Raw genomic sequence first — 57,188 nt, forward strand, 5'->3', positions numbered from 1 at the left:
CAACCCAAGCTCTGGTAATCCTGGCAAGAAAGCTCGCGCGGGTGGCATTCGCCCTGATGAAAAATCAGGACGAATACGTCACCAAAGGCGGGAAACTGGCTTGCTGAAAACCATAGAATCTCCCACAGGTACGGCGCAGGTTTCAGAATTTGCACAATCCCTGTGGGAGCGGGCGTGCCCGCGAAGAGGCCGGAACGGAATACTCAGAGCTCGCTGACGAAGGTACCGGTGCCATCCAGGATGTTTTTCAGGGTCAGCGCCACTTCCTCAAGGTCGGTCCCCGCCGAAGTCAGCACGATCTCCAGCGCCTCATCCCCTTTCAGCGCATCACGATCCCCGGCCGCCACTTCGATCAGCAGGCGTTGTGCACTGAAGGTCACTTTCAGCCCATCCAGTGTCGACGGCTCGTCATCCAGGGTCAGGTCGACGGTGTCTTCGTCCGGGTAACGGGTCAGCAGAAACATCTGCCCCTTGTCGCTGTGGCAGCACAGGGTCGCCATGTTGTCTTCCTCGTCATCGCAAGGGGTGGCGAACAGCACGGAGGTTTGAATTTGCATGACGGCGACTCGGGTCAAGGGAATTGAAAGGGAATTCTGACAGCCTTGCACACATCCATAAACGTAAAGTTGCCAGCCCTTGACCGAAATTGTCGCAGCCTCGCAAGCGGCAATGACCGCTCAGTCGTTAAGCTTCGGCGAGCCCTGGACGTGCCTGCCACGTTCAACGTCTGGTTTTTACCGTCCGGCTTGCCATGGGTTGGCTATCGTTGATCCGTAACATGGCGGACGTGCGCGACGCTTCAACCATTACAAAGCCCAAGCGGAGTACCACAGATGGCGTTCTTCACCGCAGCCAGCAAAGCCGACTTCCAGCATCAACTGCAAGCGGCCCTGGCGCAGCACATCAGCGAACAGTCCCTGCCACAAGTGGCGCTGTTCGCCGAGCAGTTCTTCGGCATCATCTCTCTGGACGAACTCACCCAGCGCCGGCTTTCGGATCTGGCCGGCTGTACCCTGTCGGCGTGGCGCATCATCGAGCGCTTCGACCCCGAATACCCGCAAGTGCGGGTGTACAACCCCGATTACGAGCGCAATGGTTGGCAGTCGACCCACACCGTGGTCGAAGTGCTGCATCACGACTTGCCGTTCCTGGTCGACTCGGTGCGCACCGAGCTCAACCGCCGCGGCTACAGCATCCACACCCTGCAGACCACGGTGCTGAGCGTGCGCCGGGGCGCCAAGGGCGAACTGCTTGAACTGCTGCCCAAGGGCACCCAGGGCGAGGGCGTGCGCCACGAGTCGCTGATGTACCTGGAGATCGACCGCTGCGCCAATGCCGCCGAGCTGACGGTGCTGGCCCGCGAGATCGAGCAGGTGCTGGCCGAAGTGCGTGTGGCGGTGGCTGATTTCGAACCGATGAAAGCCAAGCTGCGTGAAGTCGTCGCCGAAGTGGAGAACACCGCCTATGGCCCGGCCCAGCACGAAAAGGGCGAGGTCAAGGCTTTCCTCGAATGGCTGCTGGATAACCACTTCACCTTCCTCGGCTACGAAGAATTCACCGTCCAGGCCGACATCAACGGTGGCCAGATGGACTACGACGAACAGTCGTTCCTCGGCCTGCCGCGCCGCCTGCGGGTGGGCCTGACGGCGGAAGAACTGCGCATCGAAGACTACGCCGTGGCCTACCTCAACGAGCCGCTGCTGCTGTCGTTCGCCAAGGCCGCGCTGCCCAGCCGCGTGCATCGCCCGGCCTACCCGGACTACGTGTCGATCCGCCAGCTCGATGCCGACGGCAAGGTCATCAAGGAGCACCGCTTCATGGGCCTGTACACGTCGTCGGTGTACGGCGAGAGCGTGCATGCCATCCCTTACATTCGCGTGAAGGTCGCCGAAGTCGAACGCCGTTCCGGCTTCGACCCGAAAGCGCATCTGGGCAAGGAACTGGCCCAGGTGCTCGAAGTGCTGCCACGCGACGACCTGTTCCAGACCCCGATCGACGAGTTGTTCAACACCGTCATGTCGATCGTGCAGATCCAGGAACGCAACAAGATCCGTGTGTTCCTGCGCAAGGACCCCTACGGGCGCTTCTGCTATTGCCTGGCCTACGTGCCGCGCGAGATCTACTCCACCGAAGTGCGGCAGAAGATCCAGCAGGTGCTGATGGAGCGCCTGAAGGCCAGCGATTGCGAGTTCTGGACCTTCTTCTCCGAATCGGTGTTGGCGCGCGTGCAGCTTATTCTGCGGGTCGACCCGAAGAACCGCATCGACATCGACCCGCAGCAACTGGAAAACGAAGTGATCCAGGCCTGCCGCTCGTGGCATGACGACTACTCGGCGCTGGTCATCGAGAACTTCGGCGAAGCCCAGGGCACCAACATCCTGGCTGACTTCCCCAAAGGCTTCCCGGCTGGCTACCGCGAGCGTTTCCCGGCGCATTCGGCGGTGGTCGACCTGCAGCACGTGGTGGCGCTGTCCGAGCACAAGCCGCTGGCGATGAGTTTTTACCAGCCGCTGACCCGCCTGGGCGACCGCCTGCTGCATTGCAAGCTGTACCATGCCGATACCCCGCTGGCGCTGTCGGACGTGCTGCCGATCCTGGAAAACCTTGGCCTGCGCGTACTCGGCGAGTTCCCATACCGCCTGCGCCACACCAGCGGGCGCGAGTTCTGGATCCACGACTTCGCCTTTACCTATAGCGAAGGCCTGGACCTGGACATCCAGCAGCTCAACGACATCCTGCAGGATGCCTTCATCCACATCGTCAAGGGCGACGCCGAGAACGATGCCTTCAACCGTCTGGTGCTCACCGCCGGCCTGCCATGGCGTGACGTGGCGTTGCTGCGTGCCTATGCCCGTTACCTGAAGCAGATCCGCCTGGGCTTCGACCTTGGCTACATCGCCAGCACCCTGAACAACCACACCGAGATCGCCCGCGAGCTGACCCGGTTGTTCAAGACTCGCTTCTACCTGGCGCGCAAGCTCACCAGCGAAGACCTGGACGACAAGCAGCAACGCCTGGAGCAGGCGATCCTCACCGCCCTGGACGATGTCCAGGTGCTCAACGAGGACCGCATCCTGCGCCGGTACCTGGACCTGATCAAGGCCACCCTGCGCACCAACTTCTACCAGCCGGATGGCAACGGCCAGAACAAGTCGTACTTCAGCTTCAAGTTCAACCCCAAGCTGATTCCCGAGCTGCCCAAGCCTGTGCCGAAGTTCGAGATCTTCGTCTATTCGCCACGGGTCGAGGGCGTGCACCTGCGCTTTGGCAATGTCGCCCGCGGCGGTCTGCGCTGGTCGGACCGCGAGGAAGACTTCCGCACCGAAGTGCTGGGCCTGGTCAAAGCCCAGCAGGTGAAGAACTCGGTGATCGTGCCGGTCGGCGCCAAGGGTGGCTTCCTGCCGCGCCGGCTGCCGCTGGGCGGTAGCCGTGACGAAATCGCCGCCGAGGGCGTGGCGTGCTATCGCATCTTCATCTGCGGCCTGCTCGACATCACCGACAACCTCAAGGACGGTGGCGTGGTGCCGCCGGCCAACGTGGTGCGTCACGACGACGACGACCCGTACCTGGTGGTGGCAGCCGACAAGGGCACCGCGACCTTCTCCGACATCGCCAACGGCATCGCCATCGATTACGGCTTCTGGCTCGGCGACGCGTTCGCCTCGGGTGGCTCGGCCGGTTATGACCACAAGAAGATGGGTATCACGGCCCGTGGCGCCTGGGTCGGTGTGCAGCGCCACTTCCGCGAGCGCGGCATCAATGTGCAGCAGGACCCGATCACCGTGATCGGCATCGGCGACATGGCCGGCGACGTGTTCGGCAACGGCCTGCTGATGTCCGACAAGTTGCAACTGGTGGCGGCGTTCAACCACCTGCACATCTTCATCGACCCGAACCCGGACCCGGCCACCAGCTTCGTCGAGCGCAAGCGCCTGTTCGACCTGCCGCGCTCAGCCTGGAGCGACTACGACACCAGTATCATGTCCGAAGGCGGCGGGATCTTCCCACGCAGCGCCAAAAGCATCGCCATCAGCCCGCAGATGAAGGAACGCTTTGCCATCGAAGCCGACCGCCTGACCCCGACAGAACTGCTGCACGCGCTGCTCAAGGCACCGGTCGACCTTCTGTGGAACGGCGGTATCGGTACTTACGTCAAGGCCAGCACTGAAAGCCACGCCGATGTCGGCGACAAGGCCAACGATGCCCTGCGGGTCAACGGCAACGAACTGCGCTGCAAGGTGGTAGGCGAGGGCGGCAACCTCGGCATGACCCAGCTCGGTCGTGTCGAATTTGGCCTGCATGGCGGCGCCACCAACACCGATTTCATTGACAACGCCGGTGGCGTGGACTGCTCCGACCACGAGGTCAATATCAAGATCCTGCTCAATGAAGTGGTGCAGGGTGGCGATATGACCGAGAAGCAGCGCAACCAGTTGCTCGGCAGCATGACCGACGAAGTGGCTGGCCTGGTGCTGGGCAACAACTACAAGCAGACCCAGGCCCTGTCGCTGGCAGCCCGCCGCGCCCGCGAGCGGATCGCCGAATACAAGCGCCTGATGGCCGACCTCGAAAGCCGTGGCAAGCTGGACCGAGCGATCGAGTTCCTGCCGTCCGAGGAACAGCTGGCCGAGCGCCTGGCGGCTGGCCAGGGCCTGACCCGCGCCGAGCTGTCGGTGCTGATCTCGTACAGCAAGATCGACCTCAAGGAGCAGCTGCTCAAGTCGCAGGTGCCGGACGATGACTACCTGACCCGCGACATGGAAACCGCCTTCCCGCCGTCGCTGGTCAGCAAGTTCGCCGACGCCATGCGCCGTCACCGCCTGAAGCGCGAAATCGTCAGCACCCAGATCGCCAACGACCTGGTCAACAACATGGGTATCACTTTCGTACAGCGCCTGAAGGAGTCGACCGGCATGAGCCCGGCCAACGTCGCCGGGGCCTATGTGATCGTGCGTGACATCTTCCACCTGCCGCACTGGTTCCGCCAGATCGAGGCGCTGGACTATCAGGTGCCGGCGGAGATCCAGCTGACCTTGATGGACGAGCTGATGCGCCTGGGCCGCCGCGCCACCCGCTGGTTCCTGCGCAGCCGCCGCAATGAGCAGGATGCCGGGCGTGACAGCGCGCACTTCGGGCCGAAGATCGCCCAGTTGGGGCTCAAGCTCGACGAGCTGCTGGAAGGCCCGACCCGCGAGCGCTGGATGGTGCGTTACCAGAGCTTCGTCGACGCCGGCGTGCCAGAATTGCTGGCGCGCATGGTTGCCGGTACCACCCACCTGTACACCCTGCTGCCGATCATCGAGGCCTCGGATGTAACGGGCCATGACCCGGCGCAGGTAGCCAAGGCGTTCTTCGCCGTGGGCAGCGCGCTGGACCTGACCTGGTACCTGCAGGAAATCAGCAACCTGCCGGTGGAGAACAATTGGCAGGCCCTGGCCCGCGAGGCGTTCCGTGACGACATCGACCTGCAGCAGCGGGCGATCACCATCTCGGTCTTGCAGATGGCCGATGCGCCGCAAGACATGGACGCCCGGGTGGCGCTGTGGGCCGAGCAGCACCGGGTGATGGTCGAGCGTTGGCGCGCCATGCTCGACGACCTGCGCAACGCCACCGGCACCGACTATGCGATGTACGCGGTGGCTAACCGCGAGCTGGTCGACCTGGCGCTGAGCGGGCAGGCGGCGGTGGTGCCGTCCTGAGTCAGGTAGTGAGGTAAAAGAAAGCCCCGGCAGCGATGCCGGGGCTTTCTTGTATTCCTGTGCCGGCCCTTTCGCGGGTAAACCCGCTCCCACAGGTACTGCACAAGTCTCAGGATTGGTGAGTTTCCTGTGGGAGCGGGTTTACCCGCGAAGAGGCCAGTGCAGGCTTACTTGAACCTGCGCTCCACGCCTTTCTCCACCAGGATCTTCGCCGAAATCTCTTCCACCGAAAAATGCGTCGAATTAATGTTGGGAATGTTCTCCCGGCGGAACAGGTTCTCCACCTCGCGCACCTCGAATTCGCACTGGGCAAAGCTGGAATAGCGGCTGTTTGGCTTGCGCTCGTGGCGGATGGCGGTCAGACGGTCGGGGTCGATGGTCAGGCCGAACAGCTTGCTGTGGTGCTTCTTCAGCACCGCCGGCAATTGCAGGCGCTCCATGTCGTCCTCGGTCAGCGGGTAGTTGGCGGCGCGAATACCGAACTGCATGGCCATGTACAGGCAGGTGGGCGTCTTGCCGCAGCGCGATACGCCGACCAGGATCAGGTCGGCCTTGTCGTAGTAGTGGGTGCGCGCGCCGTCGTCGTTGTCCAGGGCGAAATTCACCGCCTCGATGCGTTCCATGTAGTTGGAGTTGCCACCAATCGAGTGCGATTTGCCGACGGAATACGACGAATGGGCCGTCAGTTCCTGCTCAAGCGGGGATAAAAACGAAGAAAAGATGTCGATCATGAAGCCGTTCGACGTCGCCAGGATCTCGCGGATGTCCTGATTGACGATGGTGTCGAAGATGATCGGCCGCATGCCATCGCGCTCTGCGGCGGCATTGATCTGCTGCACCATGGTCCGTGCTTTTTCCGGGCTATCGATGTATGGACGAGTGAATTTATTGAACGGAATGCTTTCGAATTGAGCGAGCAGGCTCTGGCCCAGGGTTTCGGCGGTGATGCCGGTGCCATCGGAGATGAAGAACGCGGTTCGTTTCATTTGCGATCTGGGCCTTAAGCTGATGACGTTTCTTGGATATGATAAGTTCGGTTTGCCGAATGCGGCTGTCAGCAATTCTGCCATATTTTGCGAACCTATATTCCAGGTACAGGCCACAAGCGTCCGGCCCAGTCAACGAAGGCAGGCGGGCGCCCTTGAGCTTTTCCAATACAGTTAGTGGAGAGATCACCTTGGTAGAGTACGTAGTTTCCCTCGATAAGCTCGGCGTCCACGATGTGGAGCATGTGGGGGGCAAGAACGCATCCCTGGGCGAGATGATCAGTAACCTCGCTGGTGCCGGTGTGTCGGTGCCGGGCGGCTTTGCCACTACGGCTCAGGCGTACCGTGACTTTCTCGAACAGAGTGGCCTGAACAACAAGATCCATGCGGCACTCGATGCGCTCGACGTGGATGACGTCAATGCCCTGGCCAAGACCGGCGCGCAGATCCGCCAGTGGGTGATGGAGGCCGATTTCCCGGCCCGCCTGGATGCGGAAATCCGCACCGCCTTCGCCGAAATGTCCCAGGGCAACGACAACATGGCCGTGGCCGTGCGTTCCTCGGCCACCGCCGAAGACCTGCCGGACGCCTCGTTCGCCGGCCAGCAGGAAACCTTCCTCAACATCCGTGGCGTCGACAACGTGATCCGCGCGGCCAAGGAAGTGTTTGCCTCGCTGTTCAACGACCGCGCCATCGCCTACCGCGTGCACCAGGGCTTCGACCACAAGCTGGTAGCCCTGTCCGCCGGCGTGCAGCGCATGGTCCGTTCAGAAACCGGCACCGCCGGCGTGATGTTCACCCTCGACACCGAGTCGGGCTTCCGTGACGTGGTGTTTATCACCGGTGCCTACGGCCTGGGTGAAACCGTGGTGCAGGGCGCGGTCAACCCTGACGAATTCTACGTGCACAAACAAACCCTGCAGGCTGGTCGCCCGGCCATCCTGCGCCGCAACCTGGGCAGCAAGGCGATCAAGATGGTCTATGGCGACGAAGCCAAGGCCGGCCGCTCGGTCAAAACCATCGAGGTCGATCGTGCCGATCGTGCCCGCTTCTGCCTGAGCGACGACGAAGTCAACGAACTGGCCAAGCAGGCGATGATCATCGAGCAGCACTACCAGCGCCCGATGGACATCGAGTGGGCCAAGGACGGTGATGACGGCAAGCTGTACATCGTTCAGGCCCGCCCTGAGACCGTGAAGAGCCGCGCCAGCGCCAATGTCATGGAGCGTTACCTGCTCAAAGAGAAAGGCACCGTGCTGGTCGAAGGCCGCGCCATCGGCCAGCGCATTGGCGCCGGCAAGGTCCGCGTGATCAACGACGTGTCCGAGATGGACAAGGTACAGCCCGGCGACGTGCTGGTTTCCGACATGACCGACCCGGACTGGGAACCGGTGATGAAGCGCGCCAGTGCCATCGTCACCAACCGTGGCGGGCGCACCTGCCACGCGGCGATCATCGCCCGTGAGCTGGGCATCCCGGCCGTGGTCGGTTGCGGCAATGCCACCCAGGTACTAAAAGACGGCCAGGGCGTGACCGTATCCTGCGCCGAAGGCGACACCGGTTTCATCTTCGAGGGTGAACTGGGCTTCGACGTCAAGCAGAACTCGGTGGACGCCATGCCGGAGCTGCCGTTCAAGATCATGATGAACGTCGGCAACCCGGACCGTGCCTTCGACTTCGCCCAGCTGCCCAACGCCGGTGTGGGCCTGGCGCGTCTGGAATTCATCATCAACCGCATGATCGGTGTGCACCCCAAGGCGCTGCTGAACTACGCCGGTCTGCCAGCCGACCTGAAAGAAAGCGTCGACAAGCGCATCGCCGGCTACAACGACCCGGTCGGTTTCTATGTCGAGAAGCTGGTCGAGGGCATCAGCACCCTGGCGGCAGCCTTCTACCCGAAAAAGGTCATCGTGCGCCTGTCGGACTTCAAGTCCAACGAGTACGCCAACCTGATCGGCGGCAAGCTGTATGAGCCGGAAGAAGAAAACCCGATGCTGGGCTTCCGCGGCGCCTCGCGCTACATCAGCGAGTCGTTCCGCGACTGCTTCGAGCTCGAGTGCCGTGCGCTGAAGCGCGTGCGCAACGAAATGGGCCTGACCAACGTCGAGATCATGGTGCCGTTCGTGCGCACCCTGGGCGAAGCCAGCCAGGTCGTCGACCTGCTTGCCGAAAACGGCCTGGCCCGTGGCGACAACGGCCTGCGCGTGATCATGATGTGCGAGTTGCCGTCCAACGCCATCCTCGCCGAAGAGTTCCTCGAATACTTCGACGGCTTCTCCATCGGCTCCAACGACCTGACCCAGCTGACCCTGGGCCTGGACCGTGACTCGGGCATCATCGCCCACCTGTTCGACGAGCGAAATCCTGCGGTGAAGAAGCTGCTGGCCAACGCCATCCAGGCATGCAACAAGGCCGGCAAGTACATCGGCATCTGTGGCCAAGGCCCGTCGGACCACCCGGACCTGGCCAAGTGGCTGATGGAGCAGGGCATCGAAAGCGTGTCGCTGAACCCGGACTCGGTCCTGGAGACCTGGTTCTTCCTGGCCGAAGGCCAGGGCGCGGCCTGATGCGGTAAATTGCGGGGGCGCGTCTGGCGCGCTTCCGCCTGGTTTTTTCCAGGGCGAGCTCCAGTGATGGATCCCGCCCTTTTTTGTGCACCAAGCAACCTTATGCAAAGCAGCAGCAACCTTTTTCCCGTGGCCTTGCTCAGTGCTGAGCGCCGCGGCGACCTCAGCGAAGACGTGTACCGGATCAAGACCGGCAACGGCCCGGACCCCAGCGTCGAGCTGGCCGTGACCCGCCTGGGGCTGGCCGATCAAGTCCGGCCCCAAGGTGTGCCGGTGATTCTGCTGCATGGCAGTTTCTCCAACCGGCGCTTCTGGTACTCGCCCAAGGGCATCGGCCTTGGGGCCTATCTGGCGCGGGCCGGGTTCGACGTATGGATCCCGGAAATGCGCGGCCACGGGCTGTCGCCGCGTAACCGCAACTGGAAGCACAACAGCGTGGCCGATTATGCCCGCGACGATCTGCCACTGATCGGTGCATTCGTGCGTGAGCAGTCTGGCCAGGCGCCGCACTGGGTCGGCCACTCCCTGGGTGGCACTACCTTGGTGGCAGCCTTGGGTGGCGGCTTCATAAAGGCTGAGCAGGTGGCCAGCGTGGCGCTTTTCGGAACCCAGGTCAGCCGGGTCTATTGGCCGCTCAAGGTGCCTCCGCTGACCTGGGGGGCAAAACTGCTGCTCAAGCGTTGGGGGCAGATTTCCGGGCCGCGCTTCAAGCGTGGTCCGGAGGACGAGCCGATCGGCCTGGCGCTGGAGAGCATGCGCTGGCATGGCCTGTTCGGGCGCTTTGGCGACAAGCAGAACGACTGGTGGGCGGGGCTGGCCGAAGTGGATGTGCCGTTGCTGGCGGTGGCTGGCGCGGGGGACTTCCAGGACCCGGTGTGGGCCTGCCGCAAGCTGTTCGATCAGCTGGGCGGGGAGCGCAAGCAGTTCTTGCGTCTGGGCCGTGAAGAGGGGTTCGAGGCCTTTGGTCATGTCGACATGCTGGTGAGCAAGGCGGCACAGGTGCAGGTATGGCCGTTGGTTGAACGCTGGTTGCGTGATCCGCTGCTGCCGGTGCATGAGTCGACGGTGGCTGCCGAGCCTGTGCCTGTTGGCTGAATCAACTTCATTTGTGCCGGCCTCTGCGCGGGTAAACCCGCTGCCACAGGATCACCACATTCCTCAGGCCCGTGGTATTCCTGTGGCAGCGGGTTTACCCGCGAAGAGGCCGGTACAGGCAAAACTTGACTGCTCAGTCCCGGATGACTGCGACGGCTTCTACGGTGTAGCCTTGGCCGATACCCGCCTTCGTTGTGACTGACAGGAGCTTCCCATGCAGCATTACGTAACGCCCGACCTGTGTGACGCCTACCCGGACCTGGTTCAGGTGCTCGAACCCATGTTCAGCAACTTCGGTGGCCGCGACTCCTTCGGTGGCCAGATCGTTACCATCAAGTGCTTCGAAGACAACTCGCTGGTCAAGGAGCAGGTCGAGCTCGATGGCAAGGGCAAGGTCCTGGTGGTCGACGGGGGTGGCTCGCTGCGCCGTGCGCTGCTGGGTGACATGCTCGCCGAAAAGGCCGCCAAGAACGGCTGGGAAGGCCTGGTTATCTACGGTTGCGTGCGTGACGTCGATGTACTGATCCAGACCGACGTCGGTGTACAGGCGCTGGCCAGCCACCCGATGAAAACCGACAAACGCGGCATCGGCGACCTTAACGTGGCCGTGACCTTCGCCGGTGTCACCTTCCGCCCGGGCGAGTACCTGTATGCCGACAACAATGGCGTGATCATCTCGCCAAGCCCGCTGAAGATGCCGGAGTGACGCGTAGTACGCGCTGATGGAGCTTTGATGTTCGAGGAAGACAACGCGCAGTGGGGGTTGGTGCATGCCCTGGTGCTCGATGGTAAAGGTGGCGCGCGTTCGATTGCCCGGACCGAGCTGGACGGCCTGCAGCTGCAACCACAGCAAAGCCTGTGGTTGCATTGGGATCGCAGTCATCCGCAAACCCGCACCTGGTTGTTGCAGGACAGTGGCCTGAGCGAGTTCGCCTGCGACCTGCTGCTGGAAGAAAACACCCGGCCACGGCTGTTGCCGCAGGCCGGTGAGCAGATGTTGCTGTTCCTGCGCGGGGTCAACCTCAACCCGGGTGCCGAGCCCGAGGACATGGTGTCGGTGCGCATTCATGCCCAGGCGCAGCGGGTCATTTCGCTGCGTTTGCGGCCGCTGCGTGCCAGCGATGAAATCCTTCAGCAGCTTGAAGAGGGCAGGGGGCCGAAATCGGCGTCCGAGCTGTTGCTGTTGATGGGTGAGTTACTGACCGAGAAGGTACAGAGCCTGGTCAGCGACCTCTCGGAACTGGTCGATGTGGAGGAAGAGAAGGTTGAATCTGACGAACGGTATACACCGGAGCACGGCAGCCTGCAGCAGATTCGCCGCCGCGCGGCGGGCTTGCGTCGCTTTCTGGCACCTCAGCGTGAGATCTACGCCCAGCTGTCGCGCAGCAAATGGAGCTGGTTCTGCGATGCCGATGCCGATTACTGGAACGAGCTGAACAACAGCCTGATCCGCTACCTCGAAGAGCTGGAGCTGACCCGCGAGCGGGCAGCGCTGGTGCTGGAAAGCGAAGACCGCCGGCGCAGCGAACGGATGAACCGGACCATGTACCGCTTCGGTATCATCACCTGCATCTTCCTGCCCATGAGCTTCGTCACCGGGTTGCTCGGCATCAATGTCGGCGGCATTCCGGGGGCGAGCAACCCTTATGGCTTCCTGCTGGCCTGCATCGTCGTGCTCGGCCTGGCAGTGGGGCAGTGGTGGTTGTTCCGGCGGTTGCGCTGGGTATGAACATGCCGAGTCGTCATGAAGCATTCGTTCCACTGCGATGTGTGACCCATCGCCCGGCCACCTCGTCTCTGAGTGACACTGCGCGAGGTGCCCATGCACGATCCGTTTGAAGAATCACTGCGTGACCTGCTCAAGGCGTCGCCCTCCGGTGAGGAGCGAGACGATGCCGCGTGCCTGGGTCGCGTGCTGAAAACCGCCAACCGCCAGGTCGGTGCCGGTGATCTGTTCAGCCTGCTTGGCCGCTGGAGCCAGGCGCTGCTGATCGCCGTGAACAATGGCTCGGCGCACGTTGCGCCGGTGCGTCGACACTCTACCCGCAACGCTGCCGGTGGCAGCAAAGCAGATAAGGCCGATTGAATATGGAACTCGATCTCTGGACCCAGAGCCTGGTCACTGCCATGACCGCCCTATGGACCAAGGTAGCGAACTTCATCCCCAACCTGTTCGGCGCGCTGGTCGTGGTGCTGCTCGGTTTCGTGGTGGCCAAGCTGCTCGACACACTGCTTTCCAAGCTCCTGGCCAAGTTCGGCCTGGACCGTCTCATGGCCGGTACCGGGCTGACCAAGATGCTTGGCCGGGTTGGCATCCAGGTGCCGATCTCGACGTTGATCGGCAAGATCGTCTACTGGTTCGTGTTGCTCATCTTCCTTGTCTCGGCCGCTGAGTCGTTGGGCCTGGAGCGGGTTTCGGCGACCCTGGACATGCTCGCCCTTTACCTGCCCAAGGTGTTCGGCGCAGCCCTGGTGCTGCTGGCAGGCGTGCTGCTGGCGCAGGTGGCCAACGGCCTGGTGCGCGGTGCGGCCGAAGGTATCGGCCTGGAATATTCCGCCGGCCTTGGGCGCATCACCCAGGGCCTGGTGATCATCATCAGCATCTCGGTGGCCATCAGCCAGCTGGAGGTCAAGACCGACCTGCTCAACCACGTGATCGTCATCGGGCTGATTACCGTTGGTCTGGCCGTTGCGCTTGCCATGGGCCTTGGCAGCCGCGAAATCGCCGGGCAGATCCTGGCCGGCATTTATGTTCGCGAACTGTACCAGGTCGGCCAGCAGGTGCGGATTGGAGAGGTTGAAGGAATGATCGAAGAGATCGGCACAGTCAAGACGACGCTGTTGACCGATGAGGGCGAGCTGGTGTCGCTGTCCAATCGCGAGCTCCTCGAGCAGCGAGTCAATAGCCGCTAACCGTACAAAAGCTGTTAATGTATGCCGCCGCGAAATCAGCCCCAGGGGTTGAGCGGCGACATTGACCTGACTGTCGGCCAGATCCGTTTTGAATAAAGTTCATTCGCCGCCCATGCGTTATGACCCCCGCGAACTCACCGACGAGGAGTTGGTGGCGCGTTCGCATGAAGAGCTGTATCACGTAACCCGCGCCTATGAGGAGCTCATGCGGCGCTACCAGCGGACCCTGTTCAACGTCTGTGCGCGTTATCTGGGGAACGACCGCGATGCTGATGATGTCTGTCAGGAAGTGATGCTGAAGGTGCTCTACGGTCTGAAGAACTTCGAGGGCAAGTCCAAGTTCAAGACCTGGCTCTACAGCATTACCTACAACGAATGCATTACCCAGTACCGCAAGGAGCGTCGTAAACGCCGGTTGATGGATGCCTTGAGCCTGGACCCTGTTGAAGAGGCGTCCGAAGAGAAGGCTCCGAAACCGGAAGAAAAAGGCGGTCTGGACAAGTGGCTGGTGCATGTGAACCCGATTGATCGGGAAATTCTGGTGCTGCGTTTTGTCGCGGAGCTGGAATTTCAGGAAATCGCCGATATCATGCACATGGGCCTGAGCGCAACGAAAATGCGCTACAAGCGCGCGCTAGACAAGCTTCGTGAGAAATTTGCAGGGCTTGATGAAACTTAGCCCTCTGCAAATATCTCTAACGGATCGGCGAGTTCTGCTAGACTTGCCGTCGAGTTGTCCCCCGGATGTTGGTGGGACTGCTTAACTATCACCAGATGGGGATTTAACGGATGAAATTGAAAAACACCTTGGGCTTGGCCATTGGCTCGCTCGTCGCAGCTACTTCGTTCGGCGTTCTGGCTCAAGGCCAAGGCGCGGTCGAAGTCGAAGGCAACGTGACCAAGCAGTACTACGACAGCGAGCGTAACTTCAAGAACGACGGCACCAACCCTGGTGTTCGTCTGGGTTACTTCCTGACTGACGACGTATCCCTGGACCTGGGCTACAACGAGACTCACAACGCTCGTGGCGAAGTCTTCAACAAAGACATCAAAGGTTCCAAGGCCAAGCTGGACGCTACCTACCACTTCGGTACCGTTGGCGATGCTCTGCGTCCGTACGTTTCCGCCGGTTTCGCTCACGAGAGCCTGGGCCAGGCCACTCGTAGCGGCCGCGACCACTCCACCTTCGCCAACGTTGGCGCTGGCGCCAAGTGGTACATCACCGACATGTTCTTCGCCCGTGCTGGCGTTGAAGCCATGTACAACATCGACGACGGCAACACCGAGTGGGGCCCAACCGTTGGTGTTGGTCTGAACTTCGGTGGTAGCGGTGGTAAAGTGGCTGCTGCTCCGGCTCCAGTTGCTGAAGTCTGCTCCGACTCCGACAACGATGGCGTTTGCGACAACGTCGACAAGTGCCCAGACACCCCAGCCAACGTTACCGTTGACGCTGATGGCTGCCCGGCTGTTGCCGAAGTCGTTCGCGTTGAGCTGGATGTCAAGTTCGACTTCGACAAGTCGGTCGTCAAGCCAAACAGCTACGGCGACATCAAGAACCTGGCTGACTTCATGAAGCAGTACCCACAGACCACCACCGTGGTTGAAGGTCACACTGACTCCGTCGGCCCAGACGCCTACAACCAGAAGCTGTCCGAGCGTCGTGCCAATGCTGTCAAGCAGGTTCTGACCCAGCAGTACGGTGTTGAATCCAGCCGCGTTCAGTCGGTTGGCTACGGCGAAACCCGTCCGGTTGCTGACAACGCCACCGAAGAAGGCCGCGCTATCAACCGTCGCGTTGAAGCTCAGGTAGAAGCCCAGGCCAAGTAATTGGTTTGAAGCTTCAATGAAAAACCCGGCCTCGGCCGGGTTTTTCTTTGTCTGTCATTTATGCAACCACCGTATCCCCGGCAAGGCACGTTCAACCCTTTAGCAGGGCGAACAGCAGCACCACATTCAACAACAGGGACAGCAGGGCCAAGGTGCGCCATACCTTCAACGGCTCACGCTCCAGCAGCGGGCGAGGGCGGCTGGGCAGTTCCTGGCGGTCGCCGCGTTCGAGCAACAGTAACCATTGCTCGGCGGTCTCGAAGCGATGCGCCGGGTCCGCCGCCACGGCCTGCAGCAAATTGTGCTGCAACCATTCGGGCAGGTCGGGGCGATAACGGGAGGGATTTACGGCCTGAGCAAAGCGTGGGCGCTGGAAGGCCTCGATCTCCCCATAAGGATAATGCCCGGTCAGCAAGCGATAGAGCGTGACGCCGGCGGCGTACAGGTCCTGGCGCGGGCTCGGGGGCTGGCCTTGGTAGGCTTCCGGGGCGATATACGACGGTGTGCCGGCCAATTCGTGCAACGGTTCCTGGGACAACCCCGGGCAATACGCCAGGCCGAAGTCCAGCAAGCGTACCTGGCCGTCATCGCCCAGGTGCAGGTTTTGCGGTTTGATGTCGCGATGCAGCAGGTTTCGTCGGTGCAGCACGCCGATGGCCTGGAGCAGCTGACGGGCGATTTCCAGCCATTGTGCGAGCGCTAACGGGCCATGTGCTTCGAGGTGCGTGGCGAGTGTCTTGCCGCTGTGTTCGCGCATCACGTAATACAAGTGCTGGCGCCGGCCGGCAGCATGCAGTTCGGGGAAATGGCGGCCGGCGACCCGCCGCAGGAACCATTCTTCCAGTAGCAGGCCCTGGGCGGCGCCGGGTTCCTGTTCGCGCTCGCCGGGCAGTGTTTTCAGCAGCCAGGGTTGACCCTGGGTATCACGTACCCGGTAAAGCAGCGACTGGCGACTGTGCGCCAGGCACGTTTCGACCTGCCAGCCATCGAGCGCCTGGCCCTCGCGCAGTGGGCCAGGCAATGGCCATTGCTGCAGTTCCACCAGGGTGTCGCCGAGATTGGCCGTGCCCAGTTGCTCGACCCGCACCAGCAAGGCGCTGGCGTTGTCCTGGCTGCCGTTGTGATGGGCGCTGGCAACCAGGGTCTCGGCGGCCGATTGCAGGTCGGGTTGCTCGCGCAGGATGGCCTTAATGTGCTGGTCGCCAAGGCTGGCCCAGACGCCGTCGCTGAGCAGCAGGTAGCACTCGCCAGCTTGCAGTTCGCCCTCCAGGTAGTCGACCAGCAGGTGCTGGTCCAGGCCTAGTGCACGCTTGAGCACATGCTGCATGCCGGGCTGGTCCCAGACGTGGTCTTCACTCAGGCATTGCAGGCGCCCGGCGTGCCAGCGATAGGCCCGGCAATCGCCCACGTGGGCCAGGGTGAAACGGCGCCCGCGCAGCACCAGGGCGCTCAGTGTGGTCAGCAGCGGCTGGCTGCCTTGGGCACGCAACCAGCGATTTTGTGCCAACAGCAGGCGGTCGAGGGCCTGGGCCACGCCCCAGGTAGCGGGCGTCGCGTAGTAATCCATGGCCAGCGCCTGCAGGCTGGCGCGAGCGGCGAGGCCACCGTCGGCGCATTGACTGACGCCATCGGCAAGGGCGAACAGGTAGCCCTTGCTGGCGGCCAGCTCCGCCGCCGGCGTGACCAGGCGCAGGGCATCCTGGTTCTCCATGCGTGGCCCGGTGGCGCTGGCCTGGGCGAAGCTGAGCTGCAGGCTCATGGTCTTCCTCAGACCCGCGCAGCGGTAACCGCTGCCGAGCCCCAGGTGGTACGCCAGCGTTGCTTGACCCCGTACAGGCCGAACCAGGCGAGCACGCCGAGGCTGGCGAACATCCACAGGCCCAGCTGATAGTCGCCGCTGTGCTGCTTGATGGCGCCGAGCCCTGCTGCCAGCAGGAAGCCGCCGATGCCACCGGCCATGCCGATCAGCCCGGTCATCACGCCGATCTCCTGGCGGAAGCGTTGCGGTACCAGCTGGAACACCGCGCCATTGCCAGCGCCGAGGCCGAGCATGGCGCTGACGAACAGCGCCAGGGCGGCTGCGGCACTGGGAAGGTTGAAGCCAACTGCCGCGATGCAGATGGCAGCCACGCTGTACATGCCGAGCAGGGTGCGGATGCCGCCGAAGCGGTCGGCCAGGGCGCCACCCAGCGGGCGCATCAGGCTGCCGGCGAACACGCAGGCGGCGGTGTAGTAGCCGGCGGTGACCGGGCTCAGGGCGTACTGGTCGCTGAAGTAGCCGGGCAGGGCGCTGGCCAGGCCGATAAAGCCGCCGAAGGTGACGCTGTAGAAGAACATGAACCACCAGCTGTCACGGTCGCCCAGGGCACTGAGGTAATCGGCTGCTGCCTTTGGCTTGGGCCGCTGCGGGGCATTGCGCGCCAGCAGGGCGAACACTGCCAAGGTCAGCAACAGCGGGAGCACGGCAAAGCCGAACACGTTGTTCCAGCCAAACCCGGCAGCCAGCACCGGGGCCAGCAGGGCGGCGAACACCGTACCGGAGTTGCCTGCGCCAGCGATGCCCATGGCCTTGCCCTGGTGCTGTGGCGGGTACCACTGCGAGGCGAGCGGCAGCGACACGGCGAACGAGGCGCCGGCTACACCGAGGAACACACCCAGCAGCAGGGCTTGCTCATAGGTGTGCACGCCCAGGTACCAGGCTCCGGTCAGGGCGACGATGACAATCGTCTGGCCGATCAGGCCAGCGGTCTTTGGCGACAGGCGATCGACCAGCACGCCCATGACGAAGCGCAGCACTGCACCGGCAAGGATCGGCGTAGCCACCATCAGGCCGCGCTGCTGGGCGCTCAGTTGCAGGTCGGCAGCAATCTGCACCGCCAGCGGGCCAAGCAGGTACCAGACCATGAAGCTCAAGTCGAAATATAGGAACGCGGCGAACAGCGTGGGCACATGCCCGGATTTCCAGAAGCTGGTACTCATCGAACACCTCACTCGGCAATGCAGCGGAAACGAAAAAGACGCCGCTGCCCGGTCCACTGGCGTGGAGCGAAGAGCGACGTCTTTGTCGGGGGGGTATGAGGCAACCGCCGTTGGCTACCGGTGAACTAGGTTCAGCAAAAGCTGGGCCAACTTTTTGATCTGGCAGCCCTGGCGATGCTGCCGGGCTAGCCGAGCATCTCATGCATGGCGATGATCTGCTCGGCCACCTGGATGAGCTTCTGCTGCCGGCTCATGGCCTGCCGGCGCATCAAGGTGTAGGCCTGTTCTTCGTTGCAGTCCTTCATCTTCATCAGCAGCCCCTTGGCCTGCTCGATGCGCTTGCGCTCTGCCAGTTGCTGGTCGCGGGCCAGCAACTGAGCCTTGAGTGCCTGGTCGCTCTCGAAGCGCGCCATGGCGACGTCAAGAATGGGCTGCAGCCGCGCCGCCTGGATGCCTTCGACGATATAGGCGCTGACCCCGGCCTGGATCGCCTGGCGCATCACCGTCGGGTCGTGCTCGTCGGTGAACAGCACGATGGGCCGTGGCTGGTCGCGGCTGACCAGCACCACCTGCTCCATCACGTCACGGTCAGGTGAGTCGGTATCGATCAGTATGACGTCCGGGCGCACCGTTTCGACGCAGGCGGGCAGGTCGATGGTCAGGTCTGGCGCTTCGATCACCTCGAATCCGGCTTCGCGCAGTGCGGCCTTGAGGCGGCCAAGCTGCTTCTGGGTGTCGTCGATCAGCAAGATGCGCAGCATGGTCATGGCCCTCACAGACCGACTCGGGCATCGGGCGCCTGGCCCAGTGCGTGCAGGCGGAAGCTGCGGGCGTAGGCATAGGGGTCGGTACCATCCCAGCGCGTGCCGTCGATGAGCAGGCTGCTGCGCATGGCTGAGTCGGGGCTGCTCACGCCGAGTGCGTCAGCGGCTTCGCGGTACAGCTGCAATTGCTGCACCTGGCGAGCCACGCCGAGATAGTCGGGGTCATCGCGCAACAGGCCCCAGCGGCGGAACTGGGTCATGAACCACATGCCATCGGACAGGTAAGGCAGGTTGGCGCGGCCTTGATCGAACAGGCGCAGGGCGTGCCGGTCGTGCCAGGTGTTGCCCAGGCCGTCCTGATAGTTGCCCAGCAGGCGCGGCTCGATGTTTTCGAGCGGTGTGTCGAGGTAGGCGCTGCCGCTGAGCAGTTGCGCGGTGCTGCGCACGTTCTCCGGGCTCTGTTCGATGAACCGGCTGGCAGCGAGTACCGCCTTGACCAGTGCGCGGGCGCTGTTGGGGCAGTGCTCGACGAAAGCGCGGGTGCAGGCCAGTACCTTCTCCGGGTGGTCGGGCCAGATCGACTGGCTGGTGGCCAGGGTGAAGCCCTGGCCCTGGCTGACGGCGGCAGCAGCCCAGGGCTCGCCGACGCAAAAGCCGTCGATGCGCCCGGCCTGGATGTGCGCCGTCATCTGGGCCGGTGGCACCACCACGCTGGTGACGTCGTGCAGCGGGTGGATGCCCTGGCTGGCCAGCCAGTAATACAGCCACATGGCGTGGGTGCCGGTGGGGAAGGTCTGGGCGAAGGTCAGCCGTGCGCGCTGCTGGTGCACCCGCTGCGCCAGTGCCTCAGGGCTGGTCACGCCCTGCTGCTGCAAGGCGGGTGACAGGTTGATGGCCTGGGCGTTCTGGTTCAGCCCCATGAGCACCGCCATGTTGCTGGCCGGTACACCGCCGATCCCCAGGTGCACGGCATAGACCAGGCCGTACAGGCAATGGGCGGCATCCAGCTCGCCATTGGCCAGCTTGTCGCGCAGGCCGGCCCAGGACCCCTGACGTACCAGGTTGAGGGTCAGGCCGTGTTGCTGGGCAAAGCCCTGGGTGGCGGCGACCACCACCGAGGCGCAATCGGTCAGGGCCATGTAGCCGATGTTGAGGCTGGTTTTTTCCGGCGCGTCGCTGCCGTTTACCCAGGCTAGAGGTGCGGTATTCACAAAGGTCCTCGCCTGTACTGAATAGACTGTAGGCAAACGAAGAAGCAACCCATGTGCCAAGCCCCTGTCATGCCGGGCGCGCGCTGGCTATAATCGCTGCCTCACTTACCCCGAGCCTTGCCCGCCCATGTATACCCTGGCCCGCCAGCTGCTGTTCAAGCTTTCCCCGGAAACCTCCCATGACCTCTCCCTGGACCTGATCGGCGCCGGTGGCCGACTTGGGCTCAATGGTGTGCTGTGCAAGCAGCCGGCGGCCCTGCCGGTGACCGTGATGGGCTTGAACTTCGCCAACCCGGTGGGGCTGGCGGCGGGCCTGGACAAGAACGGCGCGGCCATCGACGGCTTTGCCCAGCTGGGCTTCGGCTTCGTCGAGATCGGCACCGTGACCCCGCGTCCGCAGCCGGGCAACCCCAAACCGCGGTTGTTCCGCCTGCCGCAGGCAACGGCGATCATCAATCGCATGGGTTTCAACAACCTGGGCGTCGATCACCTGCTCGAGCGCGTGCGGGCTTCGCGTTACGACGGCGTGTTGGGCATCAATATCGGCAAGAACTTCGATACCCCGGTCGAGCGTGCGGTCGACGATTACCTGATCTGCCTGAACAAGGTCTATACCGAAGCCAGCTACATCACCGTCAACGTCAGCTCGCCGAATACTCCCGGCCTGCGCAGCCTGCAGTTCGGCGACTCGCTCAAGCAACTGCTCGATGCCCTGGCCGAGCGCCGTGAGCAGCTGGCCGCCGAGCACGGCAAGCGCGTGCCGTTGGCGATCAAGATCGCCCCGGACATGAGCGACGAGGAAACCGCGCTGGTCGCCAGCGCGCTGATGGAATCGGGCATGGATGCGGTAATTGCCACCAATACCACCCTGGGGCGCGAAGGGGTCGAGGGGCTGGAGCATGGTGGCGAGGCCGGTGGCCTGTCGGGTGCGCCAGTGCTGGAGAAGAGCACGCACATCGTCAAGGTACTGGCGGGCGAGTTGGGCGGCAAACTGCCGATCATCGCCGCCGGAGGCATCACCGAAGGCCGTCATGCGGCCGAGAAGATCGCTGCAGGGGCGAGCCTGGTGCAGATCTACTCGGGCTTCATCTATAAAGGGCCAGCGCTGATTCGTGAAGCGGTAGATGCCATTGCTGCAATGCCACGTTGACCTGACCGGGCCTCTTCGCGGTTGATCCCGCGAAGAATGCAGCGCTGATGTAAGATCGAGCCTGATAAAAAAGGGCCCCTTAAAGGGGCCCCTGGGCCGAAGCCCGCCGCCCGGATAGGGCGCGCATGGGTAACTCGAATTCAGTGTCCTCGTTCAGCCAACGGCGTGATTTTCGTTGAGTCTATGGATGCCAGCGGTGCCAGTCATTCCGTCCCAGTTATCACCGCGACCTTCGCGCCAGCCGTTGATCCAGGCTTGGCGAACTGAAGGAAGTGTAAAGGGGCAAAGTTCGCGGGATTTGCCGGTGACCCCGTATTGGTAGCCACGTGAATATGCTCTTTCCAACGGATCACGCTTAAGTCTTCTCATAGGGTGTTGCCCTCACTTGTTGACTGTAATGTCCCGTCGGCCTCTCCGAGGCCGGGCAGAGTCTTTCTGCCGGTTTTGCGCTCGCTGCCGGCGTGGCGAGCTGAAGGTGCCGCCTCATTGCGAAGCGGCCTGAGACCAGTTCTAACGAATGCAGGTCACGGTGGGAATGATCAATTTGTCATAAGCACGTAACCTTTCCGAGGGTGAGGGGATAAGTAAATAAATGCGACTCAACCTTGTTTGGCGTTGAGCCCGCTATTATCAGGGTTTGCCGAACCTTGGCGTCATTTCGCCAGCGTTGCGACGGGATGACAGAAATATTTGGTAATGCGACGAAGGGTCACACGGCCACGACGTCGACGGAAATTATTGGTACTGCCTGATGATCTAAGCTGTTTTTGCCACTTGGCGAGCGGCAGATCGATCAGGCGGCCCGGCCCCTCGGTTGCGATGACGCAGCGGGGAAGGCCACTCGGACGCTTGCTGGAAGGGCGTTCGGGCAAACATCGGCAAGGCGATGCGTCGCCTCGTCACTTACATAGCCCAAGGCGCTGGAATACTCATGTCGGACCGTTTCGAACTCTATCTCACTTGCCCCAAAGGCCTGGAAGGCCTGCTTGCCGAAGAGGCCCGAGGCCTCGGCCTGGATGATGTGCGTGAGCACACCTCGGCCATTCGCGGCGCCGCCGACATGGAAACCGCCTACCGCCTGTGCCTGTGGTCACGCCTGGCCAACCGCGTGCTGCTGGTGCTCAAGCGCTTCCCGATGAAGAATGCCGACGACCTCTATGATGGTGTGCACGCCGTCGACTGGGCCGACCACTTGGCTGCCGACGGCACCCTGGCCGTGGAATTCAGCGGCCATGGCTCGGGCATCGACAACACTCACTTCGGTGCGCTCAAGGTCAAGGACGCGATCGTCGACAAGCTGCGCAACCGTGAGGGCCTGCGCCCATCGGTGGAAAAGGTCGACCCGGATATCCGCGTGCACCTGCGCCTGGACCGTGGCGAGGCGATCCTCTCGCTCGACCTGTCCGGCCACAGCCTGCACCAGCGTGGCTATCGCCTGCAGCAAGGCGCCGCGCCGCTGAAGGAAAACCTGGCCGCTGCGGTGCTGATCCGCGCCGGCTGGCCGCGCATTGCTGCCCAAGGCGGCGCCCTTGCCGACCCGATGTGCGGTGTCGGCACCTTCCTGGTGGAGGCGGCGATGATCGCTGCCGACATTGCCCCCAACCTCAAGCGTGAGCGCTGGGGCTTCAGCGCCTGGCTCGGCCATGTGCCGGCCACATGGCGCAAGGTTCACGAAGAGGGCCTGGCCCGTGCGCAAGCCGGCCTGGCCAAGCCGCCACTGTGGATTCGCGGTTACGAAGCCGACCCGCGGCTGATCCAGCCGGGGCGCAACAACGTCGAGCGTGCCGGCCTGGGCGACTGGGTGAAGATCTACCAAGGCGAAGTCAGCACCTTCGAGCCACGCCCGGACCAGAACCAGAAAGGCCTGGTCATCAGCAACCCCCCGTACGGCGAGCGCCTGGGTGACGAAGCCAGCCTGTTGTACCTCTACCAGAACTTTGGCGAGCGCCTGCGCCAGGCCTGCATGGGCTGGGAAGCGGCGGTGTTCACCGGCGCGCCGGAGCTGGGCAAGCGCATGGGCATCCGCAGCCACAAGCAATATGCCTTCTGGAACGGCGCCTTGCCGTGCAAGCTGCTGTTGTTCAAGGTTCAGCCTGATCAGTTCGTCACCGGCGAGCGCCGCGAGGCCCAGGCCGACAATGGCGAGGCCCGCCGCCCAGCGGCGGTTGCCAGCGAGCCGGCACGCCTCTCGGAAGGCGCAAAGATGTTCGCCAACCGCCTGCAAAAGAACCTCAAGCAGCTGGGCAAGTGGGCCCGCCGCGAGCAGGTCGACTGCTACCGCCTGTACGATGCCGACATGCCCGAGTATGCCCTGGCAGTCGACCTCTATCAGGATTGGGTTCACGTGCAGGAATACGCAGCCCCGCGCTCGATCGACCCGGACAAGGCCCAGGCACGCCTGCTCGACGCACTGGCGGCGATCCCCCAGGCACTGAACATCGACCCGCAGCGAGTGGTGCTCAAGCGCCGCGAGCGCCAGAGCGGCACGCGCCAGTACGAGCGTCAGGCCACCGAAGGCCGCTTCCAGGAGGTGAACGAGGGCGGCGTCAAGCTGCTGGTCAACCTTACCGACTACCTCGACACCGGGCTGTTCCTCGACCACCGTCCGATGCGCATGCGCATCCAGCGCGAGGCGGCTGGCAAACGCTTCCTCAACCTGTTCTGCTATACCGCCACAGCGACCGTGCACGCGGCCAAGGGCGGGGCGCGCAGCACCACCAGCGTCGACCTGTCGAAAACCTACCTGGACTGGGCACGGCGCAACCTGGCGTTGAACGGTTTCTCCGAGCGTAACCGCCTGGAGCAGGGTGACGTGATGGCCTGGCTGGAAGCCAACCGCGACAGCTACGACCTGATCTTCATCGACCCGCCGACCTTCTCCAACTCCAAACGCATGGAAGGGGTATTCGACGTCCAGCGCGACCATGTGCAATTGCTCGATCTGGCCATGGCCCGCCTGGCACCCGGCGGCGTGTTGTATTTCTCCAACAACTTCCGCAAGTTCCAGCTCGATGAGCATGTCAGCACGCGCTACGCCGTGGAGGAAATCAGCGCCCAGACCCTGGACCCGGACTTCGCTCGCAACAACCGGATCCACCGCGCCTGGCGCCTGCAGCTGCGTTAATTCGACGAGGCGCATTGCGCGCCTAATGGCCAATAGCTATAACTCAGCACAGGGCCAGAAGTTTCGCAGGACGCTGACGTGATGAGATCTCTCTATGTCGAAGTGGGGCGTGCGTGCGAAGGTGCTGGGCCTGTGCCGCGAGGCAATGGCTGCCTGGGCGGTGGCGCTGGTCGCGTTGGTGGCCGGCGTACTGCTGTCGGCTGGCCTCGCGCTGGCCGCGCAGGCGTTCTACAAGCAGCAGTTGCGCCAGCGCTTCGAACTGTTGGCCAGCGAGCGTTATAGCCGTATAGCCGAGCGTTTCGACGACCAGGAGCGACGCCTGAATGGCTTGCGGCGCTTCTTCACCTATGCCAATGAAATCACCCCGAGCGAGTTCGATGGCTATGCCCGGCCCTTGTTGCAGCGGACCCAGGCGTATTCCTGGGCGCCGCGGGTCGAGGGCGGGCAGCGGCGCGAGTTCGAGCGCCAGGCCAGTGCCTGGCTGGGGCAGGATTACCTGATCCGCGAGGTGGATGGCGCTGGCCACTGGTACCCTTCGCCACGCCGAGCCTATTACTATCCGGTGCTTTATACCCAGGCCGAGTGTATGCAGGGGCAGCCCTACGGGCTCGACCTGCGCAGCCAGCCGGCCCGTGAGCAGGCCTTGGCACGCGCCATGCTACCGGGCAGCATGGCGGTTTCCGAGCCGCTGGACATGCTCAGCGTCGCCCCGGACCTTAGCCGTGGGCTGTTGATGGTCGCACCAGTATTCCGTGATGCATCGCCGGATGACCCGCCGGCGGGATATGTCATGGCCTTGCTGAATGTGCGCCAGTTGGTCACCGAAGGCCTACCCATCGCTGAAGATGACAATCTGGTGATGCGCATCATCGACCCGAGCGGGCGGGACGGCCACGAAGTGTTGTTCGATTCACAGAATCCGGTGGCGGCACTGGCCATGGTCAGCACGCAACTGCTGCGTCTTGCCGACCATCATTTCCAGCTCGACATGCGCCCGAGCCAGGCATTCCTGCGGGCCAACCAGTCCACTGCCGCCTTGGCCGTGGGGCTGCTGGGCGGCTTGTTGAGCCTGCTGCTGAGTGTGTTGCTGTACAACCTGTTCAGCCAGCGCCAGCGTGCCTTGACCCTGGTCGAGCAACGTACGGCGGAACTGCGGGTCAGCGAGCAATCGTTGCGTGAGACCCACAACCAGTTGCGCAGCGTACTGGATGCCGCGACCCAGGTGGCCATCATCGCGACCGGCCTCAAAGGCGAGGTCAGCACCTTCAACGCCGGTGCCGAACGCATGCTGGGTTATTCGGCCAGCGAGGCGATCGGGCACCTGCACCTGGAGGACCTGGTGATGCCGGAAGAGCTCAGCCAGCGTGCCCATGCTTTGAGCCTGCGCTATGGGCGGCACATCGCCGGAGGCCAGGCAATGTTCGCCGAGACCATCCAGGAGAGCGGCGGCGAACCTGGCGAGTGGACCCTGGTGCGCAAGGATGGCGGTCATTTGCTGGCCAACATGCTGGTGACTGCCGTGCTCGACGAGCAGGGGCTCTGGGTCGGCTACCTGGCGATCTGTATCGATGTCACCGAGCGGCGCCGGGTGCACGAGGCCCTGGCCCTGCGAGATCGTTTGCTGGAGAAACTCAGCGCGGAAGTGCCGGGCGGGATCTACCAGTACCGGCTGGACGCCGATGGCCACTCGTGCTTCCCCTATGCCAGCCAGGGGCTGTTCGACATCTACGAGGTCGACCTGCAACTGCTGCGCGAGGATGCTTCGGTGGTATTCGAGCGCATTCATCCCGATGACCTGGAGCGCGTGCGCCGTTCGGTGCGCTATTCCGCTGAACACCTGTCGCCGTGGCGCGAAGAGTACCGGGTATGCCTGCCGCGGGCCGGATTGCGTTGGGTGCGCGGTGAGGCGACGCCCGAGGTCGGCGAGAACGGTTGCACGCTATGGCATGGCTATCTCACCGATATTTCCGACCTCAAAGGGGTGGAAGAAGAGTTACGGGCGCTGTCGGTCACCGATTCGCTGACCGGTATTCATAATCGCCGCTATTTTCAGGAACGACTCAAGGTCGAACTGGATCGTGCCCAGCGTGATAAGCAGGACCTGGCCGTGATCATGCTCGACATAGACCATTTCAAGCGGATCAACGATCAGTACGGGCATGCCGTGGGTGACCATGTACTGCGCAGCCTGTGCCAACGCATTGGCCAGCGCTTGCGCCGCACCGATGTGTTCTGCCGGTTGGGGGGGGAGGAGTTCATGGTGCTGTGCCCTGGAAGCGATGTCGAACAGGCGCGGACGCTGGCCACGGAGCTGTGGCAAGGCGTGCGCAGTGTGCCAGTTGAAGGAGTGGGCAAGGTCACTGCAAGCTTTGGCGTGGCCGGGTGGCGGCAGGGGGAGGGGGCTGATGCCTTGTTGCTGCGGGCAGATGCCGGGGTGTATGCGGCCAAGCAGGCAGGACGGGACAGAGTAGAGGCAGAGTCGGCTTGAGATTGCTTTTTTGCCTGTCCCGGCCTCTTCGCGGGTAAACCCACAGGAATAGCACAAGGCATGAGCCCTGTGGGTGCCTGTTGGAGCGGGTTTCCCCGCGAGGTGGCCAGTGCAGGTTATCGAAGCATCAAGGTGCTGCAGCCGTCGCGCTGTTGTTCAGCTTCGGCTGGCGGTAGAGATCCAGCAGCACTTGGTCGAGCACCTGCGAGGCGCCCCATGGCTTCGGATCGTTGAGGATCGCCGCCACCGCCCAGGTATTGCCGTTGCTGTCGCGGCTGAAGCCGGCGATCGCCCGTACGGTATTCAGGGTGCCGGTCTTGATGTGCCCTTCGCCGGTCAAAGCGGTGCGCTTCAGGCGTTTGCGCATGGTGCCGTCCATACCCACCAGTGGCATCGAGCTCATGAACTCGGCGGCATACGGGCTGTTCCACGCCGCTTGCAGCAGTGCCGCCATTTCGCGGGTGCTGACCCGTTCGGCGCGCGACAGGCCGGAGCCGTTCTCCATCACCAGGTGCGGTGCGGTGATGCCTTTCTTGGCCAGCCACTGGCGCACCACGCGCTGCGCGGCACGGGCGTCATCGCCGTCGGCATCGGTGCGGAACTGCGCGCCGATGCTAAGGAACAGCTGCTGGGCCATGGTGTTGTTGCTGTACTTGTTGATGTCGCGGATCACCTCAACCAGGTCGGGCGAGAAGGCCCGGGCCAGCAGGCGAGCGCTCTTGGGCACGTTTTCGATGCGGTCACGGCCCTGGATGCTGCCACCCAGCTCGTTCCAGATGGCCCGCACGGCCCCGGCAGCGTAGGTCGGGTGGTCCAGCAGCGACAGGTAGGTCTGCGAATTGCAGCCATCGCCCAGCTGGCCGGTGACGGTCACGCTGATGCCGTCGGGTTGCTGTACCGGGTTGTAGCGCACGTCGCCGCTGCACTGCTTGGAGGCCACGGCCTTGACCTGGTTGTCGATGTGGATGCTGGCGATCGGTGGCTCGACGGCAACGGTGACCTTGCCGCCGTCGTTGCGGGCAACGAAGCGCAGGGCCTTGAGGTTGATCATCAGCGAATCCGGCTTGACCAGGAACGGCTTGTTGACGTCGCCACCGTCATCGTCGAACTGCGGCAGGTTGGGTTGCACGAAGTGGCTGCGGTCCAGCACCAGGTCGCCGGTAACGGTGCGTACGCCATTGGCGCGCAGGTCACGCATCAGCAGCCAGAGCTTTTCCATGTTCAGCTTGGGGTCGCCGCCGCCCTTGAGGTACAGGTTGCCATTGAGCACCCCGTTGCTCAGGCTGCCGTCGGTGTAGAACTCGGTTTTCCACTGGAAAGTGGGACCGAGCAGTTCAAGGGCGGCATAGGTGGTGACCAGCTTCATGGTCGAGGCCGGGTTGACCGATACATCGGCGTTGAACACGGTCGCCGAGCCAGGACCGTTAAGCGGCAGCATGACCAGCGACAGTGCGCTGTCCTGCAGCTTGTTGGCCTTCAGTGCTTGCTGGACTTTCGGCGGCAGGGAGGTATTGACGGCAGCTGCCTGGCTGGGCAATGCCAGTGGCAGCAGCAGGCCAGCGAGAACGAGGGGGCGGAGCTTTTTGATCATATGGATTAAATACCCTGCGGACGAGGGAAAAAGACAATGGGGCTGTACGAGATGATTACCCCAGGACGAAATATAGAGCGCATTATGCCCCAAGCGCAGCGCTGATGCGCCACGTTCGACGGAAAAGCGCCTTTGTAGCGTGGAAACTGGTAAAGTGCCGCGCGTTAATACTCAAGAGGATTGTTTCATGGCTACCAACCGTTCCCGTCGTCTGCGCAAGAAGCTGTGCGTTGATGAATTCCAGGAGCTGGGTTTCGAACTGAACCTGGGTTTCAAGGAAGACCTGTCCGACGAAGCCATCGATGCCTTCCTCGACGCCTTCCTGGCTGAAGCCATGGATGCCAACGGCCTCGATTACGTTGGCGGTGATGACTTCGGTCTGGTGTGCTCGGCCAAGCGTGGCTCGGTCAGCGAAGAGCAGCGTGCCACTGTCGAAGCCTGGCTCAAAGGCCGCAGCGAACTGACCAACATCGAAGTCAGCCCGCTGCTGGACGCCTGGTATCCGGAAAAGCCGATCAACCCGGCTTCCTGACCTGTGCATGAGCGGCGCCTCGCTCGGGCGCCGCTCAGTCAAGCCTTGGCCAGTTCCCTGGCCAGCGCTTTCTCCACCCGGCGCATATGCCGGGCCAGTACCTGCCGCTGCAGTCTGATGCACCCAGCAGATAACGCTTCTTCCTCCAGGGCCTCGCAGGCCGTCATCATGCGCCTTGCTTCCAGCAGCCGTGCCGCGCTGAGGATCTTGTGCGCCTGCTCGCGAATCTGGTTGGCCTGATGCTGGGGATCAAGGCTCATGAGCAGTGCCAGGTCTTCCTGCAGGCTTGTGTGCACGGCAGTGAGAAAGCGCGTACGGCTTCTGGCGTTGTTGCCGACGATGCCGGCCAGGCCCGCCAGGTTGAACAATGGCTCGATGGCTTGGTGGGGGCTGGGCACGATCTTGGCCAGGTATTGGCTGAGCGTACGCAGACTGATGGGCTTGAGCAGGCAATCGTCCATGCCGGCGCTGAGGCACTTTTGCCTGACTTCGGGTTGGGCGTTTGCGGTGTAGCCCAGGATGACGCAGCGCGGTCGCCCGTTCTGGCGCTCTTCGCTGCGCACGGCAGTGGCCAGTTGGTAGCCGCTCAGGTGTGGCATGTTGCAATCGAGCACCAGCACGTCGAACGGCGTATGGCGCCATTTTTCCAGGCCTTCGCGGCCGTCGCTGGCGCTGGCATGGCTTAGCCCCAGGTAACCCAGTTGCTGTGCCATCAGCAAGAGGTTGGCTGGGTGATCATCGACCACCAGCACTTTCAGGTCACGGTCGGGTATGTCCACCTCCTCGGCCTCCCGCCCCTGAGGCGCCGGGGCGTCGACGCGCTCAAGCGGCAACAGCAGGCGAACTTGTGTGCCAAAGTCCGGGAGGCTCTTGATGCTCAGGTTGCCACCCATCATCTCGCACAGGCTGTGGCAGATAGCCAGGCCGAGCCCAGTGCCGGCGCGGGCACCCTGGCTATGCGGGTTGGCCTGGACGAACGGGTTGAACAGTCGCTGGAGGTCTTCGCCCTCGATGCCGATGCCACTGTCGCGCACCTCCAGTTCCAGCGTCGGGTGCGTGCACGGGCCTTCGTCGCGCAAACCGAGTGTGATGCTGATCTGGCCCTGCTCGGTGAACTTGATGGCGTTGCTGACGAGGTTGGACAGGATCTGCTTGAAGCGCAGCGGGTCGAGCAAGGCATGGCCACGGGCTTCAGGGCTGATGTTGATGTCCAGGGCCAGGCCTTTCTGGCGCGCTTGCCCGTGGAAGACGCGGCCGACCGACTCGACAAGCGCTGCCGGATCGACGGCCTCTGGATTGAGTGACAGGTGGCCAGACTCGATACGCACGATATCCAGGATATCGCCGATCAGGCCAAGCAAATCCCTCGCCGATTGGTGGGCGACTTCCAGCGAAGTGGCGTCCACTTGCCCTTGCAGTGCGCGCTGCAACGCCAGTTCGAGCATGCCGATGACCGCGCTCATCGGCGTGCGGATCTCGTGGCTGATGGTGGCCAGGAAGGTACTCTTGGCACGGTTGGCGTCGTCGGCCAGGCGCTTGGCTTCGCGCAGCTCCTGAACCAGTTTGCGCCGATCGCTGATGTCGACCCAGCCGCCAATGATCCCTTGTACTTCACCCAGCGAATCACGGTAAGGCAGGATCCAGTGGTAAAGGGTCATTTCGCGATCCTTGAGGCGCACAGGACGGTCAATGATCAGCGGCACGCCGGCAGCCATCACCTGTTGGTAGTCGGCCTGAATCTGGCGGGTGTTCTCGGCATCGGCGAACAGGCTCTCTTCCAGGCGTTTGCCAATCACTGCTTCCAGGCTGGACTGGACGGCTTCAAGGTAGCTGGCGTTGCAGCTTTGCAAGCGGCCCTCGCGGTCGCGCACGTACATGGGGTGCGGGGTGCCGTTGAGCAGTGCACCCATGAACTCCAGCTGGTCGCTCAGCGCACGTTCGGCGCGTTGGCGCTGCTTGATCTGGCCGCGCAGGCGAGCGTTCCACAGCAGCGCCAGCAACAGCAGCACGCCTGTCCCCAGCAGCACTTGCAGGATCAGGCGTCGCAAGCTTTGCCAGCTGGCATCTTCATGCACGTCGTAGCCGCGCCAGCGATTGTTGATCACCCCCAGTTCTTCCGGCGAGATGCTCAGCAGGGCTTTGTCGAGCATGCTGGCAAGGGCTTTGTCCTGTTCGCGGGTCGCCATCGCGAAGTTGGCCGGCTCGCTGCCCACCGTGCTGCGTATGACCAGGTTGGTATTGACGGCAAGGGCGTGGTTGGCGTCAATCAATGGTGTGATCACGGCATCGACGGCACCACTGTTTAGCAGCGCTACCGAATAATAGGGGCTTTCGGTCTCGATCCAGCCGATCTGTGGGAAGTGGCTCGCCAGCAGGTCGTCCATGTTGCTGTAGCGGGAGATGGCGATACGACGCTGGCTCAGCTGCTCCAGCGAACTGAACCGCTCGTCATGGGCACGGGTGACCAGCACGTGGGGGCTTTCGAGGTACGGCCGGCTCAAACGCAGGCTTTTGTCGTTGATGCCGTCGCTGGCAAGGGCGGCAATCATGTCTACACGCCCGTCTTCAAGCCGTGCGAGCATGTCGGCAATGCCATTGGCCCGCTGGACCTGAAAGCGCAGGCCGGTTCGCAGGCGTATCAGGTCCAGCAGGTCGGCCGTTATTCCGCGAAAATGGCCGTTGCCATCGAAATAGGAAAGGGGAGCTGCCGTTTCGTCAATCGCGACCTGCATGACCGGATGGCTGCGCAGCCACTGCTCCTCGTCTGCCGTCAACTGCAGCTGGCGATTGCTCAGCAGCAGGTCGCTGCCAGCGCTCCAGCGCTTGAGAATACTGGCCCGCAGTGAGCTGGACTGGCGGTCGAGGGTTGCATCGACCAGCTCTTTGAGCTGCACATCCTCGGTGCGCATGGCGAAACTGAAACCGAAGTTCTCGTGTTGGCCGAAACTGGCCAAGCGCAACCGTGGCAGGTGCCCGCGGTTGAGCTGGTAATGGGTCGAAATGGTATCGCCGACGAACACATCCGCCTGGCCAAAGGCCACGGCGTTGAGGGCCTGGGTGGATGAGCCGAAAACCAGCACCTCGGCATTGGGGTAGGTAGCCTGGACTTCCTCCTGCGGCAGGTAGTGGTAGAGCATGCCCAGGCGCATGCCAGGCAGGCCGCCATTGAGGGCACGCATTTCATCTTCCCGGGTGACCAGCACGGGTTGATCAACCGCATAAGGGTGCGAAAGTGTCACGCCTTCGGTTGTCGCTTCGTAACCATTGGCGCTGCCGAGCAGGTCGATTTCGCCACGTTTGAGCGCCTGCAGCGCTGCCTGCCTGTGCGGGTAGCGCATGACCTTGACCGGCAGGTTCAGTGCCCTGCCGATCAGGCTTGCATATTCGGCCGTGAGGCCCTGGTAGATCTGCCCGCCACTGGTGATGTCGAAGGGTGGGTAGTCGGGCGCCGAGGTGCCCAGGGTCAGGCTATGGCGACCCATCAGCCACTTCTTTTGCTGTTCAGTCAGTGGCGGATTGAGCGGTATCGCCGAAGAGCGGGCCAGCAGGGTATAGGTCTCGACATCCTGGGATGAAGCCTGCGCCAGGTCGCAGGCGAAGGCCAGGACGAACCCCAGGCAAGTGATCAGATGCAGCATCGAAAACCTCAGACCAGCGCGTTACGTTTAGCCATTTCAATCAGGTCGACCAAGGTGTCGACCTGCAATTTCTGCATGAGCCGCTTTTTGTAGGTACTGACGGTCTTGTTGCTGATGAACATGCCCTTGGCGATCTCCTGGTTACTGCGGCCTTGGGCGAAAAGTTGCAGGACCATCAGTTCTCGGTCGTTAACGAGTCGGAAAAGTTGCAGGTCTGCGTCAGCTGTTGCGTGGTCATTGTGTATCGCCTGGCTGGGAAAATAGTTATAGCCAGCCAGTACGGCCTTGATTGCACTGAGCAGTTCGCTCAGGTCTTCCTGTTTGCATACATAACCTGCGGCGCCGGAGTGCATGCAGCGCATCGCGAACAATGCCGGTGTCTGTGCGGTGAGTATCAGGATTTTCAGCGGCAGGGCCATGCCCTGGAAGCGCGAAAGCACCTCAAGACCGTCGAGTTTGGGAATGCTGATATCCAGGATCACCAGTTCTGGCTGGGTTTCACGAATCATCTGTATGGCATCTACGCCATTGTCCGATTCACCCACGACTTTGTAGTTCTGGTTTTCCAGCAACATACGGACAGCAAGGCGGATGACTGGATGGTCATCGACGATAAATACGCTATTCATGTTCAAGTTCCCTGCAGCGAATGGCGGAGGCAGGGTGGCACCTTACCCCAGTTGCAAGTCGACGGGGGCGAGTGGATAGGTAATTCGATATATATGGGAAACGGCTTACAGCGGAAAACAAATTGAGCCACGAAGTGTAAGAATTTACTTCGTCATCAAAGGCGTTTTGGGTGCGTTTTGTTCTTTTGTGTATACGTTGTTTATAAGGCGGTAGGGTTTGTAGGACGTTTCTTAGATAAGGGCGTCGCTCGGTATGTGCTGAGCGACGCCTTGCCCTTAGCTCAGGCTCGAGTGCCCGGTCATTTCCCGAGCCATGTCACTTGCATAACTGTCGGTCATGCCTGCGATGAAGTCGATCATACGCAGGAACGCCTGGTGCAAAGAGTCGTGCGGGTTGGGGGCGTTGTTGCCGATCAGGTCCAGCACGCGGCGGCTCTTGAATGACGGCGTGCGGCCGCCATGCTGTTCCAGGGCGGCAGCGCAGAACGTGTTGAGGAGGATTTCCAGCGTGGTGTATGCGCCAATTTCATGCAGCGTCTTGCGCTTGTCCTGGAAAATCTTGTTTCGCGCCATAGCCTTGGCCTGCAGTACGCAACGCTTGGCCGGGCCGTGCATGTGCTCGACCAGGTCACCGCTCAGGCGACCGCTCAACAGTGCTTGCTGCTGCTCGACAAAGGCGTGGGCAGCGGCATTGGTCAGGTGCTCGATGGCTTTGCCTCGCAGTATGGCCAGTTTGCGTCGGCGGGAGTCGGCAGGGCCAAGCTGTCGATAGGTCTCCGGCAGGTCATCGCCGACCAGGTCGAGCAGCAGCGCCTCGACTTCGGCGTAGTGCAGCAGCTCCATCTCCAGGCCGTCTTCCAGGTCAATCAGGGCGTAGCAGATGTCATCTGCCGCTTCCATCAGGTACACCAGCGGATGGCGCGCCCAGCGCTGTTCTTCAAGCTGCGGCAGGCCGAGCTTGCGGGCAATCTGTTCAAGCAGTGGCAGTTCGCTCTGGTAGCAGCCGAACTTGTGCTTCTTGTACCCCAGGGCATCGGCATGCCGGGCAGTCCAAGGGTACTTGAGGTAAGTGCCAAGGGTGGCGTAGGTGAGCCGGGTGCCGCCATCGAACTGGTGGTACTCGAGCTGGGTGAGCACACGAAAGCCTTGCGCGTTGCCTTCGAAATTGAGGAAGTCGGCGCGTTCGTCGTCGCTCATGTCGTCCAGCCAGCCACGCCCGGCGGCCTGCTGGAACCAGTGGCGAATGGCGTCTTCACCGGAGTGGCCGAACGGTGGATTGCCAATGTCGTGAGCCAGGCAGGCCGACTGCACGATCATGCCCAGGTCGCTGGGCTCGCACCACTCGGGCAGGCTGCTGCGCAGTGTTTCACCGACACGCATGCCCAGTGAGCGGCCTACGCAGCTTACCTCCAGGGAATGGGTCAGGCGCGTGTGGATATGGTCGTTGCTGGTGACGGGATGGACCTGGGTCTTGCGCCCGAGGCGGCGAAAGGCTCCTGAGAAGATGATCCGGTCATGGTCTTTGTGAAACGGGCTGCGGCCCAGTTCTTCGGCGCTATAGAGCGCTTTGCCAAGGCGCTCGCGGGTGAGCAGGGTGTGCCAGTCCAAGGCGCGGTCTCCTGTCGATCGAGAGGGATAGCTTCCAGCGTCGCGAGCAGGCGTGCAAGAGGAAGATCGTGACCGGCCCTGGGCAGGGGGCCGGTCATGACGTTCAAGGGCGACGGTTGCCTTGCAGGTACAGGCGCACCAGCGGCAACAAGCTGGTTCCCAGCCGGACCAGGCGGCCCAGGTTACCGCTGCGTACCCCTTTGCCGGTGAGAAAGCCCAGTGCCACGACGGCCCCGATGCCCCACAACGGCGCGTGCTTGATACCCAACCCGTCATGCAGCGAGCTGCCCATGCCGCGCAGGCGCTGCAAGGGTTGCAGCAGCTGGCCGGACTCATGGCGGATCTCCTGGCGGTGCATTTCCATGCGCAGGCGTAGCAGCGCCTTGCGCAGCTCCCGTGGATTACGGGTATTCGGAAGTTCTGGCAGGCTCATGGCAACAGGCGCTCCCGGTCCTTGGCCAGTTCGTCGAGGGTCGCACCGAACGGTGACGACTCATCGAACACAGCCGCTTTGAGGCGCAGGCCGCAATACAGCGCAGCCGCGCCATAGAACACGCACAGGCCAATGATGCCAGCCAGCCGATAGCTGTCCCACAGCAGCACCAGCAGCAAGCCGGACAAGGCCGTCAGCAGCAGCAGTGCGAACACCAGTGCCAGGCCGGCGAACAGCAGCAGGCTCAGGGTGCGTGCTTTCTGCTCCTGCAGTTCGATGCCGAACAGTTCGATGTGGCTGTGCAGCAACCCCAGCAGTGCCGCGCCCAGGCGCTTGCCGGAAGCGCTGGTGCCAATGCTGTCATTGTCCATGGGGACTCCTCAGCGCCGATTGGCCAGCAGGCCGATCAGCAGGCCGACGCCTGCGGCAATACCAATGGCCTGCCAGGGTTTCTCCTGGACGTACTGTTCGGCGCTACCGAGCGCTGCCTGGCCGCGCTCGCGCACTGAATCCTGAGTCAGCTGCAAGGTTTCACGGGCTTGGGTCAGACGCTCGTGGATCTGCTCGCGCAGTTCATCGGCCTGGTCGCCGGCGAGGTTGGCAGTATCGGCCAGCAAGCGCTCGGTATCGCGAACCAAGGCTTGGAAGTCAGCCATCAATATCTCTTGTGCAGTCTTTGCCGATTTGCTGGCCATGGGGCTCTCCCTATTGTAGGTGTGCAGGTCTGTAGGTCATTCGAGTGACCGGGTGTATGGAAGGTTCACTAGCGGCGCTGGTATGGGCCTTGCTACTGAAACTTGCCACAACGCGGGGCGTAGCCCGCAGCGGTGCGCCGAACCAGGGCGTCGACCCTGGCGGATACCGATAAACCTTAACCCAATCCACGACAAACCCAAGAAAAAACCACGCAGGCCGCGCCCGGTTCGGTAAAACAGGGCAAACGCTGGCACCGATTCGGTGCAGGGATGCAGGTTCTTGAACTGTCCTGGTGCTTTTTCAGCAGGTCTGCCTCTTTCATGGAAAACATGCACAGCGCAATGGACTCCTTGGTCCACGGCTCCAACACCCTGTTCATCCTGATGGGCGCCATTCTGGTGCTCGCCATGCACGCCGGCTTCGCCTTTCTCGAAGTGGGCACCGTGCGCCACAAGAACCAGGTCAACGCGCTGTCGAAGATCCTCAGCGATTTCGCCATTTCCGCGTTGGTGTATTTCTTCATCGGCTACTGGATCGCCTATGGCGTGAATTTCCTGCAACCGGCGTCGCAACTGGCCACCGACCACGGCTATGCGCTGGTCAAATGCTTTTTCCTGCTGACCTTCGCAGCCGCGATTCCGGCGATCATCTCGGGGGGGATCGCCGAACGTGCGCGCTTCGCGCCGCAGCTATGCGCCACCGCGTTGATCGTTGCGTTCATCTACCCCTTTTTCGAAGGCGTGGTGTGGAACGGCAATTTCGGCGTGCAGGCCTGGCTGCAGGCCAGCTTTGGTGCGCCGTTCCATGATTTTGCCGGCTCGGTGGTCGTGCATGCCATGGGCGGCTGGCTGGCGCTGGCCGCGGTGCTGTTGCTGGGCGCCCGGCGGGGGCGCTACCGCGACGGCCGGCTGGTGGCCTTCGCACCCTCGAGCATTCCATTCCTGGCATTGGGCTCATGGATCCTGATCATCGGCTGGTTCGGCTTCAACGTGATGAGCGCCCAGACCTTGCAAGGTGTCAGTGGCCTGGTAGCGATCAATTCGCTGATGGCCATGGTCGGCGGCACCTTGGCAGCCTTGCTGGCCGGGCGCAACGACCCGGGCTTCCTGCACAACGGGCCGTTGGCAGGGCTGGTGGCGATCTGTGCCGGCTCTGACCTGATGCACCCCGTTGGCGCTTTGGCTACCGGGCTGGTGGCGGGGGTACTGTTTGTCTGGAGCTTCACCGCTGCGCAGAATCGCTGGAAGGTCGACGATGTGCTCGGTGTCTGGCCGCTGCACGGGCTTTGCGGCCTGTGGGGCGGCATCGCCTGCGGCGTGTTTGGCCAGGCGGCTCTGGGTGGCATGGGTGGGGTCAGCCTGGTCAGCCAGCTGCTGGGCAGCCTGGCAGGCGTCCTGCTCGCACTGATCGGTGGTTTCGCCGTGTACGGCCTGATTCGCCAGGTGCATGGCCTGCGCTTGAGCCATGAACAGGAGTTTCAGGGTGCAGACTTGTCGCTGCACCGGATCGGCGCCACCAGCCAGGATTGAGCAGGGTCAGGTGCACAGGGGGCAGGACGGACTTAGAATAAGCTTCTTCCTACAGTCAAATCGGGTGTTGCCCCACATGCTGCCTGAATGCCAACTCTTCGGCACCGTCGGGTGCCACTTGTGCGAAGTGGCCGAAGCCGTGCTGATGCCCTTTGTCGAACATGGCTTGCTGATCGAGTTGGTCGATATCGCCGATGACCAGGCCTTGTTCGAGCGGTACGGTTTGATCATTCCGGTGTTGCGGCGCAGCGACACGTCTGCAGAGCTTGCTTGGCCCTTCGATGCCGAACAGGTAGTGGCTTTTCTTCACCAATAACGGGCAGGAGGGAATGATTGCCCTCGTGCACGGCCTCGGGCCAGAAATGATGATGCCTCACCGTTGAATGGTCATCGGTACTTTTGCATTGTCATCGAGAGCCTCATCATGCTGATCACGCCACATTTCGCCCTGGAAGAACTGATTGCTTCGCAATTTGCCGCGAGAAAGGGACTGGACAATATTCCTCCGCCTGAAGTCCTGGATAATCTGCACCTGCTTTGCCAGGTGCTTGAGCAGGTTCGGGAGATGTTCGGGCGCCCCGTGATCGTCAGCAGCGGATACCGCAGCGAGGCGCTGAATCTGCTCGTCGGCGGGGCGCCAGGCAGCCAGCACGTGAAAGGCCTGGCTGCGGATTTCACCGTGCGGGGCATCGACAACCGGGAAGTGGTCAGGCAGGTCAGTGAGAGTGACTTGGCGTTCGACCAGTTGATTCTGGAGTTCGACAGATGGGTTCACTTGTCGGTATCGGTGGCCGCGCCGCGCCGTCAGGTGCTGACCATTCGCAAGGGTACGGGCTACCTGCCCGGCTTGCAGTAGGGGCCGAGACGATTGACGCAGCGGTGTCGCGCTACGTATGCTGTATATAAATACAGTGTCGAGGTGGATCATGCTCAACGTCGAGCAACTCAAGTACAGCGTCAACCGTATGCCGGTGGAGCGGGTGTGCGACGCCGTGCTGGAATTGCGTCTCGAAGGCTTGGTCACCGATGACCGCACGCCCTTCGCAAAGGTGCATTTCAACACCTGTTTTGCAGAAATCGAGGCCTTGTTCCAGCGTGCCGGTTACCATCGCGGGCTGGATGTCGTGGGTTACCAAGGCCTGATCTATGCGCTCTATGACCCCGGGCGCTGGGAGCCGGTGCAGGTATTGCGCTGGTTGAAGGCACATAGCGAGAGGATAGTGGAGACTGGTTGAGGCGCCGGGCTTGGGGGATAATGTGCGGCTTTGATTGCTCGAGCCCTGCCATGACCACGCCTTTCGACCCCGCCCGCCAGCAAGCCAGCACGCTCTGCCTGCCACCCGGCAACTGGGCCACGGTACTCGATTGCCTGTGCGACCATTTCAAGGCGATCGAGCGTGCGCAGTGGCTTGACCGCTTCGCTCGAGGGCGGGTGCTCGATGCCGAAGGCAGGGCAATTGCCGCCGACATGCCCTACCTTCGCGGCATGCGCGTTCACTATTTTCGCGAAGTACTCAACGAGCGGCCGATTCCGGTGCAGGAGACCATCCTGCATGTTGATGAGCACCTGGTAGTGGCCGACAAACCGCACTTTCTGCCGGTGACGCCCACCGGGGAGTACGTCGAGCAGACCCTTTTGCGGCGCCTGATCCGGCGCCTGGACAACCCGCATCTGGTCCCGCTGCACCGCATCGATCGGCACACCGCCGGGTTGGTGCTGTTTTCCGCCAATCCGCAGACGCGCAGCGCATATCAACGGTTGTTTCCGGAGCGGCGGATCGACAAGCGTTATCAGGCCATCGCTGCCGCCTTGCCGCAGCATGCATTCCCCTTGGTGCACAAAAGTCGCCTGGTGCACGGCGAGCCGTTCTTCCGCATGCATGAAGTGCCAGGGGAGGCCAACAGCGAGACCTTCGCCGATGTGCTGGAGACGAATGGCGAGTGGTGGCGCTACGGCCTGTCGCCGGTAACGGGCAAGACACATCAGCTGCGTGTGCACATGGCGGCGTTGGGAGCAGGAATCTGCAACGACCCGTTCTATCCCGAGTTGCTCAAGGAAGAGGACGACTATCAGCGGCCGTTGAAGCTGCTGGCGCAAAGCTTGCGGTTTGTCGACCCGTTGACGGGCAGCGAGCGCTTCTTCGAGAGCCGGCTTGGCCTGGACTGGTAATGCGCCTTTGCCCGTCATGCAGAAGCGGCTTGCGCTGCGAACGGGCCGCAAGGCTGCTCCTGCAATGACGGCGTGGGCCTGAACTAGCGGTTGAACCGCTCCACCAGCGAATACTGGCTGCCGGCAGTGACGGTCAGCTCTTCGCTGAGCTGCGCCGAATGCTGCGCTTGCTCGGCTGTCTGGTCGGCCAGTTCAGCGATGGTGCTGATGTTGCGGCTGATCTCGTCGGCCACTGCGGTCTGCTCTTCGGTGGCGGCGGCAATCTGGGTCGCCATGTCAGTGATATTGGCCACGGCTTCGCTGATGCCGACCAGAGCCTGGTCGGCCTGCATGACGCGGTCAACGCCTTCCTGGGCCTGGCGGTGGCCGGTTTCCATGGTCTGCACGGCGTTGTTGGCGGTCTGTTGCAGCTTGGCGATCAGGCCGTGGATCTGCCCGGTCGATTCGGCGGTGCGTTGGGCCAGCTGGCGTACCTCGTCGGCGACCACGGCAAAACCACGGCCCATCTCGCCGGCACGGGCCGCTTCGATTGCAGCGTTGAGTGCCAGCAGGTTGGTCTGGTCGGCGATGCCCTTGATCACATCGACCACGCCGCCAATCTCGTCGCTGTCCTTGGCCAGCTGGGTCACGGTCTGGCCGGTTTCGCCGACGGCGCTCGACAGGCGTTCGATGGCGTCGCGGGTTTCCCCGGCGATCTGCCGACCCTGGCTGGTCAGGCGGTTGGCTTCCTGAGTGGCGTCTGCGGTGCGTTGCACGTGGTTGGCCACTTCCTGAGTGGTGGCCGCCATCTGGTTGACCGCGGCGGCGACCTGTTCTGTCTCCACGCGCTGGCGCTCCAGGCCCGAGGAGCTCTTGTGCGCCAGCGCATCGGACTGACGCGCCTGGTCACTAAGGTGCTCGGCGCTGTCCTGCAGGCGGGTCAGGCAGGTCTTCATGCGCGCGTCCTGGCTGAGCATGGCCATCTCCAGGCGTGCCTGTACCCCACGGCTGTCGGTGTACATCTGTGCGATCAGCGGGTCGGAGGTGGTCTGTTCTGCCAGGCGCAGCAGGCGCTTCAGGCCACGCTGTTGCCAGCTCAGGCCGAGCAGGCCGAGCGGTACCGACAGGCCGGCGGCCAGTGCGAAGCCCCACGAGTGACCGAGCCAGTTGCCAATCAGGAAACCGACCTGGCTGACCAGGATGAACGGCAGCCAGTCCTGCAGCACCGGCAGCCAGCGATCGCGGCGCGGGATGGCCGTCTTGCCGTCGTTGATGCGCTGGTACAGGGCTTCGGCACGGCGGATCTGCTCGGCGCTAGGCTTTACCCGCACCGACTCGAAGCCAACGACCTGGTTGTTCTCGAATATCGGCGTGACGTAGGCATTTACCCAGTAGTGATCGCCGGATTTGCAACGGTTCTTGACGATGCCCATCCACGGCAAGCCTTGCTTGAGGGTTTGCCACATGTGGGCAAACACCGCAGTCGGCACATCCGGGTGGCGCACCAGGTTGTGGGGTGCACCATTCAGCTCTTCGCGGGTGAAACCGCTGATCTCGACGAATGCATCGTTGCAGTAGGTGATCACACCCTTGGCATTGGTGGTGGAGATCAACCGTTGTTGGGCAGGGAAGGTCCGTTCCCTCTGGGTAATCGGCTGGTTGTTACGCATGAGCTGAAATAGTCCGTAAGGCTTTCGACTGATATCGGCAAGCCACTGGTTTTATTGAATGGATATTTAATTTACTTGACCTGGGGCAAATGGCCGCTACTGCAGGTGCGTTATGCGAACCTCGGCGTTCGCAGCAGTTGGCCTATGTTTGTGACCGTTTGGTTACAAATCGGGTGCATGATGACTGACCGGCCATCAAAGTGCTACTGCCGCGTGCCTGACGTCGTTTTCTGTTGTCGCGCGTAGATCGAGCGCCGCCCTCGCGGCGCTCGATCTACGCGCCACAACACCCAAGCCAATCAGCTGCGAATCATCTGCCGCAGCACATAGTGCAAGATCCCACCTGACTTGAAGTACTCCACCTCATTGAGCGTGTCGATCCGGCACAGCACCTCGATCTGCTGTTGTTGCCCATCCTCACGGGTAATGCGCAGGGGCAGGCTCATGCCCGGTGTGATCTGGGCACCGTCGAGCCCCAGCAGGTCGATCTGTTCCTTGCCCGTGAGCGCCAATTGCTTGCGGTCCTGCCCGGCCTTGAACTGCAGCGGCAGCACGCCCATGCCCACCAGGTTGGAGCGGTGGATGCGTTCGAAACTTTCTGCCAGCACCGCCTTGACCCCCAGCAGGTTGGTGCCCTTGGCCGCCCAGTCACGGCTGGAGCCGGTGCCGTATTCCTGGCCGGCGATGACCACCAGCGGCGTGCCCTCGGCCTGATAACGCATGGCGGCGTCATAGATCGAAAGCTTTTCACCGCTGGGCACGTGCACGGTGTTGCCACCTTCCTCGCCGGCCAGCATCTCGTTGCGGATGCGGATATTGGCGAAGGTGCCGCGCATCATCACTTCGTGGTTGCCGCGCCGTGAACCGTAGGAGTTGAAGTCCCGAGGCTCCACCCCCTTGCTGCGCAGGTAACGCCCGGCGGGGCTGTCGGCCTTGATGTTGCCGGCCGGGGAGATGTGGTCGGTGGTCACCGAGTCGCCGAGCAGGGCGAGGATGCGTGCACCGTGGATGTCCTTGATCTCGGGCAGCGGCCCGCCGATATCGTCGAAGAACGGTGGGTGCTGGATGTAGGTAGAACTGTCCTGCCATACGTAAGTCGCCGCCTGCGGTACTGCAATGGCCTGCCATTGAGCATCGCCGGCGAAGACTTCGGCGTATTCCTTGTGGAACATGGCCGTGTCGACCTTGGCCACGGCGTCGGCGATTTCCTGCTGGCTGGGCCAGATATCGCGCAGGTAGACGGGTTTGCCGTCGTTGTCCGTCCCCAGCGCATCCTGGGTCAGGTCGACGCGCACGCTGCCGGCCAGCGCGTAGGCCACTACCAGCGGAGGCGAGGCCAGCCAGTTGGTCTTGACCAGCGGGTGCACGCGGCCTTCGAAGTTGCGGTTGCCCGAGAGGACCGACGCGACCGTGAGGTCGGCGCTGGCGATGGCTTTTTCGATGGCTTCGTCCAATGGCCCTGAGTTGCCGATGCAGGTGGTGCAGCCATAGCCGACCAGGTCGAAGCCAAGCTGGTCAAGGTATGGGGTGAGCCCCGCAGCCTGGTAATAGTCGGTCACCACCTTGGAGCCAGGGGCCAGTGAACTCTTGACCCAGGGCTTGCGTTGCAGGCCTTTTTCCAGGGCCTTTTTCGCCAGCAGGCCGGCCGCCATCATCACGCTGGGGTTGGAAGTGTTGGTGCACGAGGTAATCGCGGCGATGACCACAGCGCCGTCGCGCAGGGTGTAGTTCTGGCCTTCATGGCTGTAGGCGATTTCGCCGGCCTGATCGGCGTTGCCGACCGCCACACCGCCACCCCCTTCACTCTCCAGGCGCCCGACCTCTTTGGCCAGCGGTTTGGGTTGCAACTCGATGAAGTGGTCGAAGGCCTGGCTTACCTGTCCCAGGGCAACCCTGTCCTGTGGCCGCTTGGGCCCGGCCAGGCTGGCCTCGACGTCATGCATGTCCAGGGCCAGTGTGTCGCTGAACAGCGGTTCTTGCCCTGGCAGGCGCCACAGGCCTTGTGCCTTGCAATACTGCTCGACCAGTTCCACGGATTCGCTTGGGCGGCCGGACAGCCGCAGGTAGTCGAGAGTGACCTCATCGACCGGGAAGAAGCCACAGGTCGCGCCGTACTCCGGTGCCATGTTGGCGATGGTCGCACGGTCGGCCAACGGCAGGTCGGCCAGGCCGTCGCCGTAGAACTCGACGAATTTGCCGACGACGCCTTTCTTGCGCAGCATCTGCGTGACGGTCAGTACCAGGTCGGTGGCGGTGATGCCTTCGCGCAGCTTGCCGGTGAGCTTGAAGCCGATCACTTCCGGTATCAGCATCGACACCGGCTGGCCGAGCATGGCCGCTTCCGCCTCGATGCCGCCGACGCCCCAGCCGAGTACGCCAAGGCCGTTGATCATGGTGGTGTGCGAGTCGGTGCCGACCAGCGTGTCGGGGAAGGCATAGGTGCGGCCATCGTCGTCGCGGGTCCATACCGTGCGCCCGAGGTATTCCAGGTTGACCTGGTGGCAGATGCCAGTGCCCGGCGGTACCACGCGGAAGTTGTCGAATGCACTTTGGCCCCAGCGCAGGAAGGCATAACGTTCGCCGTTGCGCTGCATTTCGATGTCGACGTTCTGGGTGAAGGCCTGTGGCGTGGCGTAGCGGTCGACCATCACCGAGTGGTCGATCACCAGGTCCACCGGCGACAGCGGGTTGATCCGCTGCGGATCACCGCCGGCCTTGGCCATGGCGGCGCGCATGGCGGCCAGGTCGACGACTGCTGGCACACCCGTGAAGTCCTGCATCAGCACCCGCGCCGGGCGGTACTGGATTTCGCGGTCGGAGCGACGTTCCTGCAGCCAGCCGGCGAGGGCGCGCAGGTCATCGGTGCCGACGGTCTTGCCGTCTTCCCAGCGCAGCAGGTTTTCCAGCAGTACCTTGAGCGACATGGGCAGGCGCTGCAGGTCGCCCAGCTGCCGGCCGGCTTCGGCGAGGCTGTAGTAGTGGTAGGTGCGGTCAGCCACCTGGAGGGTCTGGAGGGTATTCAGGCTATCGAGCGAGGGCATTGCCAACTCCTTGTGCGGCGGGGGCCCGGCACGGCTGGATGGCCGGTGCCACCGCGCTGTTTCGGCCCGCACGGCACGGGCCAGGCTGAAGGGTCAGGTTAGCTCTGTTTGCTGCCCCTGACTCTTTTCTGGACCGGCGGGGCATGTCGCAGGTTCCGATCTTCCTTTATCATCGCCGCCCTGCCGGCGCCCGTGGTGCGTCAGCCGTAGTGGAGTGAGAGATGAATACCCTGTTCATGCATTGCCGGCCCGGTTTCGAGGGTGAGGTCTGCGCCGAGATCAGCGAACACGCCGCCCAGCTGGGTGTGGCCGGTTATGCCAAGGGCAAGCCGCAGAGCGCTTGTGCCGAGTTCGTCTGCGCCGAGGCCGAAGGTGCCGAACGCCTGATGGCACAGCTGCGCTTTGCGCAATTGATCTTCCCGCGCCAGTGGGCGCGAGGCACGTATATCGAGTTGCCGGAAACTGACCGCATCAGCGTGCTGCTGGCGCATCTGGCCGAGCTCCCGGTGTTCGGCAGCCTGTGGCTGGAGGTGCTGGACAGCAACGAAGGCAAGGAGCTGTCGACCTTCTGCCGCAAGTTCGAAGTACCGCTGCGCAAGGCCCTGGAAAAGGCCGGTCGCCTGGTCGACAACGCGAGCCTGCCGCGCCTGCTGCTGACTTTCATCAGCGGCCGCCGGGTTTTCGTTGGCGTGGCCGAGGCGAACAACAGCGCGCTGTGGCCGATGGGTATCCCGCGCCTGAAGTTCCCGCGTGAGGCGCCCAGCCGTTCGACCCTCAAGCTGGAGGAGGCCTGGCACCAGTTCATCCCGCGCGAGAAGTGGGAACAGCGCCTGAATGACGATATGACCGGGGTCGACCTGGGTGCTTCGCCGGGTGGCTGGACTTACCAGCTGGTGCGCCGTGGCATGCTGGTGACCGCCATCGACAACGGGCCAATGGCTGAAAGCCTGATGGACACCGGGCTGGTACAACACTTGATGGCAGATGGTTTCACCTGGCAGCCGAAGCAGCCGGTGGACTGGATGGTCTGCGATATCGTCGAGAAGCCGGCGCGTACTACTTCGTTGATCGAGACTTGGCTGGGCGAGGGGTTGTGCCGTGAGGCGATCGTCAACCTGAAGTTGCCGATGAAGCAGCGTTATGCCGAGGTGCGCCGGTTGCTGGACCGTATGGAGGCAACGTTCAAGGCGCGCAAGGTCAAGGTGTCGATTGCCTGCAAGCAGCTGTATCACGACCGCGAGGAAGTGACGTGTCACCTGCGCAGGTTGGACCTCAAACCACGTTGACATCTGCCTTGCTCTTGCTCTTGCTCTTGCTCTTGCTCTTGCTCTGCTTTTGCTTTTGCTTTTGCTTTGGCTTTGGCTTCTAAGCGCGCGGTAGTTCAGGCGACGCAGATTGCGACTTCAGGAGGCCGAACGCAGGCGTCTGGAGGGCCAGGGTGCGCAGCACCCCTTCGGCGTAGCCGAAGGCGCGAGATGTAGACTTGCGTAGCAAGTCGTAGGCCGCGCGGGCCCGGAAGGCGCCGGAGTGAGGGGACCCCGGAGCGAAGCGCAGGGGCCGGATGATGGGAGCGAGGGGTTTTTGGTTACTTTTTGCCCCGTCAAAAAGTGACCCGCCGTAAGGGCGGAAGGGTGATTGTGCGTCGCCATCGCAAATGAATGTACTTGAGTGAAACAAAACCACCGCAGTCGAGCTTTTTCTTTTGGCTTTTGGCTTTTGGCTTTTGGAGAAGTGGGGAAGTGTCAGATTTTTTGTGTGCGGGCCGGTAACGGGGGCCTTTGCATCAGGTCAACATTCATTTGCCAAGGTGGCGCTGAGTCACCTTTCCGCCCTTACGGCGGGTCACTTTTTGACTGGGCAAAAAGTAACCAAAAACCCCGGCTCCCATCATCCGGCCCCTGCGCTTCGCTCCGGGGTCCCCTCACTCCGGCGCCCTCCGGGCCCGCGCGGCCTACGACTTGCTGCGCAAGTCTACATCTCGCGCCTTCGGCTGCGCCGAAGGGGTGCTACGCACCCTGGCCCTCCAGACGCCTGCGTTCGGCCTCCTGAAGTCGCAATTTGCGTCGCCTGAACTACCGCGCGCTTAGAAGCAAAAGCAGAGCAAGAGCAAAAGCAGAGCAAGAGCAAGAGCAAGAGCAAGAGCAAGAGCAAGAGCAAGAGCAAGAGCAAGAGCAAGAGCAAGAGCAAGAGCAAGAGCAAGAGCAAGAGCAAGAGCAGTCAGAGGTGGGCCTCATGAATGGCTATTGGTCCTGGTGGCGCGATGCGCCACAATAGCGATCATTTGCGGAGCCCCCCATGACTGATTTCACCCCCGATGCCATCCTCGACGCCACCGGCCTCAACTGCCCGGAGCCGGTGATGATGCTGCACCAGCACGTACGCAACCTGGCCGCTGGCGGCCTGCTCAAGGTCATCGCCACCGACCCGTCGACCCGCCGCGACATCCCCAAGTTCTGCAACTTCCTCGGCCACGAATTGCTCGGGCAGCAGGAAGAAGCCGGCACCTACCTGTACTGGATCCGCAAGAAAGCCGACTGAACCACGCTGGAACACACCTCGCGTAGCGCCTACACTGCGCTCCCCAGACAGGAGAGCGCCATGCTGATAGTTGCCGACGAGAATATCCCGCTGCTCGATGCCTTTTTCGCAGGCTTCGGCGAGATCCGCCGTTATCCCGGCCGCAGCCTCGACGCCGCCAGCGTCAGGGACGCCGATGTGCTGCTGGTGCGCTCGGTGACCAAGGTCGACCGGCAACTGCTCGAAGGCAGCAAGGTGCGCTTCGTCGGCACCTGCACCATTGGCACCGACCACCTGGACCTCGACTACTTCGCCGAAGCCGGTATTCACTGGAGCAGCGCGCCGGGCTGCAATGCCCGTGGCGTGGTCGATTACGTACTGGGTAGCCTGCTGACCCTGGCCGACCTGGACGGCGCGGTACTGGCGCAACGCACCTATGGGGTGGTCGGCGCCGGCGAAGTCGGTGGCCGCCTGGTGCGCGTGTTGCACGGCCTGGGCTGGAAGGTGCTGGTATGCGACCCGCTGCGCCAGGCCACCGAGGGCGGCGACTTCGTCAGCCTCGCGACCATCCTCGAGCAGTGCGACGTGATCAGCCTGCACACCCCGCTGCAGCGCGGCGGTGAGTATCCAACCTGGCACCTGCTCGGTGCAGCCCAGCTGGCGCAGCTGCGCCCCGGTGCCTGGCTGATCAACGCCAGCCGCGGGCCGGTGGTGGACAACGCAGCGCTGCGCGAGCTGCTGCTGGATCGCGAAGACGTGCACGCAGTGCTCGATGTCTGGGAAGGCGAGCCGCAGGTCGACCTGCAACTGGCAGACCTGTGCACCCTGGCCACGCCACATATTGCCGGTTATAGCCTGGATGGCCGCCAGCGTGGCACGGCGCAGATCTATCAGGCCTTGTGCCGCCACCTGGGCGAGGCCGAACAGGTCCAGCTGGCCGACCTGCTGCCGCCTGCGCCGTTGGCGCAAATCGAGCTGGACGGCACCGCAGAGCCTGCCTGGGCCTTGGCGACGCTGTGCCGGGCGGTATATGACCCGCGACGTGACGATGCCGATTTCCGTCGCAGCCTGAGTGACGATGTGGCCGAGCAGCGTGCGGCGTTCGACCAGCTGCGCAAGCAGTATCCACCGCGCCGGGAGATCGAAGGGCTGGCGGTGCGCGTGCGGGGCGAAGCGCCGCAGCTGGCGCAGATGGTCAATGCCCTGGGTGGCGTGCTGGCCTGAGCACGGCCAACACATAAAAAACCCGGCATCAAGCCGGGTTTCAAAAAGTCCGCACTTCAGCCGTGGTGAAGTTTTTTCACGCGGCTGTCTTCCAGGTCCTTGCAGGCCTGCTGGATCATCTGCTCGGTGATCTCGATCTCGCGGCCCTGGGCGTCGATGATCGAACCACAGGCCTTGGGTTGTGGCTTGTTCTGCGGTTTCAAAGTGTCGCTGCCATGTTGCAAGCTCATTGAATATCTCCTCATCAGGTTCAGGCCCAGGTTAAACCTGCGCCGTGACTGGCCTGTTACAAAAGTTATCGTGTGCACCAAGGCCTGCACAGTCCAGCAGAAAGCGCAGCAAAGCTCCAGAGGCCCGTTAGAACGATGGGCTATAGGCACTGCCTGGGTGGATGAGTGGTAGTCTTCATATTCCTGCTTTCCTGGTTCATGTCATGCCCGATTCGGCTTCCTTTCGCCAACGCCGTGCCCTGCGCCTGGCCTGGCAGTTCATGCATCCTTTCCGTCGCCAGGCGCTGTTGGCATTGCTGGCGCTGATCGTCACCGCTGGCATCACCCTGTCCATGGGCCAGGGTATCCGCCTGCTGGTCGACCAGGGTTTCATGACCCGTTCAGCACACCAGTTGAACCAGACCATCGGCCTGTTCATGGTGCTGGTACTGGCCCTGGCGACTGGCACGTTCAGCCGCTTCTATCTGGTGTCGTGGATTGGCGAGCGCTGCGTTGCCGACATCCGCCGCGCGGTCTTCGACCACCTGGTGGGTTTGCATCCGGGCTTTTTCGAAGACAACCGCAGCGCTGAGATCCAGTCGCGGCTGACTGCCGACACGACCTTGTTGCAGTCGGTGATCGGCTCCTCGCTGTCAATGTTCCTGCGCAATGCACTGATGGTGATCGGTGGCGTGGTGCTGCTGTTCATCACCAACCCCAAGCTCACCAGCATCGTGGTGGTGGCATTGCCGCTGGTGCTGGCACCGATCCTTTTGTTTGGCCGACGGGTGCGCAGCCTGTCGCGGCAGAGCCAGGACCGGGTGGCCGATGTAGGCAGCTATGTGGCGGAGACCCTGGGGCAGATCAAGACCGTGCAGGCATACAACCACCAGGTACGCGACCGTGAAATGTTCGCCGGTACGGTGGAGGCTGCGTTTGCCGTGGCCCGGCAACGTATTGCCCAACGTGCCTGGCTGATCACGCTGGTGATCGTGCTGGTGTTGGGGGCGGTGGGCGTGATGCTGTGGGTGGGCGGCATGGATGTGATCGCCGGGCGCATTTCTGCAGGCGAGTTGGCGGCGTTCGTGTTCTATAGCCTGATTGTCGGCAGCGCCGTTGGCACGCTCAGTGAAGTGATCGGCGAGCTGCAGCGCGCCGCTGGGGCCGCCGAGCGCATCGCCGAGCTGCTGGCGGCGAATAGCACGATCCTGGCCCCAGAGGCCCCCGTGATGCTGGCACAGCAGCGCGCCAGTGGACGCATCGAACTGCAGCACGTGACCTTTGCCTATCCCTCGCGACCCTCGGTGGCTGCCATCGACCAGCTCAGCCTGACCATCGAACCCGGCCAGACCTTGGCGCTGGTGGGGCCGTCGGGGGCGGGTAAGTCGACATTGTTCGACCTGCTTTTGCGCTTCTACGACCCACAGCAGGGGCGCATCGTGCTCGACGGCCAACCCATCACGGCGCTGGCCCCGGACGACCTGCGCCGCCAGTTCGCCCTGGTGGCGCAGAACCCGTCGCTGTTCCGCGGCACGGTCGAGGCCAACATCCGCTACGGCCGGCCCGAGGCGACAGTGGCCGAGGTCGAGGCGGCGGCCCATGGCGCCCATGCCGACGAGTTCATCCGGCAACTGCCGCAGGGTTACCAGACGCCGCTGGGCGAGGGCGGCATTGGCCTTTCCGGTGGCCAGAAGCAACGCCTGGCAATCGCCCGGGCGCTGCTGGTGGATGCGCCGATCCTGCTGCTCGACGAAGCCACCAGCGCCCTCGATGCGCAAAGCGAACATTTGATCCAGCAGGCCTTGCCGCGCCTGATGGCCGGGCGTACCATGCTGGTCATCGCCCATCGCCTGGCCACGGTGCAGCACGCCGACCGCATCGCGGTGATCGACAAGGGGCGTGTGGTCGCGGTCGGCACCCATCGGCAGCTGATCGAGGAAAGCCCGTTGTACGCTCGCCTGGCCGAGTTGCAGTTCACCACGGGCTAGGCGTCGTGTAGCTGTAACATTTCTGTAGCAATTGCTTGAGAGTATGGATCGCAACTGTTGCGTATGTGCTCGACCTGGCTGCTATCGATTGATGGCAGCTTTTTTTTGGCCTGCGAACGAGCACAAGGATGTCTGTCGCGGCGCTGCAACGGCGCGCCGTTCCCTTATTCCTTGTTCCCGAGATCCGCGATGTTGCGTAAATCACTTCGAGTGCAAATTCTTACCCTGCTGGGCAGCAGCCTGGCGGCGATGCTGCTGATCGCCCTGGTGTGCTTCCAGTTCCTGTCCTCCAGCGTGCGTGGCTATGGTGAACTGGTGGACGGGCCGCTGCGGGCTTCGCAATTGATCGATGAAGCCAACCTGCAGTTCAAGATCCAGGTGCAGGAGTGGAAAAACGTGCTGCTGCGCGGCCGCCAACCTGCCGAGCTGGACAAGTACTGGCAGCAGTTCCAGGCCCGTGAGCAGCAGGTTCAGCAATTGCTCGGGCAACTGATCGACGGCAGCGAGGAAGAGCTCAAGGCACCGCTGCAACAGCTGCGTGATAGCCATCGCCAGCTTGGCCAGGCCTACGCACAAGGGCGTCAGGCCTTTCTGGCGGCCGGGGGGGACCCGGTAGCCGGTGACCAGGCGGTGAAGGGGGTCGACCGGGCGGCCAGTGAGCAGATGAGCGCGCTGGTCGAGCAGTTGCGCGCCGAGGCCCGTGACCGCGCCTCCCAGATCAACGCCAGTGCCGAACGCACCGTGTGGCTGGGTGTGTTGGTAATGCTGGGGTCGGCCTTACTGGTCGGCCTGCTCAGCCTGTGGCTGCTCAACCGCAGCCTGATCGAGCCGATCCGCCAACTGATCGAATACGTGGCGCAACTCAGCCAGGGGCACTTCGCCGCCCGCGTCGACAGCCGTCGCGAAGACGAACTGGGCCGCCTGGCGCGTGCTGCCAATACCCTGCGCGACTTCCTCGCCGACACCGTTGGCCGTCTCAAGGACAATGCCCAGGAACTGGAGGGCGCCAGTGGCCAGCTGCGCACCATTGCCGGTGACATGGCCCGTGGCACCCACGACCAGTTCCAACGCACCGACCAAGTGGCCACGGCCATGCACGAGATGTCTGCCACCGCCCAGGAAGTGGCGCGCCACGCAGCGGATGCTGCACGGGCCGCCGACGAGGCCGACCACAGCGCCCAGGCCGGCGAGCAGGTGATGCAGCAGACCATCGACACCATTGGCGTGGTCAATCGCGAGATCGCCGGTACCGCCGCAGTGATCCGCAATCTTGAGAACGACAGCTCACGCATCGGCAAAGTGCTTGAGGTGATCCGTGGCATCGCCGAGCAGACCAACTTGCTGGCGCTCAATGCCGCCATCGAGGCGGCCCGCGCGGGTGAGGCCGGGCGTGGCTTTGCCGTGGTCGCCGACGAGGTGCGCAGCCTGGCCCAGCGTACTGCGGCGTCGATCGCCGAAATTCACCAGATCATCGAAGCCGTGCAGTCGGGTGCGGTGGAGGCGGTCAAGGCTATCGAAAGTGGCCAGCAGCGTAGCGAGGAGGGCGCCGAACAGGTGCAGCAGGCCGGGCAGATGCTGCAGCGCATCACCCTGGCGGTGGAGGCGATCCGCGACATGAACCGGCAGATCGCCACGGCGGCCGAGGAGCAGACCAGCGTGGCCGAGGATATCTCGCGCAACCTGATCGAAATCACCCGGATTGCCACCGCCAACCAAGAGGCCGTGCAACATACCGAGCAGGCGGGGCAACGCCTGCATGGTTTGTCGGGGCAGCTGGGCGAGGTCACTTCGCGTCTGACCGCCTGATGGTTGCCGGGGGGACGAAGCGCCCCCCAGCGGCAACCCGCCCTGTGCCGGTGCAGGCGGAACAGGCGCGTTCAACGCGCAACAAAAAGCCCGCGCGAGGCGGGCTGTTTGTTGAGGATCTGGTCGGAGAGACAGGATTCGAACCTGCGGCCTTCTCGTCCCGAACGAGACGCGCTACCTGGCTGCGCTACACTCCGATGAGCAAAATCCTACTGCATAGCATTTTCGGGTGCAAGCCCTTGTAGTTTAAAGGGCTTATGCCCAAAACAGCGCGTGGATCAGAGCTCCTTGACGGTACGGATCTGGTCCTTGTTCAGGCGCGTGCGCTTGCCGTCGAGCTGTTCGAATTCGTAGAAACCGGAGTCCTCGTCAAAGGAAGGGGTATCCACTGCCTGGATTTCACGGCCGTCGTTCAGAGTGATCACGGTCGGCGATGCGCAGCCGGCGAGGGCGCCAAGGCCCAGGGCGAGCAAGAAGGCGGGAAGGGTCCGTTGAATCATCGTGTTTCTCCAGTGCGATGGTGCAAGATGACTTTATGACGCAGGGCGTCCACGCAAGTTCCTTTTACATTCCATCATAGCGACAAGCCAGGGTTATTGACCTGTGCCTGCTTGCACGGCCGCCTGTGATATAACTGCGCGCATCATCTTCCCCTGCGACGGACACTCATGAAAGCCAAGGCAGATACCCCCTTCGTAGCGCTGAACATTGCCGTGCTGACGGTCAGCGACACCCGCACTTTCGAAACCGACACCTCCGGGCAAACCTTTGTCGAGCGCCTTACTGCCGCGGGCCACAACCTGGCCGCGCGCGTGCTGCTCAAGGATGACCTGTACAAGATCCGCGCCCAGGTCGCCACCTGGATCGCCGACGATAGCGTACAGGTGGTGCTGATTACCGGTGGTACCGGCTTTACCGGCCGTGACAGTACACCGGAAGCTGTTACCTGCCTGCTGGACAAGCAGGTTGAAGGTTTTGGCGAGTTGTTCCGGCAGATTTCCGTGGCCGATATCGGCACCTCCACCATTCAGTCGCGCGCCCTGGCTGGCCTGGCCAACGGCACCCTGGTTTGCTGCCTGCCGGGTTCGACCAATGCCGTACGCACCGGTTGGGACGGCATCCTCGCCGAACAGCTGGATGCCCGCCATCGTCCGTGCAATTTCGTCGCCCACCTGAAACAGGCAGCGGCCTGTGACAGCCGTGGCTGAGGCACCCGCTACCCGGCCACTGATGCCGGTGGAGCAAGCTTTGGAGCGCCTGCTGGCGCTGGCCGAGGCTGCGCCAATCACGCAAACCGAACGCGTCTCGCTGGCCGAAGCCGAAGGCCGCGTGCTGGCCACCGAGCTAGTGGCCACGCTCGACCTGCCGCCGTGGCCGAACAGCGCCATGGACGGCTACGCCTTGCGCCTGGCCGACCTGCAGGGCGAGCCTTTGCCGGTTAGCCAGCGGATCTTCGCCGGGCACGCGCCTGAGCCTCTGCAGCCCGGTACCTGTGCACGGATCTTCACCGGTGCACCGATGCCGGCGGGTGCCGACTGCGTCGAAATGCAGGAAAATACCGAGGTGCTGGAAGATGGCCGGGTGCGCTTCCTCGAAGCGCTGACGCTTGACCAGAACGTTCGCCCGCAGGGCCAGGAAACCCGTAAGGGCGAGCAGGTGATGGCCGCCGGCACACGGCTCGGGCCGATAGAACTGGGCCTGGCGGCGACCCTGGGTCATGCCGAGCTGCCGGTGGTGCGACGGGTGCGGGTGGCGGTTCTGTCCACTGGCGATGAACTGGTCGAGCCCGGCCTGCCGCTGGCCCCGGGGCAGATCTACAACAGCAACCGGCGCCTGCTGGTCAGCTGGCTGCAGCGGCTGGGCTGCGAAGTGCGCGACATGGGCATTGTTCCCGATAACCTGGAGCGTACCCGCGAGTGCCTGGGTGCCCTGGGCGATGTCGACCTGATCCTCTCCACGGGCGGTGTCTCCGTGGGCGAGGCCGACTACCTCGGTGCCGCACTGCGCGAAGCGGGGGAGCTGGCCTTGTGGAAGCTGGCGATCAAGCCTGGCAAGCCGCTGACATTCGGCCATTACCGCGGTGTGCCGGTACTCGGCCTGCCCGGTAACCCGGCGTCGACCCTGGTCACCTTTGGCCTGTTGACCCGGCCCTATCTGCTGCGCCGCCAGGGTGTGGCTGATGTCACACCGCTGCGCTTCGATGTACCGGCCGGGTTCGAATGGACCAAGGCCGGCACGCGCCGCGAGTACTTGCGTGCGCGCATCGACCAAGGCCAGGTGCGTATCTACAAGAACCAGAGCTCCGGTGTGCTGCGCAGTGCGGCCTGGGCAGAGGGCTTGGTGGAGGTGCGTGAAGGCAGCACGCCGAAACCTGGCGATAGCGTGCCGTTCATCCCGCTGAGCGAACTACTCGGTTGAGCGACCCAGCCAGGCGCCAGCGCCTTGGGGGGCGCCGGCCGTTGCTGCCTGGGTTAGGCGCATGTGCACCGTTTCCAGTTGCTGGGCGGCCACGCTCCAGTCGTGGCGATTGCGGGCGAACTGTCGGCCGGCCTCGCTCAATTGGCACATGCGCCACGGCTGGTTGAGCAATTGCGTGACCAGCAGCGCCAACTGGTCGCCGTCGTCACTGCCCAGGTAATGTTCGCCGTTGTTGGCGGCCAGCCCTGAAACGCCTTTGCCGGTGCTGATCACCGGCAGCCCGGCGGCCATGGCTTCGAGGATCTTCACCTTGGAGCCCCCGGCATAGCGCAAGGGCGCGAAGAACAGCGCGGAGCGGCGTTGCAATTCGCGCAGGTCCGGGCGATAGCCGACCCATTCGATACGTGGATCGTTCCAGCGCAGTTTCCAGCTTGCCGGCAGCGCATGCCCGGCGATGGCCAGGCGTACCGCCGGATTGCTCATCCACACTTGGGGCAGGATTTCTTCCAGGGCCCATTCGACCGCCTCCACGTTGGCGGCGTACTCGAAGTTGCCAACGAACAGCAAGCGCTGGCTATGCAGGGCCGGGTGGACGTTCTGGTAATAGTCGCAATCGACGCCGTTGACCACCACCTTTACCGGGCGGCCGCTGACCTGGCTGATCAACTCGGCATCATGCGGACTCACCGCCACCACCTCGGTGGGTTGGCGCAGCACGCGCTGCTCCCAGCGCCGGTAGCGCCAACGGTCGAAGGCGTTGAGCGGGCGCAGCCACAGCGGCAGGCGGTCGTGGCAGGCGGCGCCGGTGACTGATTCCAGATTGTGCTCGCAGAGCATGTAGGGCAGCTCGCGTGCCTGCAGTGCTTTTTCGAAAGGCTGGAAACTGTAGCTGTGCTCGATCTGGATAACGTCCCAGGGTTCGTCCAGCAACTGCTCGAACTGGCGCCGCAAGCCTGGCGACAGGCCATTGATGATGGCCCGCATCGGGTAGTCGATGATCGGCGAGGCGAGCAGATTGAGCGGGCTGTGCAAGGGGCGCCGGGGCAGCACGATCAGGCGTTCGAGCAGGGGTTCCAGGGCTTCGCGGGCGGCATCGCACAAAGGGATTTTCGACTGCACCAGCAAGGTGATCCGGTGGCCCTGCTGCGCCAGCGCGCGCAGCAGGTGATATTGCCGGGTCTTGCTGCCACTGGTGGTGGGCCAGGGCAGGTAAGGCAGAGTCCAGAGAATGCGCATGAAGCGGAAACCTCACTGAAGGCTGCGGACAAAAAACGCGCCCGCCAGCCTTCAGCCGATGGCTGCCGCCGGGACGCGTCCGTAAATATCAGTAAAGCGCACGATGTCGTCTTCGCCCAGGTACTCGCCGCTCTGGACTTCGATCATCACCAGGTCGATGACGCCGGGGTTGGTCAGGCGGTGGGTGCGGCCTGGCTTGATGAAGGTCGACTCGTTGGTGTCGAGCAGAAACTCTTCTTCGCCGTTGGTCACGCAGGCCATGCCGCTGACGATGATCCAGTGCTCGCTGCGATGATGGTGCATCTGCAGCGACAGCGATTCGCCCGGGCGCACCATGATCCGCTTGATCTTGAAGCGCGGGCCTTCCTCGAGCACGGTGTACATGCCCCAGGGGCGAATGACGGTGCGGTGCAGGCGGTAGGCCTCATGGCCTTGGTGCTTGAGCTGCTGGGCAATCACCTTGACCTCCTGGCTGCGCGCTGCGTCGGCGATCAGCAGGGCGTCGGGGGTGTCGATGACGATGAGGTTATCCACGCCGACCGCGCCGACCAGGCGCTTTGGCGAGTCGATGTAGCAGTTGGTCACATCGTGCAGCACGGCTTCACCATTGCAGTGGTTGCCGTCGTCGTCGGTGTGGCGCAGCTCGCGCACTGCCTCCCAGCTGCCGATGTCGCTCCAGCCCAGTTCGCAAGGCACCACGGCAACCTTGTCGGAGCGCTCCATCAAGGCGTAGTCGATGGAAATGTCCTCGGCCAGGGCGAAGCTGTTCGGGTCCAGTTCCACCTGCAGTGCCTTGTCGCCCTCCTTGGTCGCGCTCTGTTCCAGGCAGCAGGTCACGCAGGCCAGCAGTTCCGGGGCATGCGCCTGCAATTCGGCGAGCACGGTGCCCGCACGCAGACAGAACATGCCGGCATTCCACAAGTGGCGGCCGCCTTCGAGGTATTCGCGGGCGGTGAGGGCATCGGGCTTCTCCACGAAGCAGGTGACCTGATGCGCATGCTGGCCGATCGCCTCGCCTTGCTCGATGTAACCAAAGCCGGTTTCGGCGCGGCTGGGCAGCAGGCCGAAGGTGGCCAGCCAGCCATCGTCAGCCAATAGCCGGGCGTGTTCGACGGCGTTGGCGAAGGCCTCGGCATCCTGGATCAGATGGTCGGCGGGCAACACCAGCAGCACGCTGTCATGGCCATGGTGCCTGGCACAATGCAGCGCGGCTGCAGCGATGGCGGGAGCAGTGTTGCGGCCGTTAGTTTCCAGCAGGTAATCGAGGGCGAGCTTGCCGGTGTTGACCTGGCGGTATTCGTCCTGGGTGCGGAAGAACACTTCGCGGTTGGTCACCGTCAGTATTCTTTCGACGCCCGGTAACGCCGCAGCGCGGGAAAAGGTCTTCTGCAGCAGGCTCTGGCCATCGGGCAGACGCATGAAGGGTTTGGGCATGGCTTCGCGCGAAACCGGCCACAGGCGGGTGCCGGCA

46 protein-coding genes, 1 tRNA gene and 2 pseudogenes (1 of these 49 running past the window's edge) are annotated in these 57,188 nt (G+C 63.0%); 28 read left to right on the forward strand and 21 right to left on the reverse strand.

Annotated features, from left to right (window positions below; genetic code table 11):
- A pseudogene (locus tag CQW31_RS31775) lies at positions 1–107 on the forward strand (IS110 family transposase); the annotation flags it as partial.
- 96 nt (positions 108–203) lie between these two features.
- Here CQW31_RS31775 and CQW31_RS24020 read toward each other — a convergent pair.
- Positions 204–557, reverse strand: a complete 354-nt coding sequence (locus CQW31_RS24020) for a hypothetical protein (protein ID WP_099815558.1) — start codon at positions 555–557, stop codon at positions 204–206.
- A gap of 276 nt (positions 558–833) precedes the next feature.
- Between CQW31_RS24020 and CQW31_RS24025 the strand changes: the two genes are divergently transcribed.
- Positions 834–5,699 (forward strand): NAD-glutamate dehydrogenase, encoded by a 4,866-nt coding sequence (locus CQW31_RS24025; protein WP_054885784.1) that lies wholly within the window; start codon positions 834–836, stop codon positions 5,697–5,699.
- Between the two features lie 167 nt (positions 5,700–5,866).
- Here CQW31_RS24025 and CQW31_RS24030 read toward each other — a convergent pair whose 3' ends face one another.
- Complete coding sequence (locus CQW31_RS24030) at positions 5,867–6,685, reverse strand: pyruvate, water dikinase regulatory protein (RefSeq protein ID WP_054885785.1); 819 nt, start codon at positions 6,683–6,685, stop codon at positions 5,867–5,869.
- Between the two features lie 191 nt (positions 6,686–6,876).
- On the opposite strand from CQW31_RS24030, the gene ppsA reads away from it, so the two are divergent.
- The 8 genes from ppsA to CQW31_RS24070 all read left to right on the forward strand — a co-directional run bounded on the left by ppsA (position 6,877) and on the right by CQW31_RS24070 (position 15,087).
- Positions 6,877–9,252 carry a phosphoenolpyruvate synthase gene (ppsA, locus tag CQW31_RS24035; protein WP_099815559.1) on the forward strand — a complete coding sequence of 792 codons (2,376 nt, stop codon included), beginning with the start codon at positions 6,877–6,879 and terminating at the stop codon, positions 9,250–9,252.
- Positions 9,253–9,354: 102 nt separating this feature from the next.
- On the forward strand, positions 9,355–10,347 hold the full coding sequence (locus tag CQW31_RS24040; protein ID WP_249342007.1) for an alpha/beta fold hydrolase: 993 nt from the start codon (positions 9,355–9,357) through the stop codon (positions 10,345–10,347).
- A gap of 214 nt (positions 10,348–10,561) precedes the next feature.
- Complete coding sequence (gene rraA / locus CQW31_RS24045) at positions 10,562–11,053, forward strand: ribonuclease E activity regulator RraA (RefSeq protein WP_054883439.1); 492 nt, start codon at positions 10,562–10,564, stop codon at positions 11,051–11,053.
- Between the two features lie 27 nt (positions 11,054–11,080).
- Positions 11,081–12,076 (forward strand): zinc transporter ZntB, encoded by a 996-nt coding sequence (locus tag CQW31_RS24050; RefSeq protein WP_099815561.1) that lies wholly within the window; start codon positions 11,081–11,083, stop codon positions 12,074–12,076.
- A gap of 93 nt (positions 12,077–12,169) precedes the next feature.
- Positions 12,170–12,433 (forward strand): hypothetical protein, encoded by a 264-nt coding sequence (locus tag CQW31_RS24055; protein WP_054883441.1) that lies wholly within the window; start codon positions 12,170–12,172, stop codon positions 12,431–12,433.
- A 2-nt stretch (positions 12,434–12,435) separates the two neighbouring features.
- Positions 12,436–13,260 (forward strand): mechanosensitive ion channel domain-containing protein, encoded by an 825-nt coding sequence (locus CQW31_RS24060; RefSeq protein WP_054883442.1) that lies wholly within the window; start codon positions 12,436–12,438, stop codon positions 13,258–13,260.
- Between the two features lie 112 nt (positions 13,261–13,372).
- Positions 13,373–13,939 (forward strand): RNA polymerase sigma factor SigX, encoded by a 567-nt coding sequence (gene sigX / locus CQW31_RS24065; protein WP_033696348.1) that lies wholly within the window; start codon positions 13,373–13,375, stop codon positions 13,937–13,939.
- A 110-nt stretch (positions 13,940–14,049) separates the two neighbouring features.
- Complete coding sequence (locus CQW31_RS24070) at positions 14,050–15,087, forward strand: OmpA family protein (RefSeq protein WP_054883443.1); 1,038 nt, start codon at positions 14,050–14,052, stop codon at positions 15,085–15,087.
- A gap of 91 nt (positions 15,088–15,178) precedes the next feature.
- Here CQW31_RS24070 and CQW31_RS24075 read toward each other — a convergent pair whose 3' ends face one another.
- The 4 genes from CQW31_RS24075 to CQW31_RS24090 form a co-directional block, all read right to left on the reverse strand.
- Positions 15,179–16,846, reverse strand: a complete 1,668-nt coding sequence (locus tag CQW31_RS24075; protein ID WP_099815562.1) for a bifunctional protein-serine/threonine kinase/phosphatase — start codon at positions 16,844–16,846, stop codon at positions 15,179–15,181.
- 8 nt (positions 16,847–16,854) lie between these two features.
- Positions 16,855–18,066: a NarK/NasA family nitrate transporter gene (locus tag CQW31_RS24080; RefSeq protein ID WP_054883445.1), complete on the reverse strand. Its 1,212-nt coding sequence runs from the start codon at positions 18,064–18,066 to the stop codon at positions 16,855–16,857.
- Between the two features lie 185 nt (positions 18,067–18,251).
- Entirely contained in the window at positions 18,252–18,827 is a 576-nt protein-coding gene (locus tag CQW31_RS24085; protein ID WP_054883656.1) for an ANTAR domain-containing response regulator, read from the reverse strand.
- A gap of 11 nt (positions 18,828–18,838) precedes the next feature.
- The gene (locus tag CQW31_RS24090) at positions 18,839–20,041 is read right to left on the reverse strand and encodes a CmpA/NrtA family ABC transporter substrate-binding protein (protein WP_054883446.1); all 1,203 of its coding nucleotides are present in this window, start codon (positions 20,039–20,041) and stop codon (positions 18,839–18,841) included.
- 127 nt (positions 20,042–20,168) lie between these two features.
- Here CQW31_RS24090 and CQW31_RS24095 point away from each other — a divergent pair, with 127 nt between their 5' ends.
- Positions 20,169–21,191: a quinone-dependent dihydroorotate dehydrogenase gene (locus tag CQW31_RS24095; RefSeq protein WP_054883447.1), complete on the forward strand. Its 1,023-nt coding sequence runs from the start codon at positions 20,169–20,171 to the stop codon at positions 21,189–21,191.
- Positions 21,192–21,344: 153 nt separating this feature from the next.
- Here CQW31_RS24095 and rmf read toward each other — a convergent pair whose 3' ends face one another.
- Positions 21,345–21,560 (reverse strand): ribosome modulation factor, encoded by a 216-nt coding sequence (gene rmf, locus CQW31_RS24100; protein ID WP_079227119.1) that lies wholly within the window; start codon positions 21,558–21,560, stop codon positions 21,345–21,347.
- A 562-nt stretch (positions 21,561–22,122) separates the two neighbouring features.
- Between rmf and rlmKL the strand changes: the two genes are divergently transcribed.
- Positions 22,123–24,315, forward strand: coding sequence for a bifunctional 23S rRNA (guanine(2069)-N(7))-methyltransferase RlmK/23S rRNA (guanine(2445)-N(2))-methyltransferase RlmL (gene rlmKL / locus CQW31_RS24105; RefSeq protein WP_099815563.1), 2,193 nt, complete (start codon positions 22,123–22,125; stop codon positions 24,313–24,315).
- A 94-nt stretch (positions 24,316–24,409) separates the two neighbouring features.
- Positions 24,410–26,803, forward strand: a complete 2,394-nt coding sequence (locus tag CQW31_RS24110; protein ID WP_099815564.1) for a diguanylate cyclase — start codon at positions 24,410–24,412, stop codon at positions 26,801–26,803.
- A gap of 127 nt (positions 26,804–26,930) precedes the next feature.
- Here the strand turns inward: CQW31_RS24110 and dacB are convergent, their stop codons facing one another.
- The gene (dacB, locus tag CQW31_RS24115) at positions 26,931–28,394 is read right to left on the reverse strand and encodes a D-alanyl-D-alanine carboxypeptidase/D-alanyl-D-alanine-endopeptidase (RefSeq protein WP_054883450.1); all 1,464 of its coding nucleotides are present in this window, start codon (positions 28,392–28,394) and stop codon (positions 26,931–26,933) included.
- 187 nt (positions 28,395–28,581) lie between these two features.
- On the opposite strand from dacB, the gene CQW31_RS24120 reads away from it, so the two are divergent.
- Complete coding sequence (locus CQW31_RS24120; RefSeq protein ID WP_054883451.1) at positions 28,582–28,926, forward strand: YggL family protein; 345 nt, start codon at positions 28,582–28,584, stop codon at positions 28,924–28,926.
- 38 nt (positions 28,927–28,964) lie between these two features.
- On the opposite strand, the gene CQW31_RS24125 is transcribed toward CQW31_RS24120, so the two are convergent.
- From CQW31_RS24125 to CQW31_RS24150, 6 genes are all read right to left on the reverse strand, one after another.
- Complete coding sequence (locus CQW31_RS24125; RefSeq protein WP_099815565.1) at positions 28,965–32,564, reverse strand: transporter substrate-binding domain-containing protein; 3,600 nt, start codon at positions 32,562–32,564, stop codon at positions 28,965–28,967.
- An 8-nt stretch (positions 32,565–32,572) separates the two neighbouring features.
- Positions 32,573–33,193 carry a response regulator transcription factor gene (locus CQW31_RS24130; protein WP_054883453.1) on the reverse strand — a complete coding sequence of 207 codons (621 nt, stop codon included), beginning with the start codon at positions 33,191–33,193 and terminating at the stop codon, positions 32,573–32,575.
- A 276-nt stretch (positions 33,194–33,469) separates the two neighbouring features.
- Positions 33,470–34,801, reverse strand: a complete 1,332-nt coding sequence (locus tag CQW31_RS24135; RefSeq protein ID WP_054883454.1) for a deoxyguanosinetriphosphate triphosphohydrolase — start codon at positions 34,799–34,801, stop codon at positions 33,470–33,472.
- A gap of 103 nt (positions 34,802–34,904) precedes the next feature.
- Entirely contained in the window at positions 34,905–35,234 is a 330-nt protein-coding gene (locus CQW31_RS24140; RefSeq protein WP_054883455.1) for a hypothetical protein, read from the reverse strand.
- The gene (locus CQW31_RS24145; RefSeq protein WP_054883456.1) at positions 35,231–35,605 is read right to left on the reverse strand and encodes a phage holin family protein; all 375 of its coding nucleotides are present in this window, start codon (positions 35,603–35,605) and stop codon (positions 35,231–35,233) included. Before CQW31_RS24145 ends, CQW31_RS24140 begins: the two co-directional genes overlap by 4 nt.
- A gap of 9 nt (positions 35,606–35,614) precedes the next feature.
- Positions 35,615–35,929: a YqjD family protein gene (locus CQW31_RS24150; protein WP_099815566.1), complete on the reverse strand. Its 315-nt coding sequence runs from the start codon at positions 35,927–35,929 to the stop codon at positions 35,615–35,617.
- 321 nt (positions 35,930–36,250) lie between these two features.
- Between CQW31_RS24150 and CQW31_RS24155 the strand changes: the two genes are divergently transcribed.
- The 5 genes from CQW31_RS24155 (at position 36,251) to CQW31_RS24175 (ending at position 39,629) form a co-directional block, all read left to right on the forward strand.
- Positions 36,251–37,459: an ammonium transporter gene (locus tag CQW31_RS24155; protein ID WP_054883458.1), complete on the forward strand. Its 1,209-nt coding sequence runs from the start codon at positions 36,251–36,253 to the stop codon at positions 37,457–37,459.
- Between the two features lie 76 nt (positions 37,460–37,535).
- Positions 37,536–37,775: a glutaredoxin family protein gene (locus CQW31_RS24160; RefSeq protein WP_054883459.1), complete on the forward strand. Its 240-nt coding sequence runs from the start codon at positions 37,536–37,538 to the stop codon at positions 37,773–37,775.
- Positions 37,776–37,883: 108 nt separating this feature from the next.
- Complete coding sequence (locus tag CQW31_RS24165; protein ID WP_099815567.1) at positions 37,884–38,315, forward strand: D-Ala-D-Ala carboxypeptidase family metallohydrolase; 432 nt, start codon at positions 37,884–37,886, stop codon at positions 38,313–38,315.
- A 70-nt stretch (positions 38,316–38,385) separates the two neighbouring features.
- Complete coding sequence (locus CQW31_RS24170) at positions 38,386–38,694, forward strand: hypothetical protein (RefSeq protein ID WP_054883461.1); 309 nt, start codon at positions 38,386–38,388, stop codon at positions 38,692–38,694.
- Positions 38,695–38,744: 50 nt separating this feature from the next.
- Positions 38,745–39,629, forward strand: a complete 885-nt coding sequence (locus CQW31_RS24175) for a pseudouridine synthase (RefSeq protein ID WP_099815568.1) — start codon at positions 38,745–38,747, stop codon at positions 39,627–39,629.
- An 83-nt stretch (positions 39,630–39,712) separates the two neighbouring features.
- Here the strand turns inward: CQW31_RS24175 and CQW31_RS24180 are convergent, their stop codons facing one another.
- Both CQW31_RS24180 and acnA read right to left on the reverse strand, forming a co-directional pair.
- Positions 39,713–41,278 carry a PAS domain-containing methyl-accepting chemotaxis protein gene (locus tag CQW31_RS24180; RefSeq protein WP_054883463.1) on the reverse strand — a complete coding sequence of 522 codons (1,566 nt, stop codon included), beginning with the start codon at positions 41,276–41,278 and terminating at the stop codon, positions 39,713–39,715.
- A gap of 299 nt (positions 41,279–41,577) precedes the next feature.
- A complete protein-coding gene (gene acnA, locus CQW31_RS24185) occupies positions 41,578–44,319 on the reverse strand; it encodes an aconitate hydratase AcnA (protein WP_054883464.1) in 2,742 nt (913 codons plus the stop codon).
- Positions 44,320–44,540: 221 nt separating this feature from the next.
- Here acnA and rlmM point away from each other — a divergent pair, with 221 nt between their 5' ends.
- From rlmM to pdxB, 4 genes are all read left to right on the forward strand, one after another.
- Positions 44,541–45,605 carry a 23S rRNA (cytidine(2498)-2'-O)-methyltransferase RlmM gene (rlmM, locus tag CQW31_RS24190; protein ID WP_054883465.1) on the forward strand — a complete coding sequence of 355 codons (1,065 nt, stop codon included), beginning with the start codon at positions 44,541–44,543 and terminating at the stop codon, positions 45,603–45,605.
- Positions 45,606–46,377: 772 nt separating this feature from the next.
- Positions 46,378–46,593, forward strand: a complete 216-nt coding sequence (locus tag CQW31_RS24195) for a hypothetical protein (RefSeq protein ID WP_099815569.1) — start codon at positions 46,378–46,380, stop codon at positions 46,591–46,593.
- Between the two features lie 21 nt (positions 46,594–46,614).
- A complete protein-coding gene (gene tusA / locus CQW31_RS24200) occupies positions 46,615–46,857 on the forward strand; it encodes a sulfurtransferase TusA (RefSeq protein WP_054883466.1) in 243 nt (80 codons plus the stop codon).
- Positions 46,858–46,917: 60 nt separating this feature from the next.
- On the forward strand, positions 46,918–48,060 hold the full coding sequence (gene pdxB, locus CQW31_RS24205; protein WP_054883467.1) for a 4-phosphoerythronate dehydrogenase PdxB: 1,143 nt from the start codon (positions 46,918–46,920) through the stop codon (positions 48,058–48,060).
- 56 nt (positions 48,061–48,116) lie between these two features.
- On the opposite strand, the gene CQW31_RS31385 is transcribed toward pdxB, so the two are convergent.
- On the reverse strand, positions 48,117–48,290 hold the full coding sequence (locus CQW31_RS31385) for a PA1571 family protein (RefSeq protein WP_178075587.1): 174 nt from the start codon (positions 48,288–48,290) through the stop codon (positions 48,117–48,119).
- 203 nt (positions 48,291–48,493) lie between these two features.
- On the opposite strand from CQW31_RS31385, the gene CQW31_RS24210 reads away from it, so the two are divergent.
- The 3 genes and pseudogenes from CQW31_RS24210 (at position 48,494) to CQW31_RS32230 (ending at position 52,063) form a co-directional block, all read left to right on the forward strand.
- Positions 48,494–50,257, forward strand: coding sequence for an ABC transporter transmembrane domain-containing protein (locus CQW31_RS24210; protein WP_099815570.1), 1,764 nt, complete (start codon positions 48,494–48,496; stop codon positions 50,255–50,257).
- 762 nt (positions 50,258–51,019) lie between these two features.
- Positions 51,020–51,130, forward strand: a pseudogene (locus CQW31_RS32225) (hypothetical protein); the annotation flags it as partial.
- A 228-nt stretch (positions 51,131–51,358) separates the two neighbouring features.
- Positions 51,359–52,063 carry a methyl-accepting chemotaxis protein gene (locus CQW31_RS32230; RefSeq protein WP_371263232.1) on the forward strand — a complete coding sequence of 235 codons (705 nt, stop codon included), beginning with the start codon at positions 51,359–51,361 and terminating at the stop codon, positions 52,061–52,063.
- A 120-nt stretch (positions 52,064–52,183) separates the two neighbouring features.
- Here the strand turns inward: CQW31_RS32230 and CQW31_RS24220 are convergent.
- Positions 52,184–52,260: transfer RNA gene (locus CQW31_RS24220), tRNA-Pro, on the reverse strand.
- An 81-nt stretch (positions 52,261–52,341) separates the two neighbouring features.
- Positions 52,342–52,563: a YgdI/YgdR family lipoprotein gene (locus tag CQW31_RS24225; RefSeq protein ID WP_027596642.1), complete on the reverse strand. Its 222-nt coding sequence runs from the start codon at positions 52,561–52,563 to the stop codon at positions 52,342–52,344.
- A gap of 168 nt (positions 52,564–52,731) precedes the next feature.
- Here CQW31_RS24225 and moaB point away from each other — a divergent pair, with 168 nt between their 5' ends.
- Positions 52,732–53,271 carry a molybdenum cofactor biosynthesis protein B gene (gene moaB, locus CQW31_RS24230; RefSeq protein WP_054883470.1) on the forward strand — a complete coding sequence of 180 codons (540 nt, stop codon included), beginning with the start codon at positions 52,732–52,734 and terminating at the stop codon, positions 53,269–53,271.
- The gene (gene glp, locus CQW31_RS24235; RefSeq protein WP_099815572.1) at positions 53,255–54,481 is read left to right on the forward strand and encodes a gephyrin-like molybdotransferase Glp; all 1,227 of its coding nucleotides are present in this window, start codon (positions 53,255–53,257) and stop codon (positions 54,479–54,481) included. Before moaB ends, glp begins: the two co-directional genes overlap by 17 nt.
- Here the strand turns inward: glp and CQW31_RS24240 are convergent.
- Both CQW31_RS24240 and CQW31_RS24245 read right to left on the reverse strand, forming a co-directional pair.
- Entirely contained in the window at positions 54,470–55,717 is a 1,248-nt protein-coding gene (locus CQW31_RS24240; RefSeq protein WP_099815573.1) for a glycosyltransferase family 4 protein, read from the reverse strand. The genes glp and CQW31_RS24240 overlap by 12 nt on opposite strands.
- A gap of 51 nt (positions 55,718–55,768) precedes the next feature.
- Positions 55,769–57,188: the 3' portion of a mannose-1-phosphate guanylyltransferase/mannose-6-phosphate isomerase gene (locus CQW31_RS24245; RefSeq protein ID WP_099815574.1), read on the reverse strand. 35 nt of this gene lie beyond the right edge of the window; the window shows 1,420 of its 1,455 coding nt (coding positions 36–1,455); the start codon falls outside the window, past its right edge; its stop codon occupies positions 55,769–55,771.

Origin of the sequence: Pseudomonas sp. 382 (genome assembly GCF_002759075.1) — a bacterium.
GTDB classification, from domain to species: domain Bacteria; phylum Pseudomonadota; class Gammaproteobacteria; order Pseudomonadales; family Pseudomonadaceae; genus Aquipseudomonas; species Aquipseudomonas vlassakiae.

Excerpts from the sequence above, each read along its gene's own strand:
- acnA (WP_054883464.1), bottom strand. The coding sequence starts at position 44,319 with ATGCCCTCGCTCGATAGCCTGAATACCCTCCAGACCCTCCAGGTGGCT.
- CQW31_RS24085 (WP_054883656.1), bottom strand. The coding sequence starts at position 18,827 with ATGCTGCGCATCTTGCTGATCGACGACACCCAGAAGCAGCTTGGCCGC.
- CQW31_RS24225 (WP_027596642.1), bottom strand. The coding sequence starts at position 52,563 with ATGATTCAACGGACCCTTCCCGCCTTCTTGCTCGCCCTGGGCCTTGGC.
- pdxB (WP_054883467.1), top strand. The coding sequence starts at position 46,918 with ATGCTGATAGTTGCCGACGAGAATATCCCGCTGCTCGATGCCTTTTTC.
- CQW31_RS24055 (WP_054883441.1), top strand. The coding sequence starts at position 12,170 with ATGCACGATCCGTTTGAAGAATCACTGCGTGACCTGCTCAAGGCGTCG.
- CQW31_RS24040 (WP_249342007.1), top strand. The coding sequence starts at position 9,355 with ATGCAAAGCAGCAGCAACCTTTTTCCCGTGGCCTTGCTCAGTGCTGAG.
- CQW31_RS24145 (WP_054883456.1), bottom strand. The coding sequence starts at position 35,605 with ATGGACAATGACAGCATTGGCACCAGCGCTTCCGGCAAGCGCCTGGGC.
- CQW31_RS24130 (WP_054883453.1), bottom strand. The coding sequence starts at position 33,193 with ATGAATAGCGTATTTATCGTCGATGACCATCCAGTCATCCGCCTTGCT.
- rlmM (WP_054883465.1), top strand. The coding sequence starts at position 44,541 with ATGAATACCCTGTTCATGCATTGCCGGCCCGGTTTCGAGGGTGAGGTC.
- moaB (WP_054883470.1), top strand. The coding sequence starts at position 52,732 with ATGAAAGCCAAGGCAGATACCCCCTTCGTAGCGCTGAACATTGCCGTG.
- rlmKL (WP_099815563.1), top strand. The coding sequence starts at position 22,123 with ATGTCGGACCGTTTCGAACTCTATCTCACTTGCCCCAAAGGCCTGGAA.
- CQW31_RS24240 (WP_099815573.1), bottom strand. The coding sequence starts at position 55,717 with ATGCGCATTCTCTGGACTCTGCCTTACCTGCCCTGGCCCACCACCAGT.
- CQW31_RS24180 (WP_054883463.1), bottom strand. The coding sequence starts at position 41,278 with ATGCGTAACAACCAGCCGATTACCCAGAGGGAACGGACCTTCCCTGCC.
- CQW31_RS24210 (WP_099815570.1), top strand. The coding sequence starts at position 48,494 with ATGCCCGATTCGGCTTCCTTTCGCCAACGCCGTGCCCTGCGCCTGGCC.
- CQW31_RS24030 (WP_054885785.1), bottom strand. The coding sequence starts at position 6,685 with ATGAAACGAACCGCGTTCTTCATCTCCGATGGCACCGGCATCACCGCC.
- CQW31_RS24165 (WP_099815567.1), top strand. The coding sequence starts at position 37,884 with ATGCTGATCACGCCACATTTCGCCCTGGAAGAACTGATTGCTTCGCAA.
- CQW31_RS24110 (WP_099815564.1), top strand. The coding sequence starts at position 24,410 with ATGTCGAAGTGGGGCGTGCGTGCGAAGGTGCTGGGCCTGTGCCGCGAG.
- CQW31_RS24155 (WP_054883458.1), top strand. The coding sequence starts at position 36,251 with ATGGAAAACATGCACAGCGCAATGGACTCCTTGGTCCACGGCTCCAAC.
- CQW31_RS24095 (WP_054883447.1), top strand. The coding sequence starts at position 20,169 with ATGTATACCCTGGCCCGCCAGCTGCTGTTCAAGCTTTCCCCGGAAACC.
- CQW31_RS24170 (WP_054883461.1), top strand. The coding sequence starts at position 38,386 with ATGCTCAACGTCGAGCAACTCAAGTACAGCGTCAACCGTATGCCGGTG.
- CQW31_RS24140 (WP_054883455.1), bottom strand. The coding sequence starts at position 35,234 with ATGAGCCTGCCAGAACTTCCGAATACCCGTAATCCACGGGAGCTGCGC.
- tusA (WP_054883466.1), top strand. The coding sequence starts at position 46,615 with ATGACTGATTTCACCCCCGATGCCATCCTCGACGCCACCGGCCTCAAC.
- CQW31_RS31385 (WP_178075587.1), bottom strand. The coding sequence starts at position 48,290 with ATGAGCTTGCAACATGGCAGCGACACTTTGAAACCGCAGAACAAGCCA.
- CQW31_RS24050 (WP_099815561.1), top strand. The coding sequence starts at position 11,081 with ATGTTCGAGGAAGACAACGCGCAGTGGGGGTTGGTGCATGCCCTGGTG.
- CQW31_RS24120 (WP_054883451.1), top strand. The coding sequence starts at position 28,582 with ATGGCTACCAACCGTTCCCGTCGTCTGCGCAAGAAGCTGTGCGTTGAT.
- CQW31_RS24075 (WP_099815562.1), bottom strand. The coding sequence starts at position 16,846 with ATGAGCCTGCAGCTCAGCTTCGCCCAGGCCAGCGCCACCGGGCCACGC.
- rraA (WP_054883439.1), top strand. The coding sequence starts at position 10,562 with ATGCAGCATTACGTAACGCCCGACCTGTGTGACGCCTACCCGGACCTG.
- CQW31_RS24175 (WP_099815568.1), top strand. The coding sequence starts at position 38,745 with ATGACCACGCCTTTCGACCCCGCCCGCCAGCAAGCCAGCACGCTCTGC.
- CQW31_RS24070 (WP_054883443.1), top strand. The coding sequence starts at position 14,050 with ATGAAATTGAAAAACACCTTGGGCTTGGCCATTGGCTCGCTCGTCGCA.
- CQW31_RS24150 (WP_099815566.1), bottom strand. The coding sequence starts at position 35,929 with ATGGCCAGCAAATCGGCAAAGACTGCACAAGAGATATTGATGGCTGAC.
- CQW31_RS24125 (WP_099815565.1), bottom strand. The coding sequence starts at position 32,564 with ATGCTGCATCTGATCACTTGCCTGGGGTTCGTCCTGGCCTTCGCCTGC.
- CQW31_RS32230 (WP_371263232.1), top strand. The coding sequence starts at position 51,359 with ATGTCTGCCACCGCCCAGGAAGTGGCGCGCCACGCAGCGGATGCTGCA.
- CQW31_RS24160 (WP_054883459.1), top strand. The coding sequence starts at position 37,536 with ATGCTGCCTGAATGCCAACTCTTCGGCACCGTCGGGTGCCACTTGTGC.
- CQW31_RS24080 (WP_054883445.1), bottom strand. The coding sequence starts at position 18,066 with ATGAGTACCAGCTTCTGGAAATCCGGGCATGTGCCCACGCTGTTCGCC.
- CQW31_RS24060 (WP_054883442.1), top strand. The coding sequence starts at position 12,436 with ATGGAACTCGATCTCTGGACCCAGAGCCTGGTCACTGCCATGACCGCC.
- dacB (WP_054883450.1), bottom strand. The coding sequence starts at position 28,394 with ATGATCAAAAAGCTCCGCCCCCTCGTTCTCGCTGGCCTGCTGCTGCCA.
- CQW31_RS24025 (WP_054885784.1), top strand. The coding sequence starts at position 834 with ATGGCGTTCTTCACCGCAGCCAGCAAAGCCGACTTCCAGCATCAACTG.
- CQW31_RS24020 (WP_099815558.1), bottom strand. The coding sequence starts at position 557 with ATGCAAATTCAAACCTCCGTGCTGTTCGCCACCCCTTGCGATGACGAG.
- sigX (WP_033696348.1), top strand. The coding sequence starts at position 13,373 with ATGCGTTATGACCCCCGCGAACTCACCGACGAGGAGTTGGTGGCGCGT.
- rmf (WP_079227119.1), bottom strand. The coding sequence starts at position 21,560 with ATGAGAAGACTTAAGCGTGATCCGTTGGAAAGAGCATATTCACGTGGC.